Below are 42560 nucleotides of genomic sequence, written 5' to 3'. Positions count from 1 at the left end.
GGACGTCCCACAAGTGGAACGCCACGGGGTCAATAAATTGGCATTGACAATGTGCACGCTGTTGAGTTCTCAAGGACCAGACGCACTCCCCGCTCAACCCGCAACAGGTTCCGCCAGAGAGGCATTCGTTCTTGTGCCACCCGAGGACACGTCGAATCACTTCGACTTCTTCGGGGGCTGGTTGCCTGAGCGGGACCCCGTCCGGACTGCGTCTCCAGGGCTTGCACCCTGTGACCGTCTCGGCCGTTCCGTTCTCCGCCTCAGCGGCAACGAGTGATTACTTTACACAGGGCCTGGGGGCCCCGCCAACCGTCGTGCCTCCCGGGCGTGTCGCGGCGCTGGATCCCCGTGGTTCCGCGGATCGGGGCTCCGGATGTGGCGGCGGGAGACGAGTGCGCGCGCATCGTCCGACAGTGCAGAGGTCGATCGACTTCCGTCGTGTCGGAGCATGCGGACGCATCCACTGCGTCCGCATGGGTCGACAGCGCGCGAGTCGATCGTCATGTGCGGTGTCGGAAGGGTTGCGCGGATCGGGAGCGGCACCCGCGGCGCCGCGGGCCGCAGGCTTCGGGCAGCAGCGGGCAGCAGCCGGCAGCCGGCAGCGGGCACCGCGGGCAGCGGGCCGGGCACCGCGGGCAGCGGGCACCGCGGGCAGCGGGTGCCGGGCAGCGCGGGCCGGGCTCCCCGGGAACGACGAAGGGCACGATGCGCGAACGCATCGTGCCCTCGGACCGGGCGCCAGGGACCGGGCGGCTACTCGGCTGCGGCGAGCTGCCCGCAGGCGCCGTCGATCTCCTTGCCGCGGGTGTCGCGGAGGGTCGTCGGGATGCCGGCGGCGTTGAGGCGGCGGACGAACTCGTCCTGCACGTGCACCTCCGACGAGGTCCACACGGAGCCGGGCGTCGGGTTCAGCGGGATCGGGTTCACGTGCACCCAGCCCTTGCCACGCTTGTTGAGCTTCTCCGCCAGCAGATCGGCACGCCAGGCGTGGTCGTTCATGTCCTTGATGAGCGCGTACTCGATCGAGACCCGTCGACCGGTCTTGAGGTAGTAGTTGTGGGCGGCATCGATCGCCTCGTCCGCCTTCCACCTCGAGTTCACCGGGATGAGCTCGTCGCGGAGCTCGTCGTCTGGCGCGTGCAGGGACAGCGCGAAGGTGATCGGGATGTCTTCCTCGGCGAGCTTCAGGATCGCGGGCACCAGGCCGACGGTCGACACCGTGATGCCGCGTGCACTCATCCCGAGTCCGTGCGGCTGCGGGGCCACCATCGTCCGGACGGCGTCCATCACGCGCTTGTAGTTCGCCAGGGGCTCCCCCATGCCCATGAACACGATGTTCGTGACGCGTTCGGCGTCGACGCGGTCCTTGCCGCCCTTGCGCGGGTCACCGCCGAGCTCCCCGGCGGCGATGGCGGCGTTCGCGCGGACGATCTGCTCGATGATCTCCGCGGTGGACATGTTCCGCGTCAGCCCCTGCTGGCCGGTCGCGCAGAACGGGCAGTTCATGCCGCAGCCCGCCTGGGACGAGACGCAGAGCGTGATGCGCCCGGGGTACCGCATGAGCACCGACTCGACGAGGGCGCCGTCGTGCAGCTTCCAGAGGAACTTGATCGTGTCGCCCTTGTCCGTCGCGAGACGCCGGGTCTCGGTCAGCAACGGCGGGAGCATGCCGGCGACGAGTTCCTCGCGCTGGGCAGCGGGCAGGTCCGTCATCCGGTCGGGGTCGGACGTGTAGTGCGTGAAGTAGTGCGTCGAGAGCTGCTTGGCGCGGAAGCCGGGCAACCCGAGCTCCTTGACCTTCGCCTCACGCTCTGCGACCGAGAGGTCCGCGAGGTGCTCCGGCGGCTTGCCGCGCTTCGGCGACGCGAACTGCAGCAGCGGTCGGCCTTCGCCGTCGGTGGCCTGGGTCCAGCCCTCGGTCCGGGGACGCACCTGCGGGCGGGCAGAACGTGCTGCCTGCTGTTCCTCGAACGGGGTGCGGGTCTCGGTGGCCATCACTCCAGCTTACGGGACGGGCGCGCCCCGTCAGGAACCGGCGGGCAGCAGGCGTGCGAAGTGGTGTGCGGCGGAGTACATCGGCACGATGTCGACGACCTCGCCCGGGTGCGGCGCCTGCAGCACGAGGCCGTCGCCGAGGTAGAGCCCGACGTGGTCCTCGTTGTCGTACACGACCATGTCGCCCGGCTTCGCCTCGGAGTCCGGGATCGTCGTCGCGGCGGCGTCCTGCGTCGGGACGTAGTGCGCGAGCTGGATGCCCACCGCCTGGTACGCCACCATCGTCAGGCCGGAGCAGTCGATGCCCGCGTGACTCGCGCCGCCCTCGACGTACGGGTCGCCGAGGTACTGCAGTGCCGTCTGGAGGATCGTCGCCCGGTCGCCGCCGGCGGACAGTGCGGCGGAGATCGTGGCCTCGGCCTGCGCGGTCGTCACGCCGAAGCGGGTGACGAGTGTCGGGTAGGACACCACCGAGGTGGTCGTCATGCCGTCGGTCGAGGTGATCGGGATCTCGACGTCGTGCGCCACCGTGTACGTCTGCAGGTGCTGCGACGTCGTGGTGGTGGTCGGCGCCGCCGTGACCTCGGGCGTCGCGGCGTTCGCCGGCATCGAGAGGGTCAGCGCCGAGGTGAAGGCCAGGGCCGGTGCGAGCAGGATCGCCGCACGCTTGGCGTTGGCGGCACGGCGGACGTGCCGCGGGTCCAGGGCGCGCTCGGCACGGAGCACTCCGGTGCGTGAGACGAACGCGGCACCGGCGGCAGCGCGCGCGACGGGTTCCGACGGACGCGCCGGGGCCAGCGAGACGACGCGGGCCGGCTTCTGGTGCTCGACGAAGGTGGAACGGGCCACGACGGGTCCGGCGGCCGAGCGACGTCCGCGCGGACGAGCCGGGGGTGCCACGGGTGCTGCTGTCGACGGGGTCGGTGCGTGCAGGCCGTCGTCGGCTGCGGGCAGAGCGTGGCGTCCCATGGTTCCTTCCGGGTACGAGTCGACCGCCTCGGGAACGGGACTCGGGAAGATAACGTATTGGTCACGAACCTGATCCCGGCTGGGGAAGCGCTGTCGTTTCCTGCAGCCCGTCACAGGAACGACGGTCCGGTCCAGCCGTTCCCGAGCCGTTCGGGGCCCTGCAGCTGACCCGTCAGACGGCCGCTGGCCGCATGACGGCGGCGAGTCGGGCCTCCCGGGCGGTCGCGACGGCCTCGAGACGTGACGCGAGCCCGACGATGGACGGGTCCACGCGCGCGTCCCCCGGCGTGTCCCCCGAAACGGTCCCCGGGATCGGAGCGCCTGCGCGGACCGCGAGCGGCAGGACCCCCGCCCAGACGCCGTGGTCCTCGCCGTCGTCGACGGCCTCGCCGACGCCCGCGAACCGCACCTTGACGCTCGCGTGCTCGAGCGGGAGCTGCAGGACCTGGGTCTGGCGGACCTCCTTCGCGGTCATCTCGCGGACCTCGTCGCGGCGGCCGGGCATCAGGTGGTCGCTGACCTGCCAGAGCGCCTCGGCGCGGAGCTCGGCCGGGACGACGGTGGCGCGACCGGCGATCATCGCGCTGCGGTAGTTCGCCGAGCTGTCGAAGGTCGAGCGCGCGAAGACGATGCCGTCGAGGTGCGTGACGGTCGCCGCGACCTGGACTCCTTCCGGACCGGCGTCGAGGAACAGGCCACCGCCGGTGGATCCGTGCAGCAGGAGGACCGGACCTGCGCCGAGGTCGCCGACGCCGCAGAGGAAGGGCAGCACGATCGGGTGGCCGCCACGGACGAGGCCGACGTGGGCGACGAAGGCCTCGGCGAGGACCTCGCGGAGGGCCCCCGGGTCGGTCTGCTGGCGGTCGCGCTTGCGGCGGACGGTCATGTCGGGGTGGTCGGGGTGGGGCGCGGCCTGTGTGTGCGGGGCGGGGTGGGGCGTCGTCATGGGCCCACGCTAGGTTCGGGAGTGGACCAGTCAGTAGTCCAGATGACGGGGTGATGCATGGACCAGTTCGGGAAGACGGCCGGGGTCGTCGCACGGATCCGCGGGATGGTCCACGACGGGACGCTGCGGTCCGGGGACGCGCTGCCGTCCACGCGTGCGCTGGCCGCGGAGCTCGGTGTCGCGCGCGGCACGGTCGTGGCGGCGTACGAGCAGCTCGACGGCGAGGGGTACATCCGGACGCGGCACGGGGCGGCGGCGCGGGTGGCGGCCTCGGTCGACGGTCCGGTGCCGGTCGGTGCCGCTGCCGGCGTCCCGGTCGTGCCGGGAGTCTCGGCGGCCTCGGCCGCCGCGGGCGCCTCGGCAACCGGCGCGCCTGCCGCCCCCTCCGACGCAGCGCCGACGACGACGGTGATCGACTGCCGCCCGGGCATCCCCGCGGTCACCGCGATCTCGGACCGGGACTGGCGGGCAGCCTGGCGCGCCGCAGCCGACCTGCCAATCCGCAACGCGCTCTCGGACCCGCTCGGCCTCCCCGCGCTCCGCGAGCAGGTCGCCGCCCAGCTCGGCCTGAGCCGGGGTTTCGCGCCGGATCCCCGCCGGGTGGTCATGGCCGCGGGCACGTCGGAGGCGCTCTCCCTCGTCACCGAGGCGCTCCGGGTCTCGCTCGGCCGCGCCCCGCGGATCGCCGTCGAGGACCCCGGGTACCGGACCGGACACCGGGCGGTGGTGAACGCCGGCGGCGAGGTCGTGGGGGTCCCGCTCGACGAGGACGGGCTCGACCTCGACGTCCTGCGCGCGGGCGGCCGGTTCGACGCCGTGATGGTCACGCCGACGCACCAGTACCCGCTCGGGTCGGTGATGCCGGTCGCGCGGCGGCGAGCGCTCCTCGACTGGGCCGACGCGACCGGGACGCTCGTCATCGAGGACGACTACGACTCCGAGTTCCGGCACCGCGGGCAGCCCGTCCCCGCGCTCGCGGCGCTCGACCCGGGCGTGCTGCACGTCGGCGGGTTCTCGAAGTCCTTCGACCCGCGGCTGCGGTGTGCGTACGTCGTGCTGCCCGCGGGGCGCCCCGACGTCGCGCTCGCCGTCACGGCGGCCCGGGTCGCGCGGGGCGCCGTCGTCGCGGAACCGGTGCAGGCAGCGGTCGCGCACCTGCTGCGGACGGGCGCGTTCCGGCGGCACCTCGGCCGGGTGCGGCGGGACTACACGCACCGGCGTGCGCTGATCGTCGCGCGGCTCACGTCCGCCGCGGGCTCCGTCCCCGGCCTGGAGGCTCGGGCCCTGACCGGCGGGCTGCACACGGTGGTGTCGTGGTCGGGTCCACTGCGCGGTGCGGCCGTGGTGGGCCGGCTCGCGTCGCGCGGGGTGCTCGTGGCGGACCTGGCGGACTACGAGGTCACGGCGGGGAGCGCCGGCGAGGGGGTGGTCCTCGGGTACGGGGCGGTGTCGCTGCCGGCGTTGGAGCGTGCGCTCGACGCGTTGGTCGAGGTGCTCGGCGCGGGGTGTGGTTCGGTCACGGGGTGAGGTGCGCCCGCGCGCGGGCCTGCACGGCTGCGGCGTCGCGGTGGTCCCAGAAGGCGAAGTGCGTGCCGCCGGGGAGCATGACGAGCTCGGCGTCCGGCAGCTCCGACGCCGCCCGGGTGCTGTGGACGGGGAGGACCTCGGTGTCCGCGTCGCCGTGGACGAGGAGCACCGGCGCACGGACCTCCTCGAGTCCGAGCGACGTGATCGCCCCGAGGGTCCGGACGTCGTTCGACCACCCGGTGCGGTGCCGACCCGAGGTGTTCCCGGTCGCGGCGACGTCGAGCATGAAGGCGCGGCGATCCGGGTCCGCGAGCACGTCCGACACGTGGTCCCGCAGCGCTCGACCGCGGAGGGAGCTCACGCCGGACATCGCAGCGAGCACGGTCGTCCGCGGGGCGTGCGCGGCGAGCCACCCGGACACCCGGGCGCCGACGGCGGTGTGCGACACGACGTACTCCGCCGGGTGCGGTCGTGCGGGGGCCCATGAACCGCTGACCGCCGAGGCCGCGACGACCGCGTGCACCCGGTCCGGGTGGCGCGCCGCGAGCCGGTAGGCGGCCGGTCCCCCACCGGACCACGCGAGGACCCCGACCCGGTCGATGCCGAGGCCGTCGAGCACACCGGCGAGGAGGTCGGCCTCGTCGTCGATCGACGCGTGCGCCGGGTCGAGCGGGGTGCCGAGGTAGCCAGGACGCGAGACGAGCACGCTCCGGAACGTGTCCTCCGGCAGGAAGCGGGACATCACCCGGGCGGCGTCGATCCCGCCCGGGGAGCCGTGGAGCACGAGGACGGGGACACCGGCGCCCCTGGTCGTGGCCTCCACGTGCATGCACCGAACCTAGTGGCCGCGCCCATGCGCACGCTGCCACCAACCGGAGACGTCGTTCAGGACGTGCGGCTCAGGACAGCGCGGCCACGATCGAGGCCAGGTGCGCCCGGCTCAGCGTCGCCGCGGTGTCGGCGTCGCGGGCTGCGATCGCGTCGACGAGCAGCGTGTGGACGTCCTGGTCCGCGTCGTCCCCGTGCGTCCCGCGGATCCGCAGCATGTCCACCATCGCCGCCCGGCTGCGCGGGGTGAAGCCGTCGAAGAGGTCGAGGAGGATCGGGTTCCCCGCGGCGGCGACCACCGCGCGGTGGAAGGCGGTGTCTGCATCGACGTGCGCTTCCACGTCCGTGCCCGCCCCGCGCTGCCGGTCCCGGTCCATGAGCGCCCGCCGGATCGTCCGGAGCGCGGTCGGGGTGCGCCGGCGCGCGGCCAGTGCGGCGGACTCGACCTCGATCGCGGCGCGGGCCTCGAGCACGTGCTCGATGTCGGCGCGGCGGAGCACGGCGTCCCAGTCCTCCGGGGCATCGAGCGCGGTGACGAACACCCCGGCACCCTGCCGCGATGCGAGGACCCCGCGTCCCGCGAGCTGCCGGATCGCCTCGCGCACGGTGGACCGTCCGACGCCGAGCTGCGGCGCGAGGGTCGTCTCACCGGGCAGCTTCGCGCCGAGCTCCCACTCCCCCGCACGGACACGGTCGAGCAGCAGGTCGGCGGCCTGGTCGGCGAGCGGGGTCCTGCGTACCTGCGTCATGACGCCAGCGTACCTCACCCCTCTACTTGTCTGAGGAGTTGTGCTAGCGTCCCGCCATGGCTCCCCCGACGACCCTCCACCGCCCCTCCTCCGTCTGGAACCGGCAGCAGCCCTCGCCGATGCCCTCGCACCGGTACCGCGACGTGTTCCACCGCGTCGCGGTCCCGCTCGTCGACCGCTCGTGGCCGACCGCTCGCATCACCACCGCGCCGCTCTGGGTGCCGGTCGACCTCCGCGACGGCAACCAGGCGCTCGCCGAGCCGATGGACCCCGAGCGCAAGCGCCGCTTCTTCGAGCTGATGGTGCGGATGGGCTACAAGGAGATCGAGGTCGGGTACCCCTCGGCATCGCAGACGGACCACGACTTCGTGCGACTCATCGCCGAGACGCAGGCCGCTGGCAACCCGATCGCCCCCGACGACGTCACGATCGTGGTGTTCACGCCGGCCCGGGCGGACCTCATCGCGCGCACCGCCGAGTCGATCCGCGGCATCCGGAACCCGGTGGTCGTGCACATGTACACGGCGGTCGCCCCGGTCTGGCGCGACGTCGTCCTCGGGCGCGACCGCGCGGCCCTCCGGGACATGGTCCTCACCGGCGCCGACGACGTCCTCCGGCACACCGCCGACATGCCGAACGTCCGCCACCAGTTCTCGCCCGAGGTGTTCAACCTCACCGAACCGGACTACGTGCTCGAGCTCTGCGACGCGATCACGACGCGGTGGGACGCGACGCCGGAGCGGCCGGTGACGCTCAACCTGCCGGCGACGGTCGAGGTCGCCACGCCGAACGTGTACGCCGACCAGATCGAGTACGTGCACCGGAACCTGGCGCGCCGCGACGCGGTCGTCCTCTCGGTGCACCCGCACAACGACCGCGGGACCGGGATCGCGTGCGCGGAACTCGCCGTCCTCGCCGGGGCGCAGCGCGTCGAGGGCTGCATCTTCGGCAACGGGGAACGCACCGGCAACGTGGACATCGCCACGCTCGCGCTCAACCTGCACGCGCAGGGCGTCGACCCGATGATCGACTTCTCGGACATCGACGAGGTCCGCCGCACCGTCGAGGACGCCACCCGCATCGAGCTGCACCCGCGACACCCCTACGTCGGCGACCTCGTGCACACCGCGTTCAGCGGCACCCACCAGGACGCCATCCGGAAGGGCTTCGCCGAACACCGCGCACGCGCCGCCGCCGAGGGCCGGGACGAGCGGGAGATCGACTGGCGCGTGCCGTACCTGCCGATCGACCCGGCCGACCTCGGGCGCGGCTACGACGCCGTCGTGCGCGTGAACTCGCAGTCCGGCAAGGGCGGCATCGCGTACCTGCTCGAGACCGGGTACGGCATCGAGCTCCCCCGGCGCCTGCAGATCGACTTCGCCCGTGTCGTCCAGGCGCACGCGGACTCCTCCGGCGCGGAGATCGACGCGGCAGGCCTGCTCGCGCTCTTCGAGGCGACGTACCTGCGGCCGCACGACGGGGTCCACCTCGTCCACCACCGCACGGACCCGAGCGGCACGGCGATCACGCTCCGGGTCGGCGACGGCGACGGCGACTGCCACGGCCATGGCCACGGCCACAGCGCGGAGCGGACCTCGGAGCACCCGGGTGTCGGGCCGGTCGAGGCGCTCGCGGCCGCGCTCGACGGCTTCGGCCTCGGCGTCGACGTGCTCAGCCTGCACCAGTCGAGCGTGGCGGCCGGCAGTGACAGCGAGGCGCTGACCCTCGTCGAGCACCGCACCGCCGACGGCACCGCGTGGGCCGCCGGCCGCGCCCGCTCGGTGCTCGACGCCAGCCTGGCCGCGGTGCTGCGCGCTGCCGACCGTCCCCGCTGACCGGCGGACCCGGCGCGCGAGGAAAGCGACAGCGCCCCGGGCGGAGCGCCGCGCGATCGTGTCCCCGATGTCGCATCGGTCGCACGGCGAGCAGCACGAACGCGACAGTCCCCGCCCGGGATCCGGACGGGGACTGTCGCGGCAGCGCGCAGCGGCAGCGCGCAGCCGCAGCGCGCGTCAGCGCTTGACGGCGTCGATCTTCAGCATCTTGGCGATCACGCTGTCGAGCTCGCTGTCGTCGAAGACCTGCTTCCAGTCCTCCTTGATGAGCTTCTCGCGGCCGTAGCCCATCGCGATGTGGCAGGCGTCGGAGAACGGGTTCGAGCCGCGGAGACCGTTCGTCAGCGCGATCCAGGTGTGGCCGTAGAGCATCGCGCGGGCGGCATCGCGGGGCACGCCGACCCCGGTCACGGTCTCCTCGAGCGCGTCGTTGAGGAAGTCGCCGATCATGCAGGCGATGGTCTCGACGAGCGTCGGCTCGAGCACGGCGAGCTGCTTCACGGTGACCCAGTGCACCTGGATGACGGGCGCGTACATCGTCGAGATCACGGCCTCGGCGATCGCCTTCGCGCGGTCACCCTCGTCGCCGAGGGACTCGGACGCGTCGAACGCCGCGATGACCTCCTGCGGGGCGGCGATGCCGCCGAAGGTGTCGTCCCACTCCTCCTTGGTGGTGCGCTCGAGGAACACCGACGGGTGGCACGGGTGCGCCACGGCGTAGTGGATGTCCGAGCGCTTCGCGAGCAGCCCGGCGTAGGCGGCGGCCGGGTCGAGCGTCAGGATCGTCGCGCCGGCCTTCATGGCCGGGACGAGCTGCTCGGAGATGCTGCCGAGCAGGACATCGGGGACGGCGAGGATCACGACGTCCGCCGCGGCTGCTGCCTCGAGGCTGTCCGTGATGGAACGACCGAGGCCCTGGATGCGCTCCTGCCCCGCAGGCGAGGCCTCGCTGTAGAGCGTCGTGTACTCGCTCTTGGCGAAGTTGTTCGAGACGCGGGTGCCCATCTTGCCGCCGGCGCCGATCACGGCGACGGTGACGTCGGCGGTGCCCGAGCCGGCTGCGGTGGTGTGGCTGATGGCGGTGTCGGTCATGATTCCTTGCTCCTGGTGTACTCGATGGTCTGTGTCGTCCACGCCGCCTCGGTGCGGGTGGTGGTCTGTGCGGGGTCGCCGGTCGCTCCGACGGTGGCGTCCTGCCACGGCAGCCAGAACTCGATGACCCGGTTGATGCCGCGGACCTCGGGGGCGATCGCGGCACGGACGGCGTCGTGGTCGATGCGGCCGGTGCCGATCGGGACGCCGGTGTACTGGAACCCGACCCAGCCCGGCGAGCGGGTGAAGTCGGCGTCCTTGACGTGCCAGTTCACGACGTGCGGCAGGCACGCCTCGACGACGTCGGACGGGTGCTCGAGGTTCGCCACGGTGTTCGCCGGGTCGAGGCAGATCCCGAGCGACGGTGAGCCGATCGCGGCGACGACGGCGACGAGCTCCGTGGTGGGCACGACCTCGTACGTCTCGAGGGCGAGCACCACGCCGGCCGCCTCGTACGCGGGAAGGGCGTCGCGCAGGCGTCGTTCGGTCTCGGCTGCGGAGGGCAGGTCGTCGCCGGAGCTCCACATCGAGCGGACCAGCGTCGCCCCGAGCGCGAGGGCGATGTGGAGCCAGCGCGCGAGGTGGGCGGGCGCGGTGCCCCTGGTCCCGACCTCGAGCGTGAGCCCGAGCGACGCCGCGAGCCCGCGGATCGATGCCAGACGCTCGTCCGACGCGGTGTCGAGCGCCAGGTGGTCGCAGATCTGGAAGAGGTCGACACCCTGTGCGGCGGCGTCGCGCATCGCGTCGTCGAGGGACATCGGCGACGGGACGCGGTCCGACATCCGCCAGAAGTACGCGTACGTGGAGAGGCCGAGGAGGGAGGTCATGCCGTCACCGCCAGTGCCTGGGCCTCGTCGAGGATCGTGCGGATCGCGGTGGGGTCGTGCGCGAACCGCCCGAGGAACAGGCCGCCGATACGTCCCCGCCCGCGGGTGAGGAGGCCCGGTCCGGCACTGCCGCCGTAGACCACGACGCTGCCGGCGAGCTCGGGCCGGGTGGCGAGGTGCTCCTCGATGCCCGCGAGGACCTCGACGATGTGGTCGTCCGGCGCCGGCTGCGGTGCCCCGATCGCCCAGACCGGCTCGTACGCCACGATGACGGGACCGGCGATGCCGTCGGTGACGGCCGTCGAGACGAACCGGTCGAGCTGGCCGGTCACGTCCGCGATCGCGCTCTGCCGGGAGGCCCGGGTCGGCTCCCCGACGCAGATCAGGGGTCGCAGGTGGTTGCGGAAGGCGGCGTGCACCTTCCCGGCGACGTCCTGGTCCGTCTCGTGGAACATTCCGCGACGCTCCGCGTGCCCGATCTCGACGAGGTCGACGCCGATCTCGGCGAGCTCGCGGCCGGAGACCTCACCGGTGAAGGCGCCCTCGTCCGCCCACGCCAGGTCCTGGGCGCCGAGGAGCACCGGAGTTCCCTCGAGCGCGGCACGGACGGGGACGAGCGACGGGAACGTCGGGATCACGAACAGCTCGACCGCACCGCTGGTGACGGCGGGGTGGTGCCGGGCGATGTCGGCCACGGCGGATGCCCACGCCAGCGTCCGGGCGTGCCCGAAGTACATCTTCAGCGACACCCCGATCGTCAGTCGGGGCGTCGCCGTGGCCAGGCTCATGCGTCGGTCCCGACCGGGGCGCTGCCGTCGTAGGAGCAGATGGCAGCGACCTTCTCGGCGCTGGCGGACGTGGTGTCGAACTCGTAGCCGAGCCACTCCTTCGCCATCCGGCGGGCGACCTCGACCCCGACGACGCGCTGGCCCATGCAGAGCACCTGCGCGTCGTTGGAGAGGACCGAACGCTCGACGCTGAAAGAGTCGTGCGCGGTCACGGCACGGATGCCGGGGACCTTGTTCGCCGCGATCGCCACACCGAGGCCGGTGCCGCAGATCAGGATTGCCCGGTCCGCTTCACCGGCGGCGACCATGCGGGCCGCGTCGACGGCGACGTGCGGGTAGGCGGTGTGCCCGTCCGCGTCGACACCGACGTCGACCACGGACACGACGCGCGGGTCCGCCTCGAGGTCCCGCTTGATGATCTCCTTGTAGTCGAAGCCGGCGTCGTCCGAGCCGACGACGAGACGGAACTGGGTGCTCATGGGTGTGCCTTTCGTGTGGTGCGTGCGGGTCAGGCCGGGACGGAGATCGTCGACAGGACGGCCGCGGTGATGAGGGCGAACGAGATCGCTCCGGCGTCGGGGGTGCCGACCGCGTCCTCGCCGTGGGTCCGCGCGCGGCCCATCTTCGGCAGCAGTGCGGCGGTGGCGTCGGCGGCGGCGGTCGCAGCGGCGGTGGCCTCGGACCATGCGGTCACGAGGGGGTCACCGGCAGCGATCCGGGCGGCGAGCACGTCGTCGAACGGGACGAGCGCGTCGACCATCGTCTTGTCCCCGACGACCGCGCCGAAGGCGAGGACCGCGTCGACCGCGGCGTGCACCGCGCTCTGGACGGTGGCGGGCTCCGGACGTTCCTCGTCCCCGATGACGCGACCCATGGCCTCCAGGGCGGCACCCCAGATCGCACCGGACGTGCCACCGGCCTTGTCGGACCAGGCATCTCCGGCGATCGCGAGGACGCTGCCGGCGCCCGCACCGCGCGCTGCGGCGTCGGTCGCGGCCGCGTCGGCGGCAGTGGACCCGCGCTGCATGCCGATGCCGTGGTCGCCGTCGCCGGCGACCGCGTCGATCCGGCCGAGCTCGTCGGCGTGCGCGTCGATCGTGCGGCGGACCGCGGTGATCGCCTCGGCGACGACGCGGGCGGACTCCTGGGACTCGGGGGTGCCGGGGGTGACCGGGACCTCGACGCCGGCGGCGAGCACGGCCTCGGGCAGGCGCTCCTGCGGCACCGCACCGCCCTTGCGGAAGGCGGGGCTGTCGGCGGGCGCTGCCCACAGTTCCTCGAGCTCGGCGTCGAGCCAGAACAGCGTCAGGGAGACGCCGGCCATGTCGAACGACGTGACGAGCTCGCCGACCTCGGGCTCGACGACGATCGCACCGGCGGCGGTGAGCTGCTGCTGGACGGCACCGAAGACGACGAAGAGCTCCTCGTACTTCACCGAACCGAGGCCGTTGAGGATCGGCACGACCCGCGCACCGTCGACCGCGACGCCGGACGGCAGCTCGGTGAGGAGCTTGCCGACCAGCAGCGTCGCGAGCTCCGACGCCGTGGGGACGTCGGCCTCGTCGATGCCGCGCTCGCCGTGGATGCCCATGCCGATCGCCATCCGGCCCTCGGGGACGGTGAAGAGCGGCTCGTCGGCGCCGGGGAGCGAGCAGCCGGAGAAGGCGACGCCGAAGCTCCGGGTGCGGTCGTTGGCGCGGCTCGCGATCGCGGTGACCTCGTCGAGGGAGTCGCCGCGTTCGGCCGCGGCCCCGGCGACCTTGAAGACGCAGAGGTCACCGGCGATGCCGCGCCGCTTGTGCGCCTCGGTACTCGGCGCCGAGGCGACGTCGTCCGTGACCCGGACCGTGCGGACGTCGATGCCGGCATCGGTCAGGGCACGGGCCGCCGCGTCGAAGTTCAGGACGTCACCGGCGTAGTTGCCGTAGGAGAGGAGGACACCCCCGCCGTGCTCGGCCGCCTTCGCCACCGCGGTGATCTGCTGGGCGCTGGGGCTGGCGAAGAGGTTGCCCATCGCCGCTCCGGCAGCGAGTCCGTGGCCGACCAGCCCGCCGAACGCCGGGTAGTGGCCGGAGCCACCGCCGACGACGAGGGCGACCGTGCCGTCCGGGCTGGTGGTCGAGCGCGCGACGCCGCCGTGCACCTTCCGGACCCGTGCCCGGTTCGCGGCGACGAAGCCGTCCACCATCTCGTCGGCAAAGTCCGCCGGGTCGTTGAACAGCCGGGTCATGCGCCTGCCTCCTGCGTGACCGCGCGCTCGGCGTCGGTCATCGTCGGTGCGTCGCCCAGCCGGTGCCGACGGGAGACGATCACCATCAGCACGCTGGAGAGGACCATGAAGAACCCGACGATGAACATCGGGACCTGGTAGCCACCGGTCCACTCGCTCACCGCACCCGTGATGTAGGGCGCGGCGAAGCCACCGAGGTTGCCGACGGTGTTGATCAGTGCGACACCGGCGGCCGCTGCGGCCCCGGAGAGGAACTGCGTCGGGACGGTCCAGAAGTTCGGCAGCGCCGCGAAGATCGAGCACGCGGTGATCGCGATCACGGCCACCGTGGCGGCAGGCGAGTTCATGAACAGCGCCACCGGGATGCTGAGGCCACCGACCAGGGCGGGGAGCGCGATGTGCCAGACCTTCACGCCGCGACGGAACGCGTCACGCGACCAGAAGTAGAGGACGACGGCCGCCGGCACGTACGGGATCGCCGTGATGAGGCCCTTCTGGAACAGGTCGAACGTGGTGCCGAACTGCTCCTGGAAGCCGTCGATGATCGTCGGCAGGAAGAAGCTCAGGGCGTAGAGGCCGTAGATGAAGCCGAAGTAGACGAACGCGAGCATCCAGACGCGGCCGTTGCCGAAGGCCGCGCGGAGGCCGCCCTTGCCATGGCCGTCGTCCTTCGCCGTGTTCTCCTTGGCGAGTGCGGACTCGAGCCAGAGTTTCTCGTCCTCGTCGAGCCACTTCGCCTGGGACGGCTTGTCGCGGAGCACGAAGAGGCAGAGGATGCCGACGATGATCGCCGGGATCGAGACGCAGAGGAACATGAAGCGCCAGCCGGCCAGACCGCCGAGCAGTCCCTCGTGGGTCATCAACCAGCCGGCGAGCGGGGAGCCGATGACGCTCGTGAGCGGCTGCGCCAGGTAGAACAGCGCGAGCATCTTGCCGCGGTGCCGTGCCGGGACCCACGTGGAGAGGAACAGGATCGCGCCGGGGAAGAACCCGGCCTCCGCGACGCCGAGCAGGAAGCGCAGCCCGACGAGCTGCGGGTAGTTCTGCACCCACGTGAAGAGCAGCGAGACGAGGCCCCACGTGATCATGATGCGGGCGAGCCACACGCGAGCACCGAACTTGTGCAGCGCGAGGTTCGAGGGCACCTCGAGCACGAGGTAGCCGATGAAGAACACCCCGGACGCGAAGCCGAACTGCGCTGCGGTCAGGCCGAGGTCGGCTTCCATCCCGTTCGGCGCCGCGAAGGAGATCGCGGTGCGGTCGAGGAAGTTGATGAAGAACATCAGTGCCACGAAGGGCACGATGCGGATGGCGATCTTCCGGATGGTCGTCTTCTCGACGATGGAGGTCGGAATGCCTCGCGTGGCGGGGATGTCCACGATGACTCCTGCTCGGTGATGGTGACGGGCGCTTCGGTGCGCCCAGAACAGTGTGCAGCGCCTCGTCACAATTTGTCAACCGGTTGACCAGTTGACCGACCGGTACGCTTCCCCCATGCCCGCGTTCAGCGAGAACGACCCCCTCAACATCCGGCTCGAACTCGAGTCCGTGCCGACCGGGTCCCCCGCCTCCGAGGTCGCCCGCCAGCTCGTCGCGCTGCTCACCGCCGGCGACCTCGCACCCGGCTCACGGTTGCCGTCGGAGCGCGTGCTCGCGGAACGGCTCGGCGTCGGCCGGTCGGCGGTGCGCGAGGCCCTCGCCGCCCTCGAGATCCTCGGCATCGTGCAGATCCGGCCCGGATCGGGCACGTACCTCCGTGGCGGGACGTCCGACCTGCTGCCGACGACGCTGTCCTGGGGGCTGATGCTCGCGTCGAACCGCACCCGTGAGCTGCTCGAGATCCGGTCCTCGCTGGAGCGGACGGCCGCGATCCTCGCCGTGCAGCGTGCCAGCGACGAGGAACTCGACGCACTCGGCGCGACGCTCGACCAGCAGGCCGCGGCCCTCGACGACCCGCCGGTGTTCATCGAGGCCGACGTCCGCTTCCACATCCTGCTCGCGCGGGCCGGCGACAACGACGTCCTCGCCGACCTGCTGCAGAGCCTCCGCTCGATGCTCAGCGTGTGGGTCGGCCGCCGGGTCACCACGCGCGAGGCCACCGAGGCGGCGTACCGGGAGCACCGGGAGGTCTACGACGCGATGCGCGCCCGGGACGTCGCGGCGACCCAGCGGGCGATGGACGCGCACATGGCGACGGCGAGCGCCCGAATCGAGCACGCGGACCCCGTCCCCGCGGAGTAGCGGGGCGCGGACCTGCGCTGTGTCGGACGGGAGGCTCGGCGCACGTCCGGCACCGAGCCTCCGGTCCGTTGCCGGTCCGGCAACGGGACTTGCCCCGGGACCCCAGCTGTGTCTGACTCGGCGCATGCCGATCGATGCCGAGCCCTCCGCCGCCACCTACTGGGAGCGGCGGTACGCCGACGAGCAGCGGATGTGGTCCGGCCGGGTCAACGCCGTGCTCGCGGACGTCGCCGCGCAGCTGGTGCCCGGGACCGCGCTCGACCTCGGGTGCGGAGAGGGCGGCGACGTGCTCTGGCTCGCCGAGCAGGGGTGGACGGCCACGGGGGTCGACCTCTCCCCCACCGCCGCGGCACGGGGCGACGCCGCTGCTGCAGCCGCGGGCCTCGACACGAGGACCCGGTTCGTCGCGGCGGACCTGGCGACGTGGGAGCCCGGGGAACGCTTCGACCTGGTGACCGCGTCGTTCCTGCAGTCCTGGCCGGTCGAGATCCCGCGGGAGGCGATCCTGCGCCGGGCGACGGGGTTCGTGGAGTCGGGCGGACACCTCCTGGTGACGGCGCACGCCGCGGCGCCGCACGCGCACGACCACGAGCACGCACAGGAGCACGAGCACGAGCACGAGCACGAGCTGGACGGGTACCGCTTCCCGACGCCCGAGGACGACCTGCGCGTGCTCGACCTGGACGCCTCGTGGGAGGTCGTCGCCGCCGAGCTCCGCCCGCGCGCGGTACCGCGGGACGACGGCTCAGTCCACGAGCTCCTGGACAGCGTCGTGCTGGTCCGCCGCGCCTGACGCTCGGTCGAGTGGCCCCCCGAGCGGCCCCCCGAGTGGTACCGCGAGAGGCACCCCGAGCGGCACGTGCGCCGCGACGCTCTGCGCCACCCGCGCCACCACCGTGGCGGGGTCGGCGTCCCAGACCGCCTGGTTGAAGATCTCCACCTCGACGTCCCCGGTGTACCCGGCCGCCGCGACCGCAGCACTGATCGGCGCGAAGTCGATGTGCCCGTCCCCCGGGTACCCCCGCGACAGGAGCGGGTCGGCCGCGATCGGTGTCACCCAGTCGCACACCTGGTAGGTGGCGATCCGGCCGGCAGCACCGGCCCGGGCGATCGACGACTGCAGCGCGGGGTCCCACCAGACGTGGAAGCTGTCCACGGCCACGCCGACCGCCTCGGCCGGGAACGGCGCCGCCAGGTCGAGCGCCTGCCCGAGCGTCGACACGACGGCGCGGTCGGCGGCGTACATCGGGTGGAGCGGCTCCACCGCGAGCTGGACCCCGGTCGCCAGTGCGCGCGGCGCGAGCTCCGCGAGGGCCTCGGCGACCCGCTGCCGCGCTCCGTCGAGGTCCTTCGACCCCGGCGGCAGTCCCCCGGCGACGAGCACGAGGACAGGTCGGGACCCGGGTGCTCCGGCGTCCGCGAGCGCGGCGGCCTCGTCGATCGCTCGACGGTTGTCGTCCATTGCCGCGCGGCGAGACGGTCCGTCCGGCAGCGTGAAGAACCCTCCACGGCAGTGCGTGGACACCCGGAGGCCGGAGTCCGCGACCATGCGGACGGCTTCGGCGAGCCCGACCTCGGCGACGCGCTCGCGCCAGGTGCCGATCGCATCGATCCCCGCGGCGGCGACGACGTCGAGCGCTGTCGCGAGCGACGCGTACTTGATCGTCGCCTGGTTGACCGAGAGCCGAGCGGGCGCCACCGCGGACGCGGAGGGCCGTGCGGGTGCCGGGGCGCTCATGCCAGGACCCGCGCGGGGACGTCGACGCCGTTGAGCGTCAGCATCGCGCGCCAGCGCTCCGCCGCGCGCTCCGGGTCCTCGAGCGCGGATGCCGCGTTCGCGAGCCGCACGGTCTCGGACAGGTGCACCAGGCTGCGGCCCGCGTGCAGTCCGCCGACCATCGTGCACGACGGCTGGTGGCCGTTGAGCCACGACAGGAACGCGATCCCGGTCTTGTAGAACCACGTCGGGGCGGAGAAGACGTGTCGGGAGAGCGCCTCGGTCGGTTCGAGCACCGACCGGTAGGCCGCCTCGTCGGGCAGCGCTCGGATCGCCACGGACGCCGCGGGTCCGACCGCCGCGAAGGCGCCGAGCAGGGCGTCGGAGCGCGTCGTGCCGTCGCCGGCGATGAGGTCCACGTAGTGGAAGTCGTCCCCCGTGAACATCCGGACACCGTCGGGGAGCCGGGACCGGAGCGCGACCTCGGCGGACGCGTCGAGGAGGCTCATCTTGATGCCGCTGACCCGTTCCCCGGCATCGCGGATGACATCGAGCACGGTGTCCGCGGCAGCGCTCCCCCGGCCGAAGTACCCGTCGAGTGCCGGGTCGAACGCGGCGCCGAGCCAGTGCAGCACGACGGGCGCTCCGGCGCGTTCGAGCACCCGCGCGTAGACCCGCCGGTAGTCGTCGGGCCCGGCGGCGACCCGCGCGAGGTGGCGGCTGGCCATGAGCACGGCGCCCGCGCCGGCGTCCTCGGCGTGGTGCAGCTGGCGGACGTAGGCGTCCACGACCGCGTCGAGGTCGGCGTCCTCGTCGGGCAGGTCGTCGGTGTTCACCCCGACGACGATCCGTCCGCCGACGGCCGCGGCCTCGCGGGCACTCCGCGTGACGAGTTCTCGGGTGGCGGCCGGGTCGAGGCCCATGTTCCGCTGCGCCGTGTCCATCGCGTCCGCCACGCCGAGTCCCCACGACCACAGGTGGTGCCGGAAGGCGAGCGTCGCGTCCCAGTCGAGGTCCGCCGGGGCGCCGGGCGCGGTGTCCGCGCCGAGTCGCGGGACGACGTGCGCGGCGGCGAACACGTCGCGCTCGGTGAGCGGGCCGGTCGGTCTGGTCCAGCCGGGCGCGTCGGCCAGTGCGACCGACGAGGTGCTCCCGTCGGCAGCGAGGAGCGTCAGGTCGCTCATGCGGAGACCGCCCCCACCGTCTCGCCCTGCTGCTGCACCTCGGCTGCGTCGCCGGTCGGGAGGCTCGGTGCGGCCTGGTCGGGCAGGCGCAGCTCCGGCAGGTCGATGCGTCGGCCCGTCGCGTCGGAGCGCAGACCGGCCTCGGCCAGCCCGACACCACGTGCGCCGGAGAGCAGGTCGTACGGGTGCGGTCGGCCGGCGACGAGGTCCTGCAGGTAGTCCTCCCACTGCGCGCGGAAGCCGTTGCCGAACTCCTCGTTGTCGGGGACCTCGAGCCACTGCCCGCGGTAGTCCCGCTCGTCCCGGAGGTCAGGGTTCCACACCGGCTTCGGGGTCGCGGTGCGCGGCTGGATCCGGCAGCCGAAGAGCCCGACGACCGCGCTGCCGTCGGTGCCGTCGACCTGGAACTCGACGAGCTCGTCCCGGTCCACCCGCACCGCCCAGCTCGAGTTGATCTGCGCCGTGATGCCGCCGGCGAGGTCGAACACCCCGTACGCCGCGTCGTCCGCGGTCGCCGGGTACGCGTGTCCCTGCTCGTCGGTGCGGGACGGGATGTGCGTCGCGGTCCTGGCGTACACGGACTCGACGCGGCCGAACAGCTGCTCGAGGACGTAGTTCCAGTGCGGGAACATGTCCACGACGATGCCGCCGCCGTCCTCCGTGCGGTAGTTCCAGCTCGGACGCTGCGCGCGCTGCCAGTCCCCCTCGAACACCCAGTAGCCGAACTCGCCGCGGACCGAGAGGACCCGGCCGAAGAAGCCGGAGTCGATCAGCCGGCGGAGCTTCCGGAGGCCGGGCAGGTACAGCTTGTCGTGCACGACGCCGTTCGGCACGCCGGCGTCGCGGGCCAGCCGGGCGAGTTCGAGTGCCTCGGCGGAGGTCTCCGCCGTCGGCTTCTCGGTGTAGATCGCCTTGCCGGCCGCGATGGCCTTCCGGAGGGCACCGGCCCGGGCGCTCGTGACGGCGAAGTCCGCGAACACGTCCCAGCGGGGGTCGGCGAGCGCCGCGTCGAGGTCCGTCGTCCAGTGTTCGAGGCCGTGCCGGGCGGCGATCTCCTCGAGCTTCGCGGCGTTCCGGCCGACCAGGAGCGGTTCGACCTGGACGCGGGAGCCGTCCGGCAGCAGGAGCCCGCCGTCGTCCCGGATCGCCAGGATCGACCGGACGAGGTGCTGCCGGTAGCCCATGCGTCCCGTGACGCCGTTCATGATGATGCCGATGGTGCGGGTGGTCAACGCGTGCTCCTTTGCTCGCTGCGGCCGCTCCCCACCCCTGTGGAAAGCGCTTGCCGGGAAACGTACACCACAGCGGGGCCGCTCCGCAGCCGTTGCCGTGGACTAGCGCGCGGTGCTGGCGCGCAGCACGACCGCGCCCGCGATCTCGGCGCCGTCGCCAGCTGCCCCGTCGACCGTGCCGTCGTCGGTGCCGAGCGCACGCCGCACGGCGCGGGCTCCGATCTCCTCGAGCGGGAGCCGGACGGTGCTGAGCGCCGGCGTGACGTCCGCGAGCATCCGCACGTCGTCGAAGCCGGCCACGCCGACATCGACCCCGGGAACGAGTCCGCGCTCCCGGATCGCGGCGAGGGCACCGACCGCCATCAGGTCCGTGACCGCGAACACGCAACGCGGCGGCGACCCGGCGTCGAGCAGCCGGCACATCGCCTCGTACCCGCCGTCGCGGGTGAAGGCGGAGTGCAGGAACGCCGAGTCCTCGAGGCGGATGCCGTGCGCCGCGAGCCCCGCCACGAACCCCTCGACGCGGGCGTGCGCGGTGACGAGCTCCGGGTCCCCGGCGAGGACGGCGAAGGACCGGTGCCCCTGCTCGACGAGTGCCTCGGCGAGGTCGGCGGCGCCGGCACGGTTCCGGACGACCAGCGGGTGGACGCCCTCGATCCCGGCGGTCGCCCCGTCGACGTCCGACACCAGCGCGGAGACGCCGGCACCTCCCGCAGTGAGCACCGCCACGGCGTCGTGGACGTCGGCGAGCGCGCCGCCGAGGTGTCGGCTGACCGCGAGCACCACGGCCCGGGGGCGGAGGCCGGCGACGACCGCGAGCACCTCGCGCTCGCGGGTGGCGTCCCCGCCCGTCGAGGTGATCGTGACGACGAGCCCTGCGTCGTCGGCGGCGCGGATCGCACCAGCGGCGATCGCGGCGAAGTAGGGGTCGGCGATGTCGCCGACGACGAGGGCGAGCGAGGTGGTGGTCCCCCGGGCGACGGCCTGGGCCTGCACGTTCGCGGTGTACCGGAGCTCACGTGCCGCGGCGTGCACCCGTTCGGTGGACTCGGGACGGACCTTCCGCGTGCTGCCGTTGAGCGCCCGCGAGGCGGTCGCGAGCGACACACCTGCCAGCTCGGCCACGTCTGCCAGGGTGGCGGTGCTCCGTTCAGGCATGACGAGCCTCCTGTCCGGACCGCGCGACAGCGCGCATCCACCGCGAGGATAGCGGTTTCCCGATCATGCCGGCGATGTCAGGACATCCCGTCGGAAAGCGCTTGCCAAGACGCCGTCGACTGGTGTAGACCTTGGACCCTCGGACCGAGACATCCCGAATGCTCCCCCACGGCGCAGGGCCGTGGCACCGAACGAAAGCAGTGACGATGAAGTCATCCAAACGCGTGCTCGCACTCGCCGGCGGCCTCGCCGCCCTCGCACTCCTCGCCGGGTGCGCCTCCGGCAGCTCCGGTGACAGCGGCGGGAAGGTGGACCAGCTGACGTTCTGGCTGTCCACCTCGACCGCGCAGGAGAAGGGCTACCAGGACCTCGCCACCGCGTACGAGAAGAAGACCGGTGTCGACGTCAAGATCGTCAACCTCCCCTACGACGGCCTGCAGACGAAGCTCCGCGAGTCGGCACAGGCGAAGTCGCTCCCGGACGTGGTGCGCGCGGCCGGCATCGACCCGATCTGGACCTCGCAGACCGTCGACCTCAGCTCGATCGTGGACGACGACGCGAACAAGATCGACAAGGACCTCATCGTGAAGGACGCGGACGGCGGCGTCACGTCGATCCCCTCCGACGTCACCGCGGCCGGGCTGTTCGTGAACAAGACGCTGTTCGACAAGGCCGGCGTCAGCTACCCCACCGACCCCGCGAAGGCGTGGACCTGGGACGAGTTCCTGAAGGCCGCCGATCAGGTCAAGGCCAAGACGGGCGCGAAGTACGACCTGACCTTCGACTCCTCGCCGTCGCGCCTCCGTGCCTACATGTTCGAGAAGGGGACCGACTTCATGCAGCAGAAGAAGGACGGATCCTTCCCGACGGACGCGAAGACCGTCTCGGCGCTGCAGGACTTCGCCGACATGAACGACGACTCGACGATGCCGAAGTCGGTGTGGACGAGCGGCCAGGACCCGAACGCGCTGTTCAAGAGCGGGCAGGTCGTCGCGTACTTCTCCGGCGTCTGGCAGACCTCGGACTTCGCGTCGAACGTCTCCTTCGACTGGGCGAGCGCCGCGACCCCGGCTGACCCGACCCACGCGACCGACATCAACGCCGGTGGCAACATCGTCGGCTTCGCCAACTCCGATGCCCGCGGTGCCGCGGCGAAGAAGTTCATCGCCTTCATGTACCAGCCGGACAACTACACGAAGCTCTCCGCGACGAACGGCTTCCTGCCCGTCGAGAGCGGTCTGACGATCGACTACCCGTTCACCTCGCAGGCCGCGAAGGACTCCTTCGCGCTCTACCAGAAGGAGATCGAGGCGGCCGACCCGATCTCGAGCTCCTGGAACCAGGAGAGCTCGAAGTGGGCGACCGAGGGCAAGGAACTCGGCACGGACCCCACCACCGCCGAGGTCGGGAAGCTCATCAACGGGCAGCAGTCGGCCAAGACGACGCTCGAGAACATCACGAAGTACTACAAGGAGCACGTGGGCTGACGCCCATCGGCCGGGGACCCGCAACGGTCCCCGGCCAGACCGTGCACCCCGGACCGTGACACTCGGACCGTGGACCCCGAACCGAGCACGACGAACGAAGAGGATCATCGTGAGCATCAGCACCGCAGCGGGTGACGTCAGCGCCACCCCGGCCGCCGCCCCACCCGGGCCGACCGCCCCGGACCGGGGCACGTCCGGCCGACCACGCCGATCCGGCGTGAGCCGACCGGTCCTCGCGCCGATCCTCTTCGTCTCGGTGAACGCCGTCCTGTTCGTCGTCTTCTTCGTCTGGCCCGCCGTCATCGGTCTCGGCTACTCGTTCACCGACTACAACGGCGTCAGCGACCCGAAGTTCATCGGCCTGGAGAACTACACGCAGCTCCTCGGGGACAGCACCTTCTACGCGGCGCTGCTCCGTACCCTGCTCTACGCGGTCGTCGCGATCCCGCTCGGGTTCGTGCTCTCGCTCTCGATGGCGCTGATGCTCACGAGCCCGGCCGCGAAGGGCCGCAGTGTCGCCCGCATCGTCTTCTTCGTGCCGTGGCTGATCTCCCCGATCGTCACCGGTGTGATCTGGCGGTGGATGTTCGGCGAGAACTTCGGCCTCGCGAACTTCGTGATCGAGTCCTTCGGTGGCAAGGCCGTGCCGTGGCAGTCCAACGCCGACCTGTCCCTGCTGGTCGTGGTCTTCGCGACCGCGTGGGCCGGCGCCGCGTTCAACATGCTGCTGTTCGTCGCGGCGATCCGGAACGTGCCGCAGTCCTACTACGAGGCTGCGTCGCTCGACGGTGCGGGCACCTGGCACCAGTTCCGCTACATCACGATGCCGAGCATCGCGCCGACGTCCTTCATCGTCATCCTGCTGTCCTCGCTCGGGGCGTTCAAGGAGTTCGCGACGATCCAAGCACTCAACAACGGCGGGCCCGGCACCGACAACAACCTGCTCGTGCAGTACATCTACACGAACGGCTTCCAGAACGCCCACATCGGCTACGCCAGCGCCGCGTCGATGGTCCTCATGCTCATCCTCATGGCCATCGCGCTCATCCAGCTGGCCCTGAACCGCCGGACGGAGTCACGCCGATGACCGACACGACCCTCCCCACGACCGGCGTCGCGGAGCCTCGCCCCGCAGTGCCGACGGGAACCGCTCGCCCAGGTGTGCAGCAGAACCGGCCGCGACGCACCCCGCGCGGCAAGGCCGTCGCCGTCACCGCGCTGCTCTGGGTGTTCATCATCGCCTTCGGCTTCCCCGTGCTCTGGTTCGTCCTCAGCGCTTTCAAGCCCGGCAGCGAGCTGTTCTCCTACCCACTGTCCCTCTTCCCGAAGCACTGGTCGGTGGCCGGCTTCAGCGAGGCATGGTCGAGCTTCGACTTCGCCCGGTACTTCGGCAACACGATCATCGTCGCCCTCGTCACCACCGTGCTCACGGTCCTCGCGAGCGCCTGCACCGGCTACGCCCTCGCGAAGTACGACAACAAGTGGCTCAAGGTCTTCTTCGTCTGCATCCTGGCGACGACGATGCTCCCGACCGAGGTCATCCTCGCGCCGACGTTCCTCGTGATCCGCGACCTCGGTCTGTACGACTCGCTCGCCGGCATCATCGTGCCGTCGGTGATCACCGCGACCGGCATCTTCATGTTCCGGCAGTTCTTCCTGACGGTCCCGGACGACCTGGTGGAGGCCGCCCGCATCGACGGCGCGAGCGAGCTCGGGATCTTCGTGCGGATCATGCTGCCGATCTCCCGACCGATCATGCTGACGCTCGCGATCTTCTCGTTCCAGTGGCGCTGGAACGACTACATCTGGCCGCTGCTCGTGCTGAACGACCCGCACCAGTTCACGATCCAGATCGCGCTGCAGAGCATCGTCGGCGCGGAGAACGTCAACTGGACGGTCCTGCTCGGCGCCTCGGTGATCTCGATCCTGCCGCTCCTGCTGCTGTACCTGGTGTTCCAGAAGTACGTCAACGGCGCGGACCTCAACGCCGGGCTGAAGGACTGATGGGCCAGACGTTCCTCGACGCGATCCGCCCGGCCGCCGACGCGGAGGTCGCCGCCCTGCGGTCGTCGACCGACGATCCGGCCACGCTCCAGCACCGGGACCTGATGGCACGAGCGCTGACGCTGGTGGGTGCGTGGATCCGGACGGGAGGCCCGGTGCCGGTCGACGACACCGACCTCACCACCGCACATGGGTACGTCCTCGAGCTCGCCACGCGACAGTCCGCCGGTGGCACCTTCGTCGGTGGGGACAACGTCGACTCACCGCCGGACTCCGCGTTCACGGTGAACGACTGCTGTGACGCGCTGGAGCTCCTCGCCCCGTTCCGCGACGGCTCCGCCGCGGCGACCGCCCTCGCCGCGGACCTCGACACGATCGTGCGGCGGGCCACGCCGGCGCTCGTGACCGGGGGCGTGCACACCCCGAACCACCGCTGGGAGATCTCCGCCGCGCTGGCGAGGACGCACCGGCTGCACCCGGACCCCGCGATCGTCGCCCGGATCGAGGCGTGGCTCGCCGAGGGCCCGGACATCGACGCGGACGGACTGTGGTCGGAGCGCAGCCCGAACTACGCCGCCGCCGTGTCCGTCCCGGCCTTCCTGGTGCTCGCCGAGGTGCTCGACGATCCCGCGCTGCTGGCGCCGGTCCGGGCGAGCATCGACGCCACGCTCGCCCTGCTGCTTCCCGACGACACGGTCGAGACCGTCCAGTCGCGGCGGCAGGACCAGTCACGACCCTTCGGCGTGAGCCGCTTCGCGCCGCTGCTCTGGCACGTCGCGGTGCTCGACGACCGGGCGGACGTCGCCGCCGTCGCCCGACGCGCAGTGGCGCAGCCGATGTGGCAGCCGGGCGCCGCCGCGGCCCGGGCGATGACCGACCCGCTGCTCGCGCGGCCGCTGCCCGACGCCGAGCCGCCCGCGGCTCCCCCGCGCGAGGTCCGGCACTTCGCCGACGCCCGGCTCGTCCACGTCCGCGAACCCCGGCGGAGCGTCGTCCTCTTCGCCGGATCCGACGTCCCCGCCGAGGGCCACGTCCGGTCCGGGCTCGCGAACAGCCCGACGTTCCTCCGGGTGTTCGCGGGCGACGTGGTGCTCTCCGACGTGCGGCTCTCCCGCGAGTTCTTCGGACTCGGCCCGTTCCGGGCGACGACCATCACGAGCGGCGAAGACCCGCTCCGGTTCCGGCTCACCGAGACCGTCTCCGCCGGCTACCACCAGCCGCTCCCGCGTGCCCGTCGCCGCCCGGAGGGCGTGTACCCGCTCCGCGACGAGGGCCGGTTCTCGGCCGCGATGGACTTCGGCGAGCGCGACGTCGACACGGTGACGCTCACCACGACGGTGGACGTGACCGTGCTGCCGGACGCCGTCGTCCTCGACGTGGAACAGGTCGGGGCCGACGTGCCGTGGGCGCTGCAGCTCTCCTTCCGCGCCGGGGGTAGCTTCACCGGTGTGAGCAACGACGCAACGGGCGAGCTGGTCCTCGCCGAGGGCACCGGGACCTACCGGGTGGGCGGCGACGCTGTGACCTTCGGGCCGGGCAACGGTCGGGGTCCCGGGCAGCCGGCGACCTACTCCCCGGGCCAGGACTACACGTTCCTCGGCGGCACCGACCGGCCCGACGGCGAGCACGTGTTCGTCACCGGGCGCGCCCCCGGACGGACCCGCATCACGATCGGCACCTCGGCGTGACCCCACCCGCGCCGGCCACCGCACCGGCACCGACGCCCGGCGTCGTGCTCGTCGGCGCCCGCGGCTACGGCCTGCACCACCGCGCGAACATCGACCGTCTCGTCGCCGCCGGGGTGTGCACGCTGACCGCCGTCGTCGACCCGACGCTCGGGAGTACCGAGGACGGCGGCGTCCCGGTCGTCGCGGACGTCGCCGCTGCCCGGTCGGTCGGCCCCGTCGACGTCGTCGTGGTCGCGGCCCCCATCGCGGCACACCTCCCGCTCGCGCTCGCCGCGCTCGATGCCGGCGCCGACGTGCTCCTCGAGAAGCCGCCCGTGACGACCCGGGCCGCGCTCGCCGAGCTCCTCGACGCCGAACGGCGCACCGGCCGGGTGGTGCAGGTCGGGTTCCAGAGCCTCGGGTCCGCCGCCGTCCCCGCCTTCCGCTCCGGCGCGGTCGTCGGCCGGGTCCGCTCGGCCGCCGCGGTCGGGACCTGGCGACGGGACGCCGGGTACTGGGAGCGGTCCTCGTGGGCCGGGAAGCGCCGGGTCGCTGGCGTCGACGTGCTCGACGGCGTGGTCGCGAACCCGCTCGCCCACGCGGTGGCCACGGCCCTGGCGATCGTCGGGTGCCGTCGTGCCGAGGACGTCGTGCGCGTCGAGGTGGAGCTGTACCGGGCGAACGCCATCGACGGCGACGACACCTCGGCGGTGCGGGTCACGACGGCCGCGGGTCTCGAGGCCACCGCCGCCCTGACGCTCTGTGCCCCGGAGGAGTCGGTCCCGAGCGTCCGGGTCCGCGGCGCGACCGGCGCGGCGACGTTCGCGTACACGCTCGACGAGGTCACCCGCGACGACGGCGACGGCGACGGCCGGGGCACGGACACGGACACGGACACGGACACGGACATCGTCCACCACGACCGGACGGACCTGCTCGAGAACCTGCTCGACCACCGCCGCACCGGCGCCGACCTGCTCGTGCCGCTCGCGTCGACGGGCGCGTTCGTCGAGGTGCTCGAAGCCGTGCGCGCCAGCGAGCCGGTGCAGATCGACCACCCGCACGTGGTCTGGACGGGCGAGGGCGCCGAGCGGCACCCGGTCGTCGCCGACGTCGAGGCGATCGTGGCCCGCGCCGCGGACGAGCTCGCGCTGTTCTCCGAGGTCGGCGCACCGTGGGCGCACGCCGCCAGGGACGAGGTGCTCCACCGCTTCGTCGTCGACGGCCCGGACGGCGCCGGCACCGAGGTCGCGACGTCCCTCGACGGCGCCGGCACCGTCCCGAGCTCGGTCCCCCGGCCGTACCTGCACCCGGTCCGGACGCTCGGCGGGGTGCACGTCAGCGCGCACCACCCCGGTGACCACGACTGGCACGCGGGCGTCGGCCCGGCGATCCCGGACGTCGACGGCGTGAACTGCTGGGGCGGCCGGACGTACGTGCACGGCCCCGGCTACGTCTGGCGCGACGACCACGGCACCGTCACCGTCGACCGGGCCGCGGCGCTCGGTGACACCCGGACCGTCGACGTCTCCTGGCGCGGCCCGGACGGCCGGCCGGTCCTGCACGAGGAGCGTGTGACGAGCGCCAGGGCACTCGGGCCCGACGCGTGGGAGCTCCGGATCGCGTCGTCGTTCCGGACCCCCGGCGACGCCCCGGTGCGGCTCGGCGGCCCCGGCAGCAACGGTCGCGTCGGTGCCGGGTACGGCGGGTTCTTCTGGCGGTTCCCGGCGTGCGACGACGTCGAGGTGCGCACGGTCTCCGCGACCGGGGAGGCCGCGGTGCACGGCTCGGTCGCCCCGTGGGTGTCCTGGTCTGCGGACTTCGACGGCGGTGCGGCGACCATCGCGCTCGAGGCGCTCGGGCACCGCGACCCCTGGTTCGTCCGCGCCGCGGAGTACCCGGCGATCGGGTCGGCGCTCGCGTGGTCGACGCCGGCCGTGGTCCGCCCCGGCGTGCCGCTGGTGCGGGCGTTCCGCGCGGTGGTCGCGGACGGGCGAGTCGATCCCGTCGAGCTGCTCGGGCGGTCTTCCGCAGCCCACTGACGGACGGGAGGCCCGGTGCCAGCTGGCACCGAGCCTCCCGTCGGGTCGTGGTCAGACCACCGCGTCAGGCCGCTCGCAACGTCGGTGCGTCCTGGGTCGCCATCCAGTCGAGCAGGAGCGCGACCCCGCGCGACGGGTCGAAGCGCGGTTCGTAGCCGAGCAGCGCGCCCGCCGCGGTGACGTCCGCGAAGGCGGCGCGGACGTCGCCGAGCCGGTACTGGCCGGTCACCTGGGGTGCCGGTGCGCCCGCCTGCTCAGCGATGACGCCGGCGAGGTCGAGCAGGGTCATCGGCGCACCGGACCCGATGTCGACGGTCGTCGTGCCGGCACGGTCACTGCGGGTGGCCGCGGCGAGCGCCCGCACCACGTCGTCGACGAAGACGAAGTCGCGGGTGATCGAGCCGTCCTCGTAGACGGGGATCGAGCGGTGCTCGCGGGCCAGGCGACCGAAGAGGCTGACGATGCCCGTGTACGGGTTCGTCAGGGACTGGCCGGGTCCGTAGACGTTCTGCAGCCGGAGGACCGAGAGGGGCGCGCCGTGTGCGGAGGCCCAGGCGTGCAGCACGTGTTCCTGGGCGAGCTTCGTCGCCGCGTACACGTTGGACGGACGCGGGTGGGTGGTGGCGGCGGCGTGGGCGAGCGGTGTCGCGACCGAGCCGTCCGGCGACGCCGGGTCCCACTGCGCGCGCTCCAGCTGGTGTACGTCGCGTGCGTCGGCGGCGAAGCGCTCCCCCGAGGCCGTGGCCCAGTCGCCCTCGCCGTAGACCGCGCGGGAGGACGCCAGGACGAAGCGCTCCGGGACCACCCCGGCGCGGTGCAGACCGTCGAGGAGCTCGCTCGTGCCGACGACGTTCACGCGGGTGTGGCGGCTGGCCTCGGTGAGCGACTGTCCGGTCCCGGTCTCCGCGGCGAGGTGCACGACCACGTCCGGGTGCACCGACCGCAGCACCGCGTCCCACATCGTCGGGACGGTGACGTCGAACGGGATGGCCGTGATGCCGGCGGGCAGGGCCGGCCAGCCGGAGGCGTGCACCTGCGGGTGCAGGGAGTCGAGCAGGACGACGTCGTCGCCGGCTCCGGCGAGGTCGGCGGCCAGACGGGAGCCGATGAAGCCGGCGCCTCCCGTGATCAGGACGGTTCGGGTCATGATGCCTCCTCGGCATGCTGCAGGACGTGCTCGTCCAGGGCGACGAACACGGCGGGGTCCGGGCCGAACTTGCGCGCGAACGGCAGCCCGGCGGCCGTCAGCATCGGGACGTCGTCCAGGGTGAAGACGTCCGGTCGGCCGGAGGTGGTGTCCGACCAGCGGATGGTGTGCAGGCTCGCCCGCTCCAGGTGCAGGGTCGGGTCGTTGCCGATGATCGTCGCCGTGGCGGACTCGACCGGGATCATCGTGCGCTCGAAGTACCGGACCAGCGCGGGGTCGTTCGTGGTGCGGTCGACGACGGCCTGCATCGCGCGGCGGTCGATGGCGAACCAGCAGCTGTCGAACCAGCACGGCGCGTCCGCGGTGAACGGGCTGCGCAGCGCCAGGAACCCGATGCGTGCCGGCGCGCCGACCGCGGGTGCCGGGGCGTACAGGCGGACCGGCAGCCGGTGCTCGCGGAGCCGGTGGATCGCGACACCGCGCACCCAGCGGAACACCTTCGCGAGCGGCTCCGGCAGGCGGCGTTCGAACCCGATGTCGGGGAGCGCGCGGTACTGGAACCGGTAGCGCTGTTCGGCCTCGGCACGGATCGCGGGGTCCGGGACCTCGGCGATCGGCCAGGCTTCGATGACGGCGTTGTCCCCGGCGGCGCTCGCGGCGGTGAGGCGGGCGTGCAGGACCGCGAACGGGGCCGTCGGGTAGTCCTGCTCGGAGAGGAGCATCACCCAGTCGACGTCGAGGTTCGTCAGGACCCAGTCGAACAGCCGCCAGCGGGCGCGTTCGAGGGTGATGTCGCCCCAGCCGATCGTCTCCGGGCTGAGGAGGACGTGGACGCCGAGCGCTTCGAGCGGTGCACGGTCCAACGGGTGGTGGGTCTCGTCGTGCTGGACGACGACCTCCGCGCGCGGGTCGCCGCGGCGCAGCGTCCGGACGAGGCGGAGCAGCTGCTCGCCGTCACCGTAGGAGGTGAGCACGTAGGCCAGGCGGGGTGGCGCGTGCGAGATCCGGGGGTCGGGCTCGGGGTGGGGCTCGGACATCGCCTGCTCCTCGCGGGACGGTGTTGCCGCTGCCCGCGGGGAAGTGCGCCGCGGTGAGCACAGTGTGATCCCGGGAGGTGCCGGTGGTCGATGACGGATCCCCGATCGTGCGGGAAACCGCAGGGCCCGGCGTCAGCGGTTCGTCTGCGACTCGAGCCACTCGGGGTAGCGTCCGCCGACGATCTCGACGGAGTCGGAGAGCGCCGTCAGCCGGTCGACGTCCGCCGCGGACAGGGCGACCTCGGCCGCGCCGACGTTCTCCGCCAGCCGGTGCGCCTTCGTCGTGCCCGGGATCGGCACGATCCACGGTGCCCGTGCCAGGAGCCAGGCGAGTGCGATCTGGCCCGGCGAGGCATCGTGTTCTCCGGCGATCGCGCGGACGCCGTCGACGAGTTCCACGTTGGTCCGGAGCGCCTCCGGTCCGAACCGCGGGATGCTCGCCCGGAGGTCGTTCGCCCCGAAGGTCGCCGACGGGTCGATCGTCCCGGTCAGGAAGCCCTTGCCGAGCGGGCTGAACGGCACGAACCCGATGCCGAGCTCGGCGCACGCTGCGAGCGCCCCGTCCTCCGGCCGACGCCACCACAGCGAGTACTCGCTCTGGACCGCGGTCACCGGCTGGACGGCGTGTGCGCGGCGGATCGTGCCCTCGGCGGCTTCCGAGAGCCCGTAGTGCCGGACCTTCCCGGCCGCGATGAGTTCCCGGACGGCGCCCGCGAACTCCTCGATCGGGTACTCGGGGTTGATCCGGTGCTGGTGGTAGAGGTCGATGTGGTCGGTACCGAGCCGACGCAGGGAGCCCTCGACAGCGGACGCGACCTCGTCGGGCCTGAGCATCCGGCCGAGGAGGGTCCGACTGTCGGGGTCGATCGCCTCGGCGAACTTCGTCGCGATGACGACGTCGTCGCGGACGGGAGCGAGCGCGGCGCCGACGAGTTCCTCGTTCGCGTGCGGGCCGTAGATCTCGGCGGTGTCGAAGAGCGTGACGCCCTGGTCGACCGCGCTCCGCAGCAGCTCCGTCATCGCGGTGCGGTCCGGGTCGCCGCCGTACCCGCCGGTCATCGTCATGCAGCCGAGGCCGAGCGCGGAGACGTCGAGCCCCTGGCCGAGGGTCCGATGCGCGATCACGGGCGGTGGTAGTCGTCGTCGGCGACGTGCTCGAGCCAGGTGGTCGTGGTCGCCGGGTCGTCGGAGAGGTCGAGCATGGCGAGGTGCTCCATGTACCGGTCGGGGGTCGCACCGTGCCAGTGCTCCTCGCCCGCCGGGGTGTACACGGTCTCTCCGGGCTGCACCTCGATCACGCCGCCGTCGCGGGTCCCCATCAGGGCGACGCCCTCGGTGACGTGCAGGGTCTGCCCCTTCGCGTGCGAGTGCCACGCGGTGTGTGCCCCGGGCATGAAGCGGACCTTCGCCACCGTCATCGTCTGCCCGGGTTCCTTCGGCGCGGCGATCGGGTCGAGGTACACGTCCCCGGTGAACTGCTCAGGCGGGTTCTTCGTGGTGGGCTGCTTCGGTTCGATCCGCATGGTGCTGCTCCTGTTCTCGTTCTCGTTCCTTCGTCGCCACCCAGCTGGCGAGCAGCCGGAGGGACTCCTCGGTCGGCGAGCCGGGCTCGGCCGAGTAGACGAGGAAGTTCAGTCCGGGCTCGCCCATCGGCTCCATCGCCTCGTAGACGAGGTCGAGGTCGCCGACGACCGGGTGGTGGAAGTGCTTGTCGCCGTGCGCGTGGTGGCGGACGTCGTGCGCGCCCCAGCGGACACGGAACTCGTCGCTCCGCGTGGAGAGCTCGCCGATGAGGTCCTGCAGCGCTCGATCGTGCGGGTTCCGGCCGGCCTCGGTCCGGAGGATCGCGACGTTGATGTCGGCCGCCGTCGCCCAGTTCGGGTAGAAGCGCTCGGACAGGTCGCGGTGCAGGAACGCGAACCGGGCGAGGTTCACCGGGCGGTGTTCCTGCTCGTACATCTCCCAGTAGAGGCCCCGGAACAGCTGGTTCTCGGCGAGGACGTCCATCCGGCCGTTGCGGACGAACGCCGGGCCGGCGGTGAAGCCGTCGAGTGCCCAGCGGACGCTCGTGCGGACGTCCTTGGGGACCTGGCGCCGGCGCCGACGGACCGGGGAGGCGTTCGCCTCGCGGGAGAGGTCGAAGAGGTGCTCGCGCTCGGCGTCGTCGAGGAGCAGCGCGTCCGCGAGCGCCACGAGCACGGTGTCGGAGACCCCGACGAGGTCGCCGCGTTCGAGCTTGGCGTAGTACTCGACGCTCATGCCGGCGAGCATCGCGACCTCGGTGCGACGCAGTCCGGGCACGCGCCGTCCCGGTCCTCCGGGCAGCGAGACCTGCTCGGGCGTGATCCGGGCTCGGCGTGACGTCAGGAACTCCTTGACGTCGTCCTTGTGCGACATGCCCACCACGCTACGAGCCGGCAACTGGACGAGGAATGCCCTGCTGGTACACCCTCGGCGGTCGGGATCGTGCTGGCCCGGTCCGTCGCGGTCGTCGTGACGGCGTCGCGGACGAGGCCGTAGCGTCGGCCCCATGGAACTCCTCTTCGTCCACGGCGCCCTGGTCCGCGACGGTGCCTGGTGGTGGCAGCCGACCGCCGACCTGCTCCTCGCCCGCACGGGTGTCCGCAGCCGTGCGGTGGCGCTGCCGTCCTGCGGCGAGACCGCGTCCGGCGTCCCCGAGGGCGGTCTGGTCGAGGACGCCGCCGCACTCCGGCGCGCACTCGACGAGGTGGACGGGGCCGACGGGGCCGTCGTCGTCGGACACTCCTACGGCGGCACCGTCGTCGCCGAGGCCGGCCACCACCCCGCGGTCCGGCACCTGCTGTACGTGTCGTCGTACCTGCCCGACGTCGGGCAGGCGCAGGCTGCGATCATGAGCGGCGAGCCCGACCCGGTGTCGATCGCCGAGGTCGGCGACGGGACCCTGGCGGTCGCGGGGTACGACCGGTCGTCCTTCGGGGCGCGGTTCCTGCAGGACGCCGACGACGCGACCCAGCGCGCGGCGTGGGAGCGGGTCACGGCGCAGACCGCGGCCGCCTTCGTCACGCCGACCACGGCCGCCGGCTGGGAGGGCGTCGACTCGACCTACCTCGTGTGCGCTGAGGACCGGAGCACGTCGACCGCACTGCAACGGGAGCATGCGTCGCGAGCGACCCGCGCCGTCGAGGTCCCGACCGGCCACCACCCGTTCATCACCCGACCCGACCTGGTCGTGGACCGGATCGAGGCGCTGCTCGCAGGGTGAGCCGCGAGCGCACGACCGTGTGGTTGGATCGTCCGGCACGAGCAACGACGCCGCAGATCCCGAGGGAACCCATGCCGACCGACACCACCCCGCCCGGACGAGTCCTGCTGGAGGGCCAGCGCTGCCGGGTCCGGATCTGGAATCGGGCGGACCGCTCGGTGACGACCGTGCACGAGAGCACGGAGCGCCTCTACGAAGCCCCGAACTGGACGTCCGACGGGCGACTCGTCCTGAACGCGGACGGCGTCCTCTGGACGATGCCGGCCGACGGCGCGAGCGCACCGGAGCGCGTCGCGATCGAGGGCGTCCCGCCGCTCAACAACGACCACGTCCTCGACCCGGACGGCGTCACGGTCCACGTCAGCGCCGAGGACTTCCACATCTGGAGCGCCCCGCTCGCCGGCGGTCCGGCGACCCGGGTCACGCCGGACGACGGCGCGATGCACTTCCTGCACGGCGTCAGCCCGGACGGCACCGAACTCGCGTACGTCCGGCTCGACCCGGACGGCGACGACGTGTGGTCCTCCGGCACGATCCACGTGCTCGCCGTCGACGGCACCGCTGACCGCGCCGTCACCACTGCCCCCGGTCCCGCCGACGGCCCGGAGTGGACGCCCGACGGTGCCTGGATCCTGTTCAACACGGCGCAGTTCGAGGAAGCGCCCGGCCATGCGCAGATCGCCCGTGTCCGTCCCGACGGCACGGAGCTCGAGCAGCTCACCGTCGACGAGCACGTGAACTGGTTCCCGCACCCGACGCCGAAGGGTGACGCCGCGGTGTTCCTGTCGTTCCCGCCCGGCACCCAAGGGCACCCGGCGGACGAGCGGGTCCGGCTCCGCCAGGTGACCGGGCCGGGCACCGTCAGCGACTGGGGACCGGCGGTGTGGCAGGCCGCCGAGACGATCGTCGAGCTCGACGGCGGTCAGGGCACCCTCAACGTCAACGGCTGGGCGCCCGACGGGTCGGCCTTCGCCTTCGTCGACTACCCGATCGGCGCCCCCGCGCGGTGATCCGGACCGCCAGTCCGGACCGCCAGTCCGGACCGTCAGTCCGGACCGTCAGTCCGGACGGCCAGACCGGACGGCCAGACCGGACCGCCGGTCCGGAAGGTCGACCCGGACGGTCGGCCCGGCGCATCGCCGGGTCAGGAGCGCTCGCCGGCCTCCGGCCAGACGGCACGCTGGACCGCCGACATGCCGCGGTCCAGCGCCCGCAGGTCATCGAGGTCGAGCCGCCGCAGGACGCGCAACCCGTACTCGGGCCGCCGCGCCATCAGCTGCCCGACCGCATCGCGTCCGCGGGCCGTGGCACGGAGCCGCCGGACCCGCTGGTCCCCCTCGGCCGCCGTCCGCGCGACGACGTCCTGCTCGACCAGGCGGTCCACGACGCCGGACATCGAGGCGAGTGAGACGCCGAACGACGACGCGAGCGTCGTGAGGGTCATGCCGTCCTCGGCGGTCACGAGCACGGTGAGGACCTTGAGCTGCTGCAGTGTCAGCCGGAGCGAGAGCAGCGGCTCGACGATGTCGGCGAGCCCCTCGCTCTCGAAGCGTGTCGTCATCGCGCCGATGCGCTGCTCGAGACGCGTGCGCTCGTCGTCCTGGTCGGTCACGGCTCCAGCGTAGGGCCGGCTCCGGCACAGAGCCGGCTCGAGCGCCGGGTCCCCCGAGCGGCTCCAGCGCCCACCAAGGCGAATTGCTTAGCCTGAGGCTAACCAGTTCGAGAGGATGTCCATGACCGACAGCATCGCCAACGACAGGATCGCCAACGACAGCACCGCCGTCCAGACCGAGGCCGATCGCGTGTCCGCCGACCTCGCACGCCGCGGGGTCGACGTCGACGCGGTCCGGGCGAGGTACCGGCAGGAACGGGACCGACGCGTCCGACCGGACGGCGCGACCCAGTATCGCCGCGCGACCGGCTCGTTCGGCTACTACGCCACGGACCCCTACACGCCCCGGGCGGACCGGGAGCCGGTGACCACGGACGTCGAGGTGCTGGTCATCGGCGGCGGCTTCGGCGGACTCGTCACCGCGGCCCGGCTCCGTGGCCACGGCGTCGAGGACATCCGGATCATGGACGAGGCCGGCGACTTCGGCGGCACCTGGTACTGGAACCGGTACCCCGGGATCCACTGCGACATCGAGTCGTACGTCTACATGCCGCTCCTCGAGGAGGTCGGCACCGTCCCGAGGTGGCGGTACGCCCCGGGCGAGGAGATCCGCCAGCACGCCATGGCCATCGGGCGGACCTTCGACCTGTACCGCGACACCCTGTTCCAGACCCGGGCGACCGGACTGCGCTGGGACGAGGACGACGACGTCTGGACGGTCGAGACCGACCGCGGCGACCGCTTCCGGGCACGGTTCGTCGTCACGTCCTCCGGGACCCTGACGGAGCCGAAACTGCCGGGCATCCCGGGCATCGAGACGTTCCGCGGCCACACCTTCCACACCAGCCGATGGGACTACGGCTACACCGGCGGCATGGCCGAGGGCGGGATGACCGGACTCGCCGACAAGCGGGTCGCGGTCGTCGGCACCGGCGCCACCGGGATCCAGGTCGTCCCGTTCGTCGCCCGCGACGCGGAGCACCTGTTCGTGTTCCAGCGCACCCCCTCGACCATCGGCGTGCGCGACAACCGTCCGACGGACCCCGCGTGGGCCGCGTCGCTCCGTCCTGGCTGGCAGCGCGAACGCCAGGAGAACTTCATCCGCACGGTCTCCGGCGCGCCGGTCGACGAGGACCTCACCCGGGACGGATGGACGGCGACGGCGCGGATCCAGCGCACGATGATCACCGGCACCGTGGACGAGCGCGTCGACCCGGCCGACCGGGAGCGTCTCGACGAGCTGCTCGACCTGCAGCACATGACGGACGTCCGCGCACGTGTCGACGAGGTCGTCGAGGACCCGGCCACCGCCGAGGCGCTGCAGCCCTGGTACCGCTACATGTGCAAGCGACCGGCGTTCAGCGACCGCTACCTGCAGGCGTTCAACGAGCCGAACGTCACACTCGTCGACACTGCGGACACGGGCGGCATCACCCGGATGACCGAGACCGGCGTCGTCGTGGGCGACACCGAGTACCCGGTCGACTGCGTCGTCTTCGCCACCGGCTTCGAGGTCGGCGTCTCCGGGGTGCTCTCCGGCAGCCTGCCGGTGCACGGTCGCGGCGGCACCGCGCTGCTCGCGTCGTGGGCACGGGGCCCTCGGACGCTCCACGGCTTCACCACGCACGGGTTCCCGAACCTCTTCCAGCTCGGGCCGCTGCAGAACGCGAACTCGGTCAACTTCGTCCACGTCCTGCAGGACCAGGCCGACCACATCGCCGAACTGATCCGGTCCGCGCGGGGCCACCGGTGCGCGGTACGTCGAGCCCACCCGCGACGCGGAGGACGCGTGGGCCGCCACGATCCGCGCCACCGCGATCGACAACGACGCGTTCCGCGCGGGCTGCACGCCGGGCTACTACAACCGCGAGGGGACCGCGACGACCGGGAACACGTCCTTCGGCCCGGGCCCGGTGGTCTTCCGCGACGTCCTGGCGGACTGGCGCGCACACCGGATGGACGAGGTGATGGTCACCACCTGAGCACGGTCACCCCGTGACGGACGGGAGGCCCGGTGCCGGCTGGCACCGAGCCTCCCGTCCGGTGGTGGTCGCGACCCGGCTACCGGACCCGCCGTCGAGCCGCGCAGCGGATCACGCTAGCGTCGAGACCATGTCGTCTCGTCCGCCGGTGCGCGACCCGCGGCAGCGGCGTGTCCGGGTGCCGTGGGACGGCCTGCCCGTCTGGGTCCGCGACGCCGCGGGTGGCCTCCTGCTCTTCGTCCTGTCGCTCCTCCCCCTCGGTGTCGCCGGGGTCGAGCTCGGCGAGCTGCACCACGCCGTCGCCGAGTGGGTGCCCCCGGTCCTCATCGCCGGGCAGTCCCTGACCCTCGCCGCCCGCCGGGTCGCTCCCGGGACGGCGCTCGCCGTGGTGGGCGCCTCGTTCGCCGCGGCGCAGCTCGCCGGCGTCGGCACCGGGGTGGCCGGGCTCGGCCTGTTCGTCGCGATCTACTCGTTCGCCGCCCACGAGCAGCGGCACCGGCGGACGATCGCCGTCGCCGTCGCCGCCGGGTACGTGCTGCTCGCGTTCGCCCTGCACGCCGAGGGCTCACCCGAACGCCTCGTCGACTGGGCGACCTTCTTCCTGGTGCTCACGACCCCGTGGTTCGTCGGTCTCCTCGTCCGGCGCCGGGTCGCCGAGCAGGCAGCGCGCGAGATGCAGGCGGCGGAGGACGCCGTCCGCGAGTCCCGCAACCTGCTGGCACGGGACCTGCACGACATCGTCACCCACCACGTCACCGCCATGGTCGTGCAGGCCGACTCCGCCGCCTACCTCGACGCGTCCGAGGAGGCCGAACGCGCCCGGACCCTCGAGACCATCGGGACCACCGGCCGCCGCGCCCTCCAGGAGCTCCGGTCGCTCCTCGGCGCCCTCGAGCAGACCACCGCCGCGCCCGGCGGCGGGCCGGCACCCCGAGAAGCCGTCGCCCACACCGTCGCGGACCTCGTCGCCGAGGCCCGGCAGCGCGGGTACCCCGTGGTCCTCACCGAGCCGGCAACACGGCCCGTCCTCTCCGACGAGGTCGCCCTCACCCTGTACCGCATCGCCCAGGAAGCCCTGACGAACGCCATGAAGCACTCCCCCGGAGCCCCCGTCGAGATGACCCTGACCGATCACGACGGACGCGTCGAGCTCCGTGTCGTGAACGACGTGACCGGCGACCCTCCTGGTGTTCCCGGCCGTGGCCGCCGCGGCATGGCGGACCGCGCCGCGCTCCTCGGCGGACGGCTCGACACGGGCGCCGTCGGCGGCCGCTTCGAGGTCGTCGCCTCGTTCGCCCCGGACGCCCACGCCACACCGGGGCCCCGCAGGTGAACGCGGCTGACGGAGCGACCCCGACACCACCCGACGCGGGCAGCCCCCTGCGCATCGCGCTCGTCGACGACCAGACCCTGGTGCGCGACGGGTTCGCCCGGGTGGTCCGCGCACAGACGGACATGGAGCTCGTCGGGCTCGGCGCGAACGGCCGCGACGCCGTCGACCTCGCCCGCGACGCGACGCCCGACGTGATGGTCGTGGACATCCGGATGCCGGTGCTCGACGGCATCGCGGCCACCCGGGAGATCCTCGCCGCGCCGCGTCACGACGGAGCGGCGCCACCGCGGATCCTCGTCGTCACGACGTTCAACCTGGACGAGTACGTCTTCGACGCCCTCCGTGCCGGAGCGAGCGGGTTCCTGCTCAAGGACGCCTCGCCCCCGCAGTTGCTCGACGCCGTCCGGACGATCGCGCGCGGCGAGGCACTCGTCGACCCCGCCGTGACGCGCACGCTCATCGGCAGCTTCGCGGGCCGGATCCGGCCCCCGGTCACCGTCGCCGACGAGTCCGGGCAGCTGACACCACGCGAGCTCGAGGTGCTGCGGCTCCTCGCCCGGGGCATGTCGAACGTCGAGATCGCCGAAGCCATGTTCGTCACCCGTGAGACCGCGAAGACCTACGTGTCACGGATCCTGCTGAAGCTCGGGGTCCGCGACCGCGTCCAGGCCGTCGTCTACGCGTACCGCACGGGCATCGCCGACGACTGACGGGCCGCCCGACGGGACTGTCCACCTTTGGGGGACCCGGCGGATCGCGCCGTTTCCTACGGTCGTCACGGCAGCAGATGCTGCTCCACGACGAAGGAGACCGACCATGGCAACGACCACCGCCGGGAAGCCGAGCGTGATGCGCCGGATCCTGACCTTCCCCCTCACCTGGATGATCATCGGCACGGTGTTCGTGTTCCTCACGAACGCGATCCTGGTCGGCGTCGGCTCGGAGATGGACGCCACCGGCGTCATCGTCACCGCGCTGATCGGCGCCGCAGCCGGGCTCGTGTTCTACCAGCTCACGATGTGGCTCGTCGCCCGCCGCCGGACCCCCGAGCTGACGGTGCGCGGCATCGGTCGCGAGACCTTCCTCGGCCTCGCGATCGGCGTCCTCTTCATCGCCGTGTCGTACCTGATCGTGGTCGCCACCGGCGCCTACACCGTGACCTGGGCGCCCCACGACGTCACCACGACCGTCGCGCTCGCCCTCGCCGTGAACGCCGGCGCCGCCATCGTCGAGGAGCTCACCTTCCGCGGCCTGCTCTTCCAGGGCGTGGAGCAGCTCTGCGGACCCCGCGTCGGCCGGTGGATCGCCCTCGCCGTCACCGCGGCCTTCTTCGGCGGCGCGCACCTCCTCAACCCCGGCGCCACGCTGTGGTCGTCCCTCGCCATCGCGATCGAAGCCGGTGTCCTCCTCGGTGCCGCCTTCATGTGGCGCCGCAACCTGTGGTTCGTCATCGGCATCCACTTCGCCTGGAACGTCATCGAGGGCCTGCTCGGCATCCCCGTCTCCGGACACCGCGACCCGGGCCTGTTCGTCACCACCGTGCACGGCGACGGCCTGCTCTCGGGCGGCGCGTTCGGCCTCGAGGCGTCCTTCGTGCCGGTGCTGGTCAGCCTCGCCGTCGCGATCCCGATGCTCGTCGCGGCCCGCCGTCGGCGAGTCGCGCCGACCCGGTCCGCCGCGGCGCGCGTCCGTCTGGAAGCCGTCGGCCGCTGATCGGTCGCCATCCGACGGACGGGAGGCACGGTGCCGGCCGGCACCGGGCCTCCCGTCCGCGCGTCAGCGCTCCGGAGCCGCGGCAGCGATCACCACGCGACCTGCGTCCGGAAGAAGCGTTCCCAGAACGCCGTCCGCTCCGGGGTGGCGACCGGACGCATCGCGAAGTCGGTCCCGAGGTCCATCACCGTCGGCACAGTGGCCGCGTACTCGGGCCATGCCGGCAGGCCGGGACCGTTCGGGTCGCCCGTGGCGATGTAGTTCACCCAGTACGCGGACATCGTGGCCGCGACCGCTCGGTCGTCGTCGTCCCAGTCCAGGTCGACGACGTCGAGGTTGTCGAACACGAAGTCGATCTCCGAACCGTGGCCGGCGCGACGGGGGCCACCGGACGGCGACGGCGGACGGTGCGTCCAGAAGTACGTCCGCACCGGGCGCTCGCACTCCGCGGTCCACGTCGTGCCCCACAGGGAGGTCGACACCGTCGCGTTGTCGTGGATCGCGTCGTTGCTCGCCAGGGCCGCCTCGTCGTCGTCCGTGGCGGGGTAGAGCGCGAGGAACTCATCGGCGAGCGGACCGAACTTCTCGTGCGCGCCCCTGGTGAAGGACTCGAGGGTGACGTGGGTCGGCGGTCGACCCGGTCGCCACGGCTGCTCCCCCTTCGCACGGGTCGCGGCGAACGCGTCCTCGGGGATCGCGCCGCTCTCGTCGAGGTCGTTCCCGGCGAGGTAGTCGACCCGGTTCTGGGCGCCGAGCGCGTACGTCTCGGCGTAGCCGTGCGGCAGGACCCAGCCGTCGACGACGGGACGGAAGAGCGGTGGGCGGGCGTCGCTCCCGGTCTCGACGTCCATGTCGCCGAGACGGTCCCGGTCGACGAGGTCGTCGAACGGCAGCGCGCGCATCGCGTCGAGGTCCGTCGCACCGCGCGCCGCGACGAACGCCGTGCCCTGCGCCTCGGCGGCGTCGCGGCCCCGGTACGACGTCGAGAGGTAGCGCAGTTCGGTGTCGCCCGCGTGCCGGGCGTGGCTCTGCGCGATCACCCGGTGGAACAGGCCGGTCGCCAGCGGTGACATCGCGAGGAAGTTGCACGTGCCGGCCCCGGCGGACTGCCCGGCGATGGTGACGCGGCCGGGGTCGCCGCCGAACGCGGCGACGTTGTCCCGGACCCACTCGAGGGCGCGGACGCAGTCGAGCAGACCGTAGTTGCCGGAGGCGTCGTGACCGGACTCCGCGCTCAGTTCCGGTGTCGCGAGGAAGCCGAGCGCACCGAGCCGGTAGTTGAACGTCACGACGACCACGCCCCGACGCGCGAGGTTCTCGCCGTCGAACCGGGGGTCGGCGGCGCTGCCCTCCTGGAACCCGCCGCCGTAGATCCACACCAGGACCGGCTTCGGCTCGTCGCCGCCCGACACCGGCGTCCACACGTTCAGCGTGAGGCAGTCCTCGTCCATCCCCAGGCCGAGCGCACGGGTCGCGGCGGTCTCCGGCTGGGGGCTGATCGCTCCGAACCGGTTGGCCTGCCGGACGCCGTCCCACGGTGCCGGCGGCTGCGGGGCGCGCCACCGGAGATCGCCGACCGGCGGAGCGGCGTACGGGATCCCCCGGAAGACGCGCACGTCGTCGCGACGGCCCGTGGTCCCCTCGACGAGTCCGGCGTCGGTCGGGACGGTCGTCGTCGTGTGCTGGTCGATGCTCATGCCGTGGCCACGCTGTCGATCTGGCGCACGATGGCGCGACGGAGGACGACCACGAGCACGCCGCTGATCACGAGCGCGACCGTCATGCCCTGCCACATCGCGCTGTACCCGAAGGTCGTCGCGATCGACCCGCCGACGATCGGTCCCACGATGTTGCCGAGGTCGCTGCCGAGGAAGTTCGTGGTGCTGCCCGCGCCGCGTCGTTCCCTGGGGACCATCTTCATCGCCATCGACTGCAGGACCGGCTGGCACCCGCCGTAGCCGAACCCGAACAGGA

Annotated in this window: 38 protein-coding genes (1 of these 38 cut by a window edge); 15 read left to right on the top strand and 23 right to left on the bottom strand. The window is 72.6% G+C overall.

The features are described 5' to 3' along the window. Positions 1 to 753: 753 nt before the first annotated feature. The 3 genes from rlmN to EDF27_RS18940 all read right to left on the bottom strand — a co-directional run bounded on the left by rlmN (position 754) and on the right by EDF27_RS18940 (position 3910). Entirely contained in the window at positions 754 to 1995 is a 1242-nt protein-coding gene (gene rlmN / locus EDF27_RS18950) for a 23S rRNA (adenine(2503)-C(2))-methyltransferase RlmN (protein ID WP_123656462.1), read from the bottom strand. A gap of 30 nt (positions 1996 to 2025) precedes the next feature. Continuing rightward, the gene (locus EDF27_RS18945; protein WP_132050572.1) at positions 2026 to 2964 is read right to left on the bottom strand and encodes a C40 family peptidase; all 939 of its coding nucleotides are present in this window, start codon (positions 2962 to 2964) and stop codon (positions 2026 to 2028) included. A gap of 172 nt (positions 2965 to 3136) precedes the next feature. Further along, positions 3137 to 3910: a pyridoxamine 5'-phosphate oxidase family protein gene (locus EDF27_RS18940; RefSeq protein WP_132050570.1), complete on the bottom strand. Its 774-nt coding sequence runs from the start codon at positions 3908 to 3910 to the stop codon at positions 3137 to 3139. Positions 3911 to 3967: 57 nt separating this feature from the next. On the opposite strand from EDF27_RS18940, the gene EDF27_RS18935 reads away from it, so the two are divergent. Beyond that, a complete protein-coding gene (locus EDF27_RS18935) occupies positions 3968 to 5437 on the top strand; it encodes a PLP-dependent aminotransferase family protein (protein ID WP_132050568.1) in 1470 nt (489 codons plus the stop codon). Here EDF27_RS18935 and EDF27_RS18930 read toward each other — a convergent pair. Together EDF27_RS18930 and EDF27_RS18925 are read right to left on the bottom strand one after the other, a co-directional pair. After that, positions 5427 to 6266, bottom strand: coding sequence for an alpha/beta hydrolase (locus EDF27_RS18930; RefSeq protein WP_132050566.1), 840 nt, complete (start codon positions 6264 to 6266; stop codon positions 5427 to 5429). The genes EDF27_RS18935 and EDF27_RS18930 overlap by 11 nt on opposite strands. A gap of 70 nt (positions 6267 to 6336) precedes the next feature. After that, the gene (locus tag EDF27_RS18925; protein ID WP_132050564.1) at positions 6337 to 7014 is read right to left on the bottom strand and encodes an FCD domain-containing protein; all 678 of its coding nucleotides are present in this window, start codon (positions 7012 to 7014) and stop codon (positions 6337 to 6339) included. A gap of 56 nt (positions 7015 to 7070) precedes the next feature. On the opposite strand from EDF27_RS18925, the gene EDF27_RS18920 reads away from it, so the two are divergent. Then, positions 7071 to 8849 (top strand): 2-isopropylmalate synthase, encoded by a 1779-nt coding sequence (locus EDF27_RS18920; protein ID WP_243698428.1) that lies wholly within the window; start codon positions 7071 to 7073, stop codon positions 8847 to 8849. A gap of 177 nt (positions 8850 to 9026) precedes the next feature. Here EDF27_RS18920 and EDF27_RS18915 read toward each other — a convergent pair whose 3' ends face one another. Genes EDF27_RS18915 through EDF27_RS18890 form a run of 6 tightly spaced genes read right to left on the bottom strand, consistent with a single transcriptional unit; the run spans position 9027 to position 15165 of the window. Next, positions 9027 to 9941, bottom strand: a complete 915-nt coding sequence (locus EDF27_RS18915) for a phosphogluconate dehydrogenase C-terminal domain-containing protein (protein WP_132050562.1) — start codon at positions 9939 to 9941, stop codon at positions 9027 to 9029. Further along, positions 9938 to 10768: a sugar phosphate isomerase/epimerase family protein gene (locus EDF27_RS18910; RefSeq protein ID WP_132050551.1), complete on the bottom strand. Its 831-nt coding sequence runs from the start codon at positions 10766 to 10768 to the stop codon at positions 9938 to 9940. The genes EDF27_RS18915 and EDF27_RS18910 overlap by 4 nt, the downstream gene beginning before the upstream one ends. Next, positions 10765 to 11556 (bottom strand): triose-phosphate isomerase family protein, encoded by a 792-nt coding sequence (locus EDF27_RS18905; protein ID WP_132050549.1) that lies wholly within the window; start codon positions 11554 to 11556, stop codon positions 10765 to 10767. Before EDF27_RS18905 ends, EDF27_RS18910 begins: the two co-directional genes overlap by 4 nt. Further along, complete coding sequence (locus EDF27_RS18900) at positions 11553 to 12035, bottom strand: ribose-5-phosphate isomerase (RefSeq protein WP_132050547.1); 483 nt, start codon at positions 12033 to 12035, stop codon at positions 11553 to 11555. The genes EDF27_RS18905 and EDF27_RS18900 overlap by 4 nt, the downstream gene beginning before the upstream one ends. A gap of 29 nt (positions 12036 to 12064) precedes the next feature. Further along, a complete protein-coding gene (locus EDF27_RS18895; RefSeq protein ID WP_132050545.1) occupies positions 12065 to 13786 on the bottom strand; it encodes a dihydroxyacetone kinase family protein in 1722 nt (573 codons plus the stop codon). Then, a complete protein-coding gene (locus EDF27_RS18890; RefSeq protein ID WP_132050543.1) occupies positions 13783 to 15165 on the bottom strand; it encodes an MFS transporter in 1383 nt (460 codons plus the stop codon). The genes EDF27_RS18895 and EDF27_RS18890 overlap by 4 nt, the downstream gene beginning before the upstream one ends. A gap of 115 nt (positions 15166 to 15280) precedes the next feature. Here EDF27_RS18890 and EDF27_RS18885 point away from each other — a divergent pair, with 115 nt between their 5' ends. Together EDF27_RS18885 and EDF27_RS18880 are read left to right on the top strand one after the other, a co-directional pair. Then, positions 15281 to 16027: a FadR/GntR family transcriptional regulator gene (locus tag EDF27_RS18885; protein ID WP_123656437.1), complete on the top strand. Its 747-nt coding sequence runs from the start codon at positions 15281 to 15283 to the stop codon at positions 16025 to 16027. Positions 16028 to 16151: 124 nt separating this feature from the next. After that, positions 16152 to 16820 (top strand): class I SAM-dependent methyltransferase, encoded by a 669-nt coding sequence (locus EDF27_RS18880; RefSeq protein WP_132050541.1) that lies wholly within the window; start codon positions 16152 to 16154, stop codon positions 16818 to 16820. Here EDF27_RS18880 and EDF27_RS18875 read toward each other — a convergent pair. The 4 genes from EDF27_RS18875 to EDF27_RS18860 form a co-directional block, all read right to left on the bottom strand. After that, on the bottom strand, positions 16773 to 17765 hold the full coding sequence (locus tag EDF27_RS18875; RefSeq protein ID WP_132050539.1) for a sugar phosphate isomerase/epimerase family protein: 993 nt from the start codon (positions 17763 to 17765) through the stop codon (positions 16773 to 16775). The two genes, EDF27_RS18880 and EDF27_RS18875, sit on opposite strands and share 48 nt — an antisense overlap. Then, positions 17762 to 18928: a dihydrodipicolinate synthase family protein gene (locus EDF27_RS18870; RefSeq protein WP_132050537.1), complete on the bottom strand. Its 1167-nt coding sequence runs from the start codon at positions 18926 to 18928 to the stop codon at positions 17762 to 17764. Before EDF27_RS18870 ends, EDF27_RS18875 begins: the two co-directional genes overlap by 4 nt. After that, positions 18925 to 20133, bottom strand: a complete 1209-nt coding sequence (locus EDF27_RS18865) for a Gfo/Idh/MocA family oxidoreductase (protein WP_132050585.1) — start codon at positions 20131 to 20133, stop codon at positions 18925 to 18927. Before EDF27_RS18865 ends, EDF27_RS18870 begins: the two co-directional genes overlap by 4 nt. A 129-nt stretch (positions 20134 to 20262) precedes the next feature. Next, positions 20263 to 21318: a LacI family DNA-binding transcriptional regulator gene (locus tag EDF27_RS18860; protein WP_132050535.1), complete on the bottom strand. Its 1056-nt coding sequence runs from the start codon at positions 21316 to 21318 to the stop codon at positions 20263 to 20265. Between the two features lie 206 nt (positions 21319 to 21524). Here EDF27_RS18860 and EDF27_RS18855 point away from each other — a divergent pair, with 206 nt between their 5' ends. The 5 genes from EDF27_RS18855 to EDF27_RS18835 all read left to right on the top strand — a co-directional run bounded on the left by EDF27_RS18855 (position 21525) and on the right by EDF27_RS18835 (position 28518). After that, positions 21525 to 22805 (top strand): extracellular solute-binding protein, encoded by a 1281-nt coding sequence (locus EDF27_RS18855; RefSeq protein WP_123703423.1) that lies wholly within the window; start codon positions 21525 to 21527, stop codon positions 22803 to 22805. A gap of 109 nt (positions 22806 to 22914) precedes the next feature. Beyond that, positions 22915 to 23892: a sugar ABC transporter permease gene (locus EDF27_RS18850; protein ID WP_243698427.1), complete on the top strand. Its 978-nt coding sequence runs from the start codon at positions 22915 to 22917 to the stop codon at positions 23890 to 23892. Beyond that, positions 23889 to 24809, top strand: a complete 921-nt coding sequence (locus tag EDF27_RS18845) for a carbohydrate ABC transporter permease (protein ID WP_243698426.1) — start codon at positions 23889 to 23891, stop codon at positions 24807 to 24809. The genes EDF27_RS18850 and EDF27_RS18845 overlap by 4 nt, the downstream gene beginning before the upstream one ends. Then, positions 24809 to 26497 (top strand): hypothetical protein, encoded by a 1689-nt coding sequence (locus EDF27_RS18840; RefSeq protein WP_132050533.1) that lies wholly within the window; start codon positions 24809 to 24811, stop codon positions 26495 to 26497. Before EDF27_RS18845 ends, EDF27_RS18840 begins: the two co-directional genes overlap by 1 nt. Next, on the top strand, positions 26494 to 28518 hold the full coding sequence (locus tag EDF27_RS18835) for a DUF6807 family protein (protein WP_132050531.1): 2025 nt from the start codon (positions 26494 to 26496) through the stop codon (positions 28516 to 28518). The genes EDF27_RS18840 and EDF27_RS18835 overlap by 4 nt, the downstream gene beginning before the upstream one ends. 64 nt (positions 28519 to 28582) lie before the next feature. Here the strand turns inward: EDF27_RS18835 and EDF27_RS18830 are convergent, their stop codons facing one another. The 5 genes from EDF27_RS18830 to EDF27_RS18810 all read right to left on the bottom strand — a co-directional run bounded on the left by EDF27_RS18830 (position 28583) and on the right by EDF27_RS18810 (position 33099). Continuing rightward, positions 28583 to 29665 carry an NAD-dependent epimerase/dehydratase family protein gene (locus tag EDF27_RS18830; protein ID WP_132050529.1) on the bottom strand — a complete coding sequence of 361 codons (1083 nt, stop codon included), beginning with the start codon at positions 29663 to 29665 and terminating at the stop codon, positions 28583 to 28585. Then, a complete protein-coding gene (locus EDF27_RS18825) occupies positions 29662 to 30702 on the bottom strand; it encodes a hypothetical protein (protein ID WP_132050527.1) in 1041 nt (346 codons plus the stop codon). Before EDF27_RS18825 ends, EDF27_RS18830 begins: the two co-directional genes overlap by 4 nt. 132 nt (positions 30703 to 30834) lie before the next feature. Further along, positions 30835 to 31827: an aldo/keto reductase gene (locus EDF27_RS18820; protein ID WP_347812807.1), complete on the bottom strand. Its 993-nt coding sequence runs from the start codon at positions 31825 to 31827 to the stop codon at positions 30835 to 30837. Next, positions 31824 to 32225, bottom strand: a complete 402-nt coding sequence (locus EDF27_RS18815) for a cupin domain-containing protein (RefSeq protein WP_123656433.1) — start codon at positions 32223 to 32225, stop codon at positions 31824 to 31826. The genes EDF27_RS18820 and EDF27_RS18815 overlap by 4 nt, the downstream gene beginning before the upstream one ends. Further along, a complete protein-coding gene (locus EDF27_RS18810) occupies positions 32182 to 33099 on the bottom strand; it encodes a helix-turn-helix domain-containing protein (protein WP_132050524.1) in 918 nt (305 codons plus the stop codon). The genes EDF27_RS18815 and EDF27_RS18810 overlap by 44 nt, the downstream gene beginning before the upstream one ends. Before the next feature lie 133 nt (positions 33100 to 33232). On the opposite strand from EDF27_RS18810, the gene EDF27_RS18805 reads away from it, so the two are divergent. Together EDF27_RS18805 and EDF27_RS18800 are read left to right on the top strand one after the other, a co-directional pair. Beyond that, positions 33233 to 33946: an alpha/beta hydrolase gene (locus EDF27_RS18805; RefSeq protein ID WP_132050522.1), complete on the top strand. Its 714-nt coding sequence runs from the start codon at positions 33233 to 33235 to the stop codon at positions 33944 to 33946. A 71-nt stretch (positions 33947 to 34017) separates the two neighbouring features. Further along, positions 34018 to 34956: a PD40 domain-containing protein gene (locus EDF27_RS18800; RefSeq protein ID WP_132050520.1), complete on the top strand. Its 939-nt coding sequence runs from the start codon at positions 34018 to 34020 to the stop codon at positions 34954 to 34956. 134 nt (positions 34957 to 35090) lie between these two features. Here EDF27_RS18800 and EDF27_RS18795 read toward each other — a convergent pair whose 3' ends face one another. Continuing rightward, complete coding sequence (locus tag EDF27_RS18795) at positions 35091 to 35558, bottom strand: MarR family transcriptional regulator (protein ID WP_123702716.1); 468 nt, start codon at positions 35556 to 35558, stop codon at positions 35091 to 35093. A gap of 121 nt (positions 35559 to 35679) precedes the next feature. On the opposite strand from EDF27_RS18795, the gene EDF27_RS18790 reads away from it, so the two are divergent. From EDF27_RS18790 to EDF27_RS18775, 4 genes are all read left to right on the top strand, one after another. Continuing rightward, positions 35680 to 37557 (top strand): NAD(P)/FAD-dependent oxidoreductase, encoded by a 1878-nt coding sequence (locus tag EDF27_RS18790; protein ID WP_207909665.1) that lies wholly within the window; start codon positions 35680 to 35682, stop codon positions 37555 to 37557. Between the two features lie 113 nt (positions 37558 to 37670). Beyond that, positions 37671 to 38873: a histidine kinase gene (locus EDF27_RS18785; RefSeq protein WP_132050518.1), complete on the top strand. Its 1203-nt coding sequence runs from the start codon at positions 37671 to 37673 to the stop codon at positions 38871 to 38873. Continuing rightward, the gene (locus EDF27_RS18780; protein WP_132050516.1) at positions 38870 to 39583 is read left to right on the top strand and encodes a response regulator transcription factor; all 714 of its coding nucleotides are present in this window, start codon (positions 38870 to 38872) and stop codon (positions 39581 to 39583) included. Before EDF27_RS18785 ends, EDF27_RS18780 begins: the two co-directional genes overlap by 4 nt. Before the next feature lie 106 nt (positions 39584 to 39689). Then, complete coding sequence (locus tag EDF27_RS18775) at positions 39690 to 40586, top strand: type II CAAX endopeptidase family protein (RefSeq protein ID WP_207909664.1); 897 nt, start codon at positions 39690 to 39692, stop codon at positions 40584 to 40586. 89 nt (positions 40587 to 40675) lie between these two features. Here the strand turns inward: EDF27_RS18775 and EDF27_RS18770 are convergent, their stop codons facing one another. Then, positions 40676 to 42283, bottom strand: a complete 1608-nt coding sequence (locus EDF27_RS18770; protein ID WP_132050514.1) for a carboxylesterase family protein — start codon at positions 42281 to 42283, stop codon at positions 40676 to 40678. Beyond that, positions 42280 to 42560: the 3' portion of an MFS transporter gene (locus EDF27_RS18765; protein ID WP_123656424.1), read on the bottom strand. Its footprint extends 970 nt past the window's final position; 281 of the gene's 1251 nt are visible here — the last part of the coding sequence; its start codon lies beyond the right edge, outside the window; it ends in the stop codon at positions 42280 to 42282. The genes EDF27_RS18770 and EDF27_RS18765 overlap by 4 nt, the downstream gene beginning before the upstream one ends.

The organism is Curtobacterium sp. PhB136, from assembly GCF_004346855.1.
Taxonomy (GTDB): Bacteria; Actinomycetota; Actinomycetes; order Actinomycetales; family Microbacteriaceae; genus Curtobacterium.
The sequence above is the reverse complement of the archived record's forward strand: the minus strand, read 5'-3'. Positions and strand labels throughout refer to the sequence as shown.

Bases quoted from the DNA above. Each gene is read 5' to 3' on its own strand.
- rlmN (WP_123656462.1), bottom strand. From the start codon at position 1,995: ATGGCCACCGAGACCCGCACCCCGTTCGAGGAACAGCAGGCAGCACGT.
- EDF27_RS18945 (WP_132050572.1), bottom strand. From the start codon at position 2,964: ATGGGACGCCACGCTCTGCCCGCAGCCGACGACGGCCTGCACGCACCG.
- EDF27_RS18940 (WP_132050570.1), bottom strand. From the start codon at position 3,910: ATGACGACGCCCCACCCCGCCCCGCACACACAGGCCGCGCCCCACCCC.
- EDF27_RS18935 (WP_132050568.1), top strand. From the start codon at position 3,968: ATGGACCAGTTCGGGAAGACGGCCGGGGTCGTCGCACGGATCCGCGGG.
- EDF27_RS18930 (WP_132050566.1), bottom strand. From the start codon at position 6,266: ATGCACGTGGAGGCCACGACCAGGGGCGCCGGTGTCCCCGTCCTCGTG.
- EDF27_RS18925 (WP_132050564.1), bottom strand. From the start codon at position 7,014: ATGACGCAGGTACGCAGGACCCCGCTCGCCGACCAGGCCGCCGACCTG.
- EDF27_RS18920 (WP_243698428.1), top strand. From the start codon at position 7,071: ATGGCTCCCCCGACGACCCTCCACCGCCCCTCCTCCGTCTGGAACCGG.
- EDF27_RS18915 (WP_132050562.1), bottom strand. From the start codon at position 9,941: ATGACCGACACCGCCATCAGCCACACCACCGCAGCCGGCTCGGGCACC.
- EDF27_RS18910 (WP_132050551.1), bottom strand. From the start codon at position 10,768: ATGACCTCCCTCCTCGGCCTCTCCACGTACGCGTACTTCTGGCGGATG.
- EDF27_RS18905 (WP_132050549.1), bottom strand. From the start codon at position 11,556: ATGAGCCTGGCCACGGCGACGCCCCGACTGACGATCGGGGTGTCGCTG.
- EDF27_RS18900 (WP_132050547.1), bottom strand. From the start codon at position 12,035: ATGAGCACCCAGTTCCGTCTCGTCGTCGGCTCGGACGACGCCGGCTTC.
- EDF27_RS18895 (WP_132050545.1), bottom strand. From the start codon at position 13,786: ATGACCCGGCTGTTCAACGACCCGGCGGACTTTGCCGACGAGATGGTG.
- EDF27_RS18885 (WP_123656437.1), top strand. From the start codon at position 15,281: ATGCCCGCGTTCAGCGAGAACGACCCCCTCAACATCCGGCTCGAACTC.
- EDF27_RS18880 (WP_132050541.1), top strand. From the start codon at position 16,152: ATGCCGATCGATGCCGAGCCCTCCGCCGCCACCTACTGGGAGCGGCGG.
- EDF27_RS18875 (WP_132050539.1), bottom strand. From the start codon at position 17,765: ATGAGCGCCCCGGCACCCGCACGGCCCTCCGCGTCCGCGGTGGCGCCC.
- EDF27_RS18870 (WP_132050537.1), bottom strand. From the start codon at position 18,928: ATGAGCGACCTGACGCTCCTCGCTGCCGACGGGAGCACCTCGTCGGTC.
- EDF27_RS18865 (WP_132050585.1), bottom strand. From the start codon at position 20,133: ATGAACGGCGTCACGGGACGCATGGGCTACCGGCAGCACCTCGTCCGG.
- EDF27_RS18860 (WP_132050535.1), bottom strand. From the start codon at position 21,318: ATGCCTGAACGGAGCACCGCCACCCTGGCAGACGTGGCCGAGCTGGCA.
- EDF27_RS18855 (WP_123703423.1), top strand. From the start codon at position 21,525: ATGAAGTCATCCAAACGCGTGCTCGCACTCGCCGGCGGCCTCGCCGCC.
- EDF27_RS18845 (WP_243698426.1), top strand. From the start codon at position 23,889: ATGACCGACACGACCCTCCCCACGACCGGCGTCGCGGAGCCTCGCCCC.
- EDF27_RS18840 (WP_132050533.1), top strand. From the start codon at position 24,809: ATGGGCCAGACGTTCCTCGACGCGATCCGCCCGGCCGCCGACGCGGAG.
- EDF27_RS18830 (WP_132050529.1), bottom strand. From the start codon at position 29,665: ATGACCCGAACCGTCCTGATCACGGGAGGCGCCGGCTTCATCGGCTCC.
- EDF27_RS18825 (WP_132050527.1), bottom strand. From the start codon at position 30,702: ATGTCCGAGCCCCACCCCGAGCCCGACCCCCGGATCTCGCACGCGCCA.
- EDF27_RS18815 (WP_123656433.1), bottom strand. From the start codon at position 32,225: ATGCGGATCGAACCGAAGCAGCCCACCACGAAGAACCCGCCTGAGCAG.
- EDF27_RS18810 (WP_132050524.1), bottom strand. From the start codon at position 33,099: ATGTCGCACAAGGACGACGTCAAGGAGTTCCTGACGTCACGCCGAGCC.
- EDF27_RS18805 (WP_132050522.1), top strand. From the start codon at position 33,233: ATGGAACTCCTCTTCGTCCACGGCGCCCTGGTCCGCGACGGTGCCTGG.
- EDF27_RS18800 (WP_132050520.1), top strand. From the start codon at position 34,018: ATGCCGACCGACACCACCCCGCCCGGACGAGTCCTGCTGGAGGGCCAG.
- EDF27_RS18790 (WP_207909665.1), top strand. From the start codon at position 35,680: ATGACCGACAGCATCGCCAACGACAGGATCGCCAACGACAGCACCGCC.
- EDF27_RS18785 (WP_132050518.1), top strand. From the start codon at position 37,671: ATGTCGTCTCGTCCGCCGGTGCGCGACCCGCGGCAGCGGCGTGTCCGG.
- EDF27_RS18775 (WP_207909664.1), top strand. From the start codon at position 39,690: ATGGCAACGACCACCGCCGGGAAGCCGAGCGTGATGCGCCGGATCCTG.
- EDF27_RS18770 (WP_132050514.1), bottom strand. From the start codon at position 42,283: ATGAGCATCGACCAGCACACGACGACGACCGTCCCGACCGACGCCGGA.